The organism is Ruegeria sp. BF6 (genome assembly GCF_056538665.1).
Genome location: NZ_JBQFTN010000022.1, coordinates 1 through 53,349, shown reverse-complemented (window position 1 = coordinate 53,349; position 53,349 = coordinate 1). Strand labels below are relative to the sequence as shown.

Here is a 53,349-nt window from a genome sequence, read left to right as displayed (position 1 = left end):
TCTCATCTCCACTCCTTGGCGGTTACGATGAGCCAGAAACCCTCTCTTATCAAATCGACCTAAACTGTCCCATTGGCGCTGACGTCAGACACACGACGATAGAATCGTGAGACAATACAGCGTATGGGCAGTGATCGAGAACAACCTGCTTACTCTTGATCACCTTGGCGTTCCGTTTGACACGTTAGAAAGTGAGCCGCCGAATGTTCAGTCGAAACTTCTCCAACTGGGAGCTTCATCACTTCAGGATTTTTCCCAGAGACAGTCTTTGATTATTGAAGGAAGCAATTTGCCGTCGGTCGATGCGCGTGAGGGATTGTCAAAAGGTGTCGCCGCCACATTTTACGATGGCCTTCAAGATGTAACACTATCGTGGTTCGATACTGAGGAAAGCCGTCGGGTTCAGTTAGTTCTAGCAGAGCACTTTGCACGCTACTCTGAAGAAACTCCGAGCTACAGGGACAAAGCTTTGGAGTTGGTCGAGACTGGGGGAGAATTCCGCGAACGTGTTCTGCTTGGGGCAGAAGGCTTACCTCTTTATGGGCAGATAGTTTCACGAGAAAGCCAATCATCACTTGGGCTGTTCACTGCCCAAGAAGACGAAGAAATGAAAAAAATGATTGAGGCAGTAAGGATGCAAAACTCAGTAAACGTACTTGTGCTTAACGCGACACCAGATGACCAAGGTCGCATTCGGGCAGACCGTGAGGCAGCCCTTTTGGAGGAGCAGCTTGAAATGGTCAAAAGCCCGAGGCGTGATTTACGTGTCGTCCAAAAATTTGCGGTACGATTGGAGCAAATTCAGAAGGAGCTACTGAACAACGAACCCAAAATCCTGCACTTTAGCGGGCATGGGGACGTGGGCAGCTTGTTGTTCGAAGACAAAGATGGAAAAACCGCTGAAATCGATAGTGAAGTGCTTGCAAGGATTGTCGCTGCATATGGAAACTTGGAATGTATAGTTCTCCATGCTTGCTTCACCGAACAGGTGGCAAAAGCGTGTAAGAAACACGTTGACGTTGTTGTAGGCTCTACCGACTCGATTGATGATCTGACTGCACCTAAATTCACTTACGCATTTTATCAGGGACTTGCCCACGGCCGACCTTATGAAAACGCTTTTGAAATGGGTCTAGCGGAAGTATCCACGGTTAGCTCGGAAGAAGCCGCCAAGTATATGTTGCTTTCATAAGGACGATAGCGCAATTGGTTTCTTGCCTGACCCACAGTCGATTGGTCACTGTTTCTAGCAGCTATGCTATCTACGAAACGTTGCAATGTCCGGTTTTCTACGGATCGCTGCCGTCATCAGCCACAACTGCCGCATTTGCAGCGAATGGCAGCTTGGTCGCCTCCTATTGCTTATTGCAGTTTGACAGAATGGTACAATCGCAAATGGCGGCGGGCCCTCTTTCCCCTTACATTCCCTTCGTTGGCCAGCGGGATTTGGACAAGCCAAACGCCTCTGGCCGTCAGGGTGAGGGCGCGGCCCTCCCCCTCGGGCAACCCCATTAGACAGGACCGTGTCCTCGGCTGTGCCTGCGGGCCGCACCACCCCTGTCGAATAGCGTTGCCTCGCCCCCTCCCGCGTTCGCCACGTGGCAGATCAGCAGGAACAGGCAGCTTCGCTGTCTGATCTGCAAATCAGCCCTGATTTTCCAAAGAGGAAGTCAGAACAAATCAAACTGCCTGCGGGAACATGAAATGGGGGCGGTGTGTTAGTTGATGACCCAAAGGTCAAATTCAACTGATGTCCAACGTTGGGGGCGCCTTCCGATGTCGAACGTTCACCCCGTTTCTAGTCCAACTGTGACGGTTGGGTCAGGTTCGTGTGACGTTCAACATGAAACCAGTGGCGGACCGAGGAGGATTCGAACCCCCGACCCCTTGATTCGTAGTCAAGTACTCTATCCAGCTGAGCTATCGGTCCGCGTTGGTGAGGCGCTATGTAGACCTACCTCCGGGCACGTGCAAGTCGATTCTTGAAAAATGTTCTAAAAAGTCACGTCACCCTGCGGCAGGCGGATTTCAAAGGTTGTTCCCTCAGGTCCGGTCTCGGCCAGAACAAGGTCTCCACCATGTCCGCGCACCAGTTCTTGCGAGATTGCCAGACCAAGGCCCGACCCCCCTTTGCGCACCCCGCCCTGAAACGGCGTGAAAAGATTCTCGCGCGCTTTGGGCGGCAAGCCCGGGCCGTTATCCTTAATCTCGACGCACCAGTCATTCTCGTGAACACATCCTGCGATCGTGATCTTGCCCGGCTTGCCCGACGCCACCAACGCCTGACGGGCATTGCGCACAAGGTTCATCATCACGCGGAACATCTGTTCCGGGTCTGCGCGGGCGATCAGATCCTCCGGCACTTCGTTGACGATCTCGACGCAGGCATTGGCCACGGCCAGTCTTTCGCTGGCGGCTACATCCTCGGCCACGTCTCGCAGGGGCACCACGGTCAGGGTCGGCGCAGGTTCCTCGGCGCGGCCAAAGGCCAGCGTACTCTCGCACAGGGACACGGCCCGGGTGATCGAGTTCACCAACTTCGGGGCCATACGGCGCACCAGCGGGTCGTCACTGGCCTCGATCCGGTCAGTGAAAAGCTGTGCCGAAGTCAGGATGTTGCGCAGATCGTGGCTGACCTTGGCCACAGCTCCGCCCAGCTGTGCGAGACGTTCACGTTGCTTCAAAGCCTGCGTCAATTCGGTCTGCAGCTGTTGCAGGGCTTCTTCCGCCTCGCGCAGTTCGGTCACTTTGGAATTGGGAGAGATAATTCCCCGTGCGTCCTCGGGTGCACCCGCATAGCGCTGCATATAGCCCACAACTCCCTTGATGGGCTTCACCAGAACAACCCGAACGGCCAGAAACAGGAAAAACGCGGTGATGATCGAAATGACAAATGACAGGCCCAGGATGCGCAGCCCATAATCCGTCATCGCCATGCGCAGGGGTTCGGTGTCTGTGGTGACCTCGATCAGCAACCCCGCCCCTTTGACAGGCTCACCGATCACGCGAATGACCTCATTTTCCGGCGTGAACAGACGCGTGACGGCATCTCTAATCAATATCCAAGGCCCCGCATCGCGCAGGTCGTAGGTTCTGGTGATCGGCTCGGGAATCGGGGAAGACAACATCAACTGCCGTACCTCATCCCGCCGCAGCACTACGTTATAGACCCCGGCATTGGCCAGCAGTTCGGCTTCAAGATCATCGGCCAGCATGTCATCGGCCAGCAGAGCCAATGACGCGATCTGGGCGCGCTCAAGCCGGTTCAGCAGGAAATCTTCGCGAAAACGCGCAATCGAGGGCACAAAGATCAGAACCTCGGCCAACATCACGAAGACCGTCGTCAGGATCAGAAATCGGCCCGACAGCGAGTTCACTAAGCTCTCCTTTTCCGGTCAGGGCATCCAGCGCTGGACGAACCGGACCACCCGTTTAACCATTTGATTCTCAAATAGCCTTGGCGAGAAATAGGCACCCGCCACCCTTTTGTTAAGCTCTCCGATCGTCGGATAAGGCGAAACCATTGCAGCGATCTGCCCCATCTTCAGGTTATTGGCCAAGACCAGCGACCACAAGTTGATCAATTCGCCCGCCTGATGCCCAACGATTGTGGTCCCGACTGGGCGGCCTTTTACGACCATGACCTTAATGAAGCCGTTCGTCTTGCGTTCCGAAATGGCGCGGTCGTTATGGTGATAGTCAAAGCGTACGATCTCGAGTTTGTCGCCGTGCTGGTCGCGCGCCTGCGCCTCGGTCAGGCCAATCTGCGCCAGTTCGGGATCGGTATAGGTGGCCCAAGGGATATGTGCTGTTTTCGCCTTTGACGGCAGTCCAAACAGGGCCGATCGGATGATAATCCCGGCGTGATATCCGGCCACATGGGTAAATTGCATCCCACCTGTAACGTCACCGATGGCGTAGACCTTCCGGTTCGTCGTCCGCAGCGTCTCATCCACCTTGATCCCGGTTCGGGTAGGTTCGATCCCCGCGGCCTTCAGGTTCAAACGGTCGGTATTGGCCTTGCGTCCGGCCGCCAGCAGCAGATGCGAGCCGGTATAGATGTCGCCATTCTCGGTCACGACCTCGACCAGGCCCTTATTGTTGCGAATTTGGGCAACCATTGCCTTTTCGTGAATCGCCACACCTTCGGCCCGCAGCGTGTCCAGCACAATCTCGGCCGCTTCGGGGTCGTCTTTGCCCAGCGCCTGCAGGCCCTCGATCACCGTCACCTCGCTGCCCAACCGGATATGGGCCTGCGCCATTTCCATGCCGATGGGGCCACCGCCAATAATCACCAGATGCTCCGGTTTTTCGCGCAGGTCGAAGATGGTTTCGTTGGTATAGTACGGCACCTGATCCAACCCGGGGATCGGTAGAAACAGAGGCGACGAGCCCGTCGCAATCACCACGCGTCGTGCAGTGATCAAGTTCTCACCCGCTTGCACCTGGGTCGGAGAGACAAAGCTGCCAAATTCCCGGATCACCCGGACTCCGAACCCTTCGAACCGCTCCTGACTGTCCATCGGCTCGATCTGGGCGATCACGTCATACACGTGGTCCTTGGCGGCGGCGTAGTCGACTTGAGGGACTACATCCGCCACGCCCAGCGCGGCGGAATGCGCCTGCCCATAAGCCGCTTTTCCACTGGCGATCAGCGCCTTGGAGGGAACGCAGCCGAAGTTCAGGCAATCGCCGCCCATCTTGTGGCCTTCCAGCAGAATGACATCCGCCCCCATCTGGCTGGCCCCGGCCGCCACGGACAGACCGCCCGACCCGGCCCCGATCACCAGGATATCCGTTTTCAGGTCTCGCATGAGTTCAGGCGCCCTTTTTGCCACGCAGGACTTTGATGACTATCGGCAGAGCAGCCAGCACACACAAGCCGATGATTGGGCCGATGACGAAGGGCTCCCACAGCAGCGAGACATCCGGTGTCTCGCCCCGGTCGAACACACCGCCCAACCCGACACCGATCCACGTGTAGACGATGCCGCCCGGAATGATGCCCAGCGCGGTGGTAATCAGAAAGTTGCGGAACTTCACCCCCACCAACGCAGGAACTAGATTGGCCACAAAGAACGGCACTACCGGCACAAGGCGCAGCAGAAACAGGACCGAGATTTCGTTCTCACGCAGGCCTTCTTTCAGCTTTTTGATCGTCCCTTCAGAGGATTCCAACCGTGCGGTCAGGGATTTGCCTAGGCCCCAACGCGCCGCCAGAAAAATGGTCGAAGCGCCGATAGTGGCGGCAAAGACGTTGAAGACGGTGCCCGCAAACAGGCCGAACAGGAACCCTCCGGTCATCGAGGCAACAGCGGCCCCCGGCAGCGAAAAGGCCACAATCACGATATAAACCGTGATGAATACGGCTGCCATCACCCAATAGTGCGAGTCGCGCAACGCCAGCAGTGCCTCGCGATTGTCGCGCAGTGTCTCGAAAGTAAGGTAGTCGCCCAAGGTGAAGAACCCCACCGCGGCAACAGTGAGAATCACCAGCAACGGGATATGGCGCGCAAGCCCGCTGCGCGGTGCCTGAGTTGTATCGCTCATGAGGCTGTCCGGTTTTGTTCGTTTCATTCTGTCCCCAACATGCGCCGCCCAAGGCCCGCGCAACAGGGACTTCACGCGGCCTTGATGTTTACGGCAGGGAATGTGAGTGTTTGGGGTCTAAAACCACGATTTTGAAACCTTTTGCCCGACCCGGTTACAGAATTGTTGCAAAAGGCGTCAAAACTCACACCTAGGGGTTTGACTTACCCCCCGCTTCCCAGTAGAGGACGGGCTTCGAACACTAGGGCCAGGCGAATCCGCGCCGCACCCCACCGCTATAGATTGGAGACGGAGCGATGAAACGCACCTATCAGCCTTCGAACCTGGTTCGCAAACGCCGCCACGGTTTCCGCGCGCGCATGGCCACCAAGGCCGGCCGCAAAATCCTGAACGCGCGCCGCGCACGTGGCCGCAAGTCGCTGAGCGCGTAAACCGCTCACCGATCAGGTTATGAACATGACGCCGCCGGAGGCCCCTGTGGATGGTAAGAACCAGCCCGGGGAAACGCCCCCGGCGGCGTCCGTTTGCGCACCTGAAACTTTGACCGTTCTCAAGAAACGGTCAGATTTCCTGAAAGCCGCCCGCGCGCGTCGGCAGGGCACCTCATCGATGATGGTACAGGCCCGCAGGCGCGCCCCGGACGAAGCGCCGGGGATTCGTGTCGGTTTCACCTGTTCCAAGAAAGTCGGCAATGCTGTGGCTCGTAACCGCGCCAAGCGGCGTCTACGCGAGGCCGCCCGCGCCGTGCTGCCTGCGCAAGGACAGGACGGATGGGACTACGTTTTGATCGGCCGCGCCGAGGTCACTGCAGAACGCCCGTTCGACGCCCTTCTCGATGACCTGCGATATGCCCTGCGCAAAGTGCACGGGCCGCGGGAATGAAATTGCTGGCGCATATCCTTGCCTTGCCTGTCCGGGCCTATCGGCTGGTGTTCAGCCCTTGGGTTGGATTCAACTGCCGCTATCAGCCCACATGCTCGGCCTATGCCCTGGAGGCGCTGGAAAAACACGGGGCCATCAAAGGTGCATGGCTGGCGGCCCGGCGGATCGGGCGCTGCCATCCGTGGGGTGGTGACGGGTACGATCCGGTGCCCGAGTGCAAATGCGAAGATTCCGCGTGACCCCCGGTCAGACTTGACCCATCAAAATCTGCGCTAAACACTTGGACCCACAAAGCCCGAGCTCCAGATGACATCCGACGCGCACCAAAAGCTGCCCACGCATGAGGTCTTGAATCAACCGCCAATGCGCGGGGATTGCGACCTTTGGGCCGCCGACCCGGTGCTGCGCAATGCGGTTGGCTTCGCTGCAGGCCGCATCGCGCCTCTGGAGGCATATGGCGAGCACTTGGGACGCGCTGAGACCCGCGAATTGGGCCGCGTCGCAAACCAGCATCCGCCGGAACCACTGTTGTTCGACTCAGGCGGCAGGCGTTTGGACGAAGTTCGCTTTCACCCCGCCTACCATCAAATGATGCAGATCAGCCAATCCTCCGGATACGCCGCCCTGCCATGGGACGGGCAGCCGGGTGGCCATACTACTCATGCCGCGATGATCTATATGGCCAGTCAGGTCGAACCGGGGCACTGCTGCCCGTTGACCATGACCTATGCGGCCTATCCGGTGCTGGACGTGAACACGGATATAGCCGCAATCTGGCAACCAAAGCTGACGGCACGTACATACGACCCGGCTACAAAACCAATCACGCAGAAAACCAGTGCCACGCTGGGCATGGCGATGACCGAGAAACAGGGCGGCTCGGACCTGCGCGCCAATACCACCACGGCCACGCGGGATGGCGATCACTGGCACTTGCGCGGGCACAAGTGGTTTTGCTCGGCCCCGATGTCGGACGGATTTCTGACGCTGGCGCAGACCCTGGGCGGACTGACCTGTTTCCTTGTCCCCCGTTGGCTGGAGGGTGCGCGCAACGCTATTCAGCTGATGCGACTGAAGGATAAGCTGGGCAACAGGTCCAATGCCTCGGCTGAAATCGAATACCACGACGCACTGGCCTATCAACTGGGCGACGAGGGCGCTGGTGTGCACACGATCATCGAAATGGTGCACCATACGCGGCTGGATACGGCCATGGCCCCCGCGGGTCTGATGCGGGCCGCTTTGGCCGAGGCGCATCACTGGGTTACCCATCGCAGTGCCTTTCAGCGTCGGTTGATCGACCAGCCGCTGATGCGTGCGGTTCTGGCGGATCTGGTGCTGGACTGGGAAGGCGCGCTGACACTGGGGATGCGCGTAGCACAGGCGTTCGACGGCCAGGCCCCCGAGGACAAGGCATTTGCCCGGATCAGTGTCGCTCTGGCCAAGTTCCTGAACAACAAGCTTTGCCCCGTGGTCGTGGCCGAAGCAATGGAAGTGTTGGGTGGTATGGGTTATGTCGAGGATACCCCCCTGCCCCTGCTTTATCGTGAGGCCCCCCTGAACGGCATCTGGGAGGGGTCGGGCAATGTGATCTGCCTCGACATCTTGCGCACTCTTACCCGCGAGCCGCTGGCCGTTGATGTGTTGCAAACGGAACTGGACGCCGCAACGGGTGCGGACCGCGCCTATGACGCAGCCCTGAAGGCACATCGCGACCGATGGCCCAACCTACCCCCCGAGGCCGAGGCGCGCTGGTTTGCCGAACGCACGGCGCTGCTGCTCACGGCCTCACAACTTCTGCGCAATGCCCCCGGCGCGGTTGCCGATGGGTTCATAGGCACGCGTCTTTCGGGCGACAGCGGGCGCATCCCCGGGTCGGTGACCGGGCTGGACACAGGCGCGCTACTGGCCCGCCTCGGCTGACCGGTCCCCTTGCCCGGTTGCGTCAACTGCTGTAGGGGCTGCGCATGTTTGACGAAGCTGACGATATCCATCCGCTCTTTGCCGGCGCGCCCTCGACCACTGAGTTCAAGAAGCTGCGCAAACGCATCGTGCGCCAGACCCGCGAAGCCATTGAGCAATACGGGATGGTGGACCCGTCCGCCCATGACAAAGACGGCAAGCCGCCCCGCTGGCTGGTGTGCCTGTCGGGCGGCAAGGACAGCTATACCCTGCTGGCGGTCCTTTATGAGCTGAAATGGCGCGGGTTGCTACCGGTTGATCTGTTGGCCTGCAATCTGGATCAGGGTCAGCCCGGATTTCCGGCCACTGTCCTGCCCGAGTTTCTGGAACGCATGGGTGTACCCCACCGCATCGAATATCAGGACACCTATTCCGTTGTGATGGACAAGGTTCCGCAGGGCCGCACCTTTTGCGCGTTATGTTCCCGCCTGCGCCGGGGCAACCTATACCGGATCGCGCGCGAGGAAGGCTGCAGCGCCGTAGTTCTGGGCCATCACAGGGACGATATCCTTGAGACGTTCTTCATGAACCTGTTCCACGGCGGACGTCTGGCGACGATGCCACCGAAATTGGTGAACGAAGAAGGCGACCTATTCGTCTTCCGCCCGCTGGCCCACGTGGCCGAGGCCGATTGCGCGAAATTCGCCACCTCGATGAACTACCCCATTATCCCCTGCGACCTGTGCGGAAGTCAGGACGGGCTGCAGCGCCAACAGGTCAAGCAGATTCTGGATCAGTGGGAAAAGAACAGCCCCGGCCGGCGTCAGGTGATGTTTCGGGCCCTGACCAATGCGCGGCCCTCGCATTTGCTGGACCCGAAACTGTTCGATTTCCAGGCGCTCGCGCTAAACCCCGGCGAAAAAGACGAAAATTCGGGTGAAATTCCACTGTTGCGTTAACGTCTGACTCAGATTGGTTTTCTACGGTTGCCCAATACGTGCTATGCCTAAACGTAGGGGCCCAGAAAACCGATGTGGAAACGTTTCTCCGTTGAACGCGTTCTCGATGCTCTAACTTCCATTCTGAGCGGACCCGCCGCTTTGGCTTTTGTCCCAGCGATCAGCCTGGCGGCTTTCTGGATCGGCGGGGAACGGGCATTGGTGGTTGCCGCCCTATGCCTGCCGCTGGTTTTCCTGGGTGCCGCCACATTTGACGCCCGCTCCGACCAGCAGCGCCAGCGGCGCAACGCGCCCGGCGGCATGATGGCCATTGACGCCTTTGCCGCGGAAATGGAAAGTACTTTTAAAACATTCGCGCCCGGGGGGGCAGATTCAGCCTGCATCCTCGTTGCGCTGGACGACTATTCAGATTTTCTGGATTTGCACGGCAACGCCGCGGCCGATCATCTGGCCGACCAATTTAGCCGCCGCATCCTCTCGGTCATACGCACGCAGGATATCGTGACCCGCCTGGACCAGAACAAGACCGCAATTGGCCTGCAACCTTCGCGCCAGCTGGATCTTGAGGCCTGCATTCAGATGGCCGGGCGCATTCAGGCCGTTGTTGAGGAGCCTTTCACACTCAACGGTACAGGAGTGTATGTGTCCTGCTCGATCGGGTTCAGCCAGCTTTCCAGCGCCGCTGATGGCCAGTACGAAGACTGGATCGACGCCGCCTCGGCCGCTTTGGGCGAAGCGCAAAGAAACGGACCGTCAACCATTCGCGCCTTTTCCAGCGAAACGCAGCGTCGTTCGCGCATTCGTGCCAATCTGCGCAAAGAGTTCGAAACGGCGCTGGACAACGGTGAAATCCGCCCCTGGTACCAGCCTCAGATTTCGACCAACACGGGGCGCGTGACCGGGTTCGAGGCGCTGGCCCGCTGGGAACATCCTCAAAAAGGGGTGTTGAGCCCACAGGTGTTCCTACCCTTCGCCGAACAGGCCGAGTTGATGGAGAAACTTGGACAGGCGATGCGGCATCACGCCTTTGCTGCCATGCGCGATTGGGATCGTGCCGGGATAGTGGTGCCCCGGATCGGTGTGAATTTCTCATCCGACGAACTGCGCGACCCGGTCCTGATCGACCGACTGAAATGGGAACTGGACCAGAATGACCTGACGCCCGACCGCCTAGCGGTTGAGATTCTGGAAACCGTGTTCTCGCGGCGACCCGACGATGTGATCACCCGCAACGTGACGAGCATGTCCAAACTTGGATGTTGCATTGATCTGGATGATTTCGGCACCGGGCATGCCTCGATTGCATCGATCAAGCGCTTTAATGTCTCGCGGATCAAAATCGACCGGTCCTTTGTCGCCAAAGCGGATCGTGACGCCAGCCAGCAGCAGTTGGTAAGCGCCATCCTGACCATGTCCGAGCGCCTGAATGTCGAAACGCTGGCCGAAGGGGTTGAAACTCAGGGCGAACATGCCCTGATGGCCCAACTGGGATGCGATCATGTTCAGGGCTTCGGGATTGGCAAACCGATGCCGTTTGAAAAGACGCTGGACTGGGTTGCCGCACATCAGAACAAAGTCAACGGAGTGCCGAAAATCGGGCGCAGAACTGGCCCGTAATCGAAGATTTCCACCACAGAAACGCGATCCGTGACGAATTAACAAGCGATTCCGCTTGACCTTTGGGCCAGCACTCTGTTGAACCCACCGGGTGTGTTTCACTGCTTAAGGTGGCTGTCCCCGATGGACGATCAGAACAAGAATCTCATCCTTGCAACCGCGCTCAGCTTTCTCGTGATCCTTGTTTGGTTCGTGCTGTTCCCGCCGCCGGAACAAGAGCTCGCACCAGATCAGGCCGAGGTGACCGCTGTCGACGGCAGTGAGATTCAAACGCCCAACGCTGCGGGCACCAGCACCGTGGGTGAAGCGACAACTGCCGCCGAAGAAACCCTGCCCGAAGAACAGGCCCCACGGGTCGAGATCGACACCCCTCGCCTGAAGGGCAGTCTGTCGCTGTCGGGCGGTCGCATCGACGAGTTGTTTCTGAAGGACTACAAGGTCTCGATCAAAGAAGGCGCACCAATCGTCGAGCTTCTGTCTCCGGTCGGATCGGATTCGGCTTATTACGCCCTCTATGGCTGGGCTCCGGGTGCCGGAGTGGCCGGCGCCGACGTACCGGGCCCGAACACTCTTTGGACTGTGGAACAGGGTGAGGCGCTGGGGGTCGACACACCGATCACCCTGAATTGGGACAACGGCAAAGGGCTGACCTTCCGCCGCACGATCTCGGTTGACGAGGACTATATGTTCACGGTCAACCAGTCCGTCGAAAACAACAGCCAGGCCGCGGTTGGAATGGCCCCCTATGGTATTCTGGCCCGCCACGGCATTGGTGAGGACGGCGACCTGCCCGACCTGAAGAACTTCTTCATCCTGCATGAAGGCGTGATTGGCATGGCCGATGGAACACTGGCCGAGATCGACTACGGCGATGTCCGCGATTTCGACATCGACCCCAACGAACGGGCGCAGGCCGAGGTTTATCAGGTCAAGGAAGACGGCTGGATCGGCTTTACCGACCACTATTGGATGACCACGCTGATCCCCGAACCCGGGACCGCGTTCAAGGCCGCCGCGAAATACGACGCGCGCCGCAAAATCTATCAGACCGAAACGGTTCTGCCGACGGTAACTGTTGCCCCCGGTGCGACCGAAGAGGTCACCACTCAGTTGTTCGCCGGTGCCAAGGAATGGGAAACCATCCGTGAATATCAAGCGGAAGGTGTCCAGAAGTTCATCGACAGCATCGACTGGGGCTGGTTCTTCTTCCTGACCAAGCCGATCTTCTGGCTGCTGCACAACATCAATGCCCTGATCGGCAACATGGGCTGGTCCATTATCGGCCTGACCCTGATCATCAAGGCCATCCTGTTCCCGCTAGCGTTCAAGTCCTATGTCTCGATGGCGAAGATGAAGGAACTCCAGCCGCAGATGGAGGCTTTGAAAGAGGCCGCTGGTGACGACCGTCAGAAGATGCAGCAGGGCATGATGGAGCTGTACAAGAAGGAAAAGGTGAACCCGGCTGCGGGCTGTCTGCCGATCCTGATGCAGATTCCGATCTTCTTCTCGCTGTACAAGGTGATCTTCGTCACGATCGAACTGCGTCAGGCCCCGTGGTTTGGCCCGTTCCAGGACCTCAGCGCGCCGGATCCGACCTCGATCATGAACCTGTTCGGCCTGCTGCCCTTTGCCGGTCCGCAGCCAGACAGCCTCATGGCACTGATCTTCATCGGCATCCTGCCGCTGCTGCTGGGTATCTCGATGTGGCTGCAACAAAAGCTGAACCCGGCACCAACCGACCCGACACAGGCGATGATCTTTGCCTGGATGCCGTGGGTGTTCATGTTCATGCTGGGCAGCTTTGCCAGCGGGCTGGTGGTTTACTGGATCGCAAACAACACGATCACGTTTACTCAGCAGTACCTGATCATGCGCAGCCAGGGTTACAAACCGGACGTGTTCGGAAACATCAAGTCCGGCTTCAAGCGCACGCCGAAAACGGATGATAAATGACAGCTGAAGTGACCCAGCTTTGCCGGCACCCGATCAAAAGCCATGGTCGGGAAACTGTCGCAACCGTAAATGTGATCCCCGGGCAGACCATGCCCGGGGATCGTGTTTGGGCGGTTGCGCATGAGGCGTCCAAGGCGGACGGCTCGGAATGGGTGCCGTGCGCCAATTTCAGCCGGGGCGCAAAAGCGCCGAAGCTGATGGCAATCTCGGCGCTGTCCAACGGTGAAACCCTGACGTTGTCCCACCCGGACCGCCCGGACCTGACCTTTGCCCCGGACAGCGAGCAGCAGGCGTTTCTGGACTGGGTCAAACCACTGATGCCTTCAGACCGGGCCGCCTCGGCGCGGATCATCCGGGTTCCGGGGCGCGGCATGACCGACAGCGATTTTCCCTCAATCAGCCTGTGCAACATGTCGTCTCACCGCGCAGTTGGACAAAAACTGGGGCAGGACCTTTCAATCCACCGCTGGCGCGGTAACATCTGGTTCGATGGAATGCCGCTGTGGGAGGAATTCGAATGGCTGGACCGCGAAGTTCGCATCGGCGGGGCGGTGTTCCGCGTCCGTGAACGCATCACGCGCTGTCTGGCAACAACGGCAAACCCGGAAACAGGCCTGCGCGATGCAGATACTCTGGACGCGTTGGAAACCTGGGGACACAAGGATTTTGGCGTCTATGCCGAGGTTCTCAAAGGTGGCGAAATCTCCGTTGGCGACAAGGTGGAACCGCTATGAGTACACTCCCCTTTCCCCTGGCGAAAGACCCGGACGAATTCGCGTCGGAGCGTGGTCGTAAACTGTTTGCAGGCGAGTCCGAATTCGTCAAAGGCGTGGTTGCAATGAACGGCCTGCCCGCGCCCGACCGGCTGGAGGTCTGCTTTGCGGGCCGCTCAAACGTGGGGAAATCCAGCCTGATCAATGCGCTGACCGGCACCAAGGGGCTGGCACGCGCCTCGAATACGCCGGGCCGTACCCAAGAAATCAACTTCTTCACCCAAGGCCCCGAACTGTATCTGGTTGACCTGCCCGGTTATGGCTATGCCAACGCGCCGGTGAAGGTGGTGGAGAAGTGGCAACGGCTGTTGAAACAGTACCTGAGTGGTCGTCAGACCCTGCGCCGGGCCTTTGTCCTGATTGACTCGCGCCATGGAGTGAAACCGGTCGATGCCGAGATCATGGAGCTGTTGGATACCAGCGCCGTGACCTTTCAATGCGTGATGACCAAGGCCGACAAGGTCAAGGCCAAGGATCGCGAAAAGGTGTTGGAGCAGGTGCGTGGCGCGCTGTCTAGACACCCTGCGGCCTTTCCGGAAATCGTGCTGACCTCGTCTGAAAAAGGCGATGGCATTCCGACACTACGCTCGATCATCGCGCATCTGGAATGAGCCTGCCGGTTCGCCTCTTCGCCTTGTTGACCACGCTGGCGGTGTTGCTGACCGGCACGATCCCACAGGGTTGGATGCCAACCAAGGGCGATGACGGCAGAATGCTGCTGGTGCTGTGTACCGGCGAAGGGACAGTCGAACAATGGGTCGATCTGGGCCCGGACGATCCCATCCATGACAATGGTGACCAGCGCATCATGTGCCCTTTTGCGGGCCTGACTGCGGATGTAGATCTGCTCCCGGTCGGAGCAATCTTGCCTATTGGCACCTTGATCCAACCCCGCTGGCCACACCGCGACTTCACTCACCGCAGTGCCGGATTCCATTCCCGGTATGATGCAAGGGCCCCACCTGTCTTCTCCTGATTCATTTCAAATCATGAAAGCCTGCGCAGGCGCTGCGCGGGGCAATTTTCGAATCCGGAGAACACTATGGCACTGGATAGCCAAACCCTGGGGGAAACCCCGGCGCAGACCACTGCTGCGCAAAAATTCTATTTCGCCGCCTGGCGGTGGCATTTCTACGCGGGGATTTTCGTCATCCCCTTCCTGCTAATTCTGGCCGTCACCGGCTTGATTATGATGTTCATTACGCAGTTTGACGGGCGAGACGGTGAAAAGATCGCGGTCGAGGTTCAGGGCGCGGCCCTGACCGCCTCACAACAGGCCGAGGTCGCTCTGACAGAGGTTCCGGGCACCGTCGTTGAATGGATCGGTCCGAAGGCCGCTGATCTGGCCACCGTCTTCCGTATCAAGACCGAAGCGGGTCAGCGTCTTGTGGCCGTCGACCCCTATGCCGGAGAGGTTCTGCAGGTCTGGGATCGCCGCGCAGGGTGGTACGATCTGGCGGACAACATCCACTCGACCCTGCTAATCGGCACGACAGGGGACCGCATTCTTGAGATCGCCGCAGGGCTGAGCCTGCTACTGGTCTTCACCGGCCTTTACATGTGGTGGCCGCGCGACAACGCTATTGCGGCCTTAGTGCCCAACCTGCGCGCGCGGGGCCGCGCCCTGTGGAAATCCCTGCACGTCGTGACCGGATTTTGGATGTCGCTGCTTCTGGTGTTTTTCCTGATCTCGGGCCTGTCCTGGGCGGGTGTCTGGGGCGGGATGATCGTCCAGCCTTGGAGCAGCTTTCCGGCTGAGAAATGGGACAACGTGCCCCTCTCGGACGAAACCCATGCCAGTATGAACCACGGCCACCAGAACGATGTCCCCTGGGCGCTGGAGCAGACACCGATGCCTGCCTCGGGTTCTGAAGCCGGGATCGAAGGCGTTCCGCAGGGCACTTCGGTGAATATCGACGCGCTTGTGGCATTGGGAACCACTCTGGATATGACCGGGCGGTTCCGCGTGGCATATCCCGGTGGCGAAACCGGGGTCTGGACCCTGAACCGGGACAGCATGAGCAGTGACTCGACCGATCCGGTCAATGATCGGACCATCCATGTGGACCAGTACACTGGAAAAATCCTGGCTGACGTCCGGTATCAGGATTATTCGCTGATGGGTAAATCCATGGCCCTTGGCATACCATTCCACATGGGCCTGATAGGCATGTGGAACTTTATCCTGAATCTGGTGTTCTGCCTGTCGGTGATCTTTGTCTGCGTCTCGGGGGTGGTCATGTGGATCAAGCGCCGCCCGCAACGCGCAGGGCGTCTGGCCGCGCCACCGATGCCAGCGGAGTTGCCCTTGTGGAAAGGGGCCGTTCTGATTGGGCTGTTCACCGCGATGGCCTTCCCTCTGGTCGGTCTTACATTGTTGGCCGTGCTGCTTTTCGACCTGCTGGTGGTCAGCAATATCCCGGCGATGAAACGCGCCCTGAACTGACGCAACTGGCCGCACCGATCCGTTCGGTGCGGCCATTTCCGCGATCCGGTCTCGGCACAACCTTCCAAAGGTCTAAACGTGATGCGCCCCATTCACCTCGATTTTCGCACTGGAAATACACGAGACTTCCTGAGAGCACCCGAAGTAGATCGCGGCAGCAACTTCTTGTGACTGCCCGATTCGGCCCAACGGCAGTTTCTCCACCGTTTTATCGGTACCAGGGTTCAGGATTGGGTTTTCAACCTCACCGGGCGCGATGGCGTTCACACATACACCCCGTGGACCTCAGTCACGTGCCATTTCCCGCGTCAGTGCGGCCAGTGCCGCTTTGGATGTAGCGTAGGCAACGCCTGTAGATGGATGAACGCGCGAACCTGCAATGGATGTCTCATTTACGAATTATCCATGGGCTGCGGCCAACTCATCTTTCAACCCACGCGCCAGAATACCAACTGAATTGATCGTGTCGGCCGGATCGCTCAGATCCAGTTGCACATGGTTTTCTTTTCCTTCCCACGAACAATCTTCGGGCACAGGAGCACGCGAGCATGTAACAACCCACCAGTCTTCAGCATGGAACCGTCGCACCTTCGCGAAACCTATGCCCCGGCTTGCACCCGTCAAAATAAGAGCTTTTCTCTCCATCCGACGCGTTTCCTGATTCAAAGCGTGCGGACATACTAGGAGCGCCGAGTGCACTCACAACAGCGATCTTGGCTTATGCGGCCAAAACGCCTAACACGTGGGGAAGAGGACCAATATATGAAGACACGAGATATGAACCGGGACTGGATTGCCACCGCCGCCACTTTGAACAGCGCCTTGCCGTACCTACAGCGCTATGACGGCGCGATAGTCGTCATCAAACTGGGCGGTCACGCCATGGGCAGCGATGAGGCAATGGAGAGCTTTGCCCGCGACGTGGTGCTGATGAGGCAGGTCGGCGTGAACCCGGTGATCGTGCATGGTGGCGGTCCTATGATCAACGCGATGCTCGACCAGTTGGATATCCAGTCCGAATTCGTGAACGGCAAGCGTGTGACAGACAAAGCCACCGTTGAAGTGGTTGAGATGGTCCTGTCCGGTCTTGTGAACAAGCGTATCGTGCAGGCGATCAATGGTCAGGGCGGTACAGCCGTAGGGTTGTCCGGTAAGGATGCCAACCTCATGGTTTGCGATCAGGCCGATCCTGCGTTGGGATTTGTCGGCTCTCCGTCCAAAATGAACCCGAAAATCCTGCACGACCTGTTCGCGCATGACGTGATACCCGTGATCGCGCCCCTGGGTACGGGCACGAATGGCGAAACCTTCAACATCAATGGTGACACTGCCGCCGGGGCCATCGCATCTGCGCTCAAGGCTGACCGGCTGCTGCTTCTGACCGACGTGTCAGGCGTCAAAAACGCCGCCGGAGACGTGGTGACCGAACTTAAAGCCGGCCAGATCCGCGAAATGACATTGGACGGCACCATTGCGGGCGGCATGATCCCCAAAACCGAAACCGCGTTGGATGCGCTACACAGCGGCGTTCGCGCGGTGGTCATTCTGGATGGCCGCGCGCCCAACGCTGTGCTGTTGGAGCTTTTCACCGAGCACGGTGCGGGCTCGCTGATCCGGCCAGACTGACAATCGTGGCGGAGGAGACATGACCAGACACCCCCTGACCTCCTCTGCAGACACCTATGACCGTGTCGAGCGGTTCGCTCAGAATGCCGGGCTGATCATCATGGGCGCGTTGCATCCGCGTCTGACCGAAACCAAACAACTGGACGGGGGCACTCTGATCCTGTTGGGCGCAGGACCGGAATTTTGGCCGACCCTGAAAGCCTCTCCTGAATGGACCGGAGACCACCCGGTCGACCGTTGGTCATCGCGCGTGGTCGTAGGAATGGCGCGCGATCTCGGGGCTGACGCATACTTCCCGTTTGGTGGCCCACCCTACACGCCCTTTATCGATTGGGCGCTGAAATCCGGCCGTACCTTCAGCAGCCCGGTGGGCGCGCTGGTGCATGATACGGTTGGAATGATGATCTCATACCGCGGCGCACTGCATTTCGCCGAAGAATTCACCATCCCCGAAGCCCCCGGTATCTCACCCTGCACCTCCTGCCCGGCCCCCTGCACCAAGACTTGCCCGGTGGGAGCGTTGAACAGCCAGAGCTTCTATGACGTCGATGCCTGCCACGGCCACCTCTCCACTGAGGCGGGGGAAACCTGCATGACCGGCGGCTGCCTTGCGCGGTTGTCCTGCCCGCTCAGCGCGGGTGCCGGGCGCGACCCGGAACAATCCGCCCACCACATGAGAGCATTTCACCCGTTATGACCCGCACCCTGATCCTGACCCGCCACGCGAAGTCCAGTTGGGACAGCCCGGCGCTGAATGATCATGAGCGCCCCCTGAACAAGCGCGGACGCAAATCAGCCCCGGCGATTGCTGGGTGGTTACGTGATAACGGTTGGCTGCCGGATGAGGTGCTGAGCTCAACCTCGGCCCGTACGCGCGAGACCTGGGACAGAATGGGGCTGCAGGCCGATAAGGTTTGCTTCCACCGCACGCTCTATCATGCGGACCCAGAGGACATCCTGATTGATCTGTCAGGTGCCACGGAACCCACGGTGCTGATGCTGGGCCACAACCCCGGCATTGCTGCCTTTGCCGCCCGTATCGTCCGGCAAGCCCCGGATCACCCCCAGTTTCACGACTACCCGACCTGCGCCACAACCGTGATCCAGTTTGACATCGACGATTGGGCACGGGTCCGTTGGCGCAGCGGTTCCGTGCAGGGTTTTGTCATTCCGCGCGAGTTGCTGGAATAAAAAAGGCGGGGCAACATCCCGCCTTTTCGTCGAATTTGCTAAGATCAGTGACCCAGAATCTGGCTGAGGAACAGCTTGGTCCGTTCGCTCTGCGGGTTGTTGAAGAACTCTTCCGGTTCGTTCTGTTCCACGATCTGACCGGCATCCATGAAGATCACGCGGTTGGCGACCTGACGGGCAAAACCCATCTCGTGCGTCACACACAGCATGGTCATGCCTTCCTCGGCCAACTCGATCATGGTGTCGAGCACTTCTTTGATCATCTCGGGGTCCAGTGCCGATGTCGGTTCATCGAACAACATGATCCGCGGCATCATGCAAAGCGAGCGGGCAATCGCCACACGCTGCTGCTGACCACCAGATAGCTGACCGGGATATTTGTCGGCCTGCTCAGGGATTTTCACCTTTTCCAGAAAATGCATCGCGCGCTCTTCGGCCTCTTTCTTGGGCGTCTTGCGTACCCAGATCGGGGCCAGCGTGCAGTTTTCCAAAATGGTCAGGTGCGGGAACAGGTTGAAGTGCTGGAACACCATGCCAACCTCGGACCGGATCTTGTCGATGTTTTTCAGGTCATTCGACAGCTCGGTCCCATCCACAATGATCGTACCCTGCTGATGCTCCTCCAGCGCGTTCAGGCAGCGGATCAGGGTGGACTTGCCCGACCCCGATGGGCCCGCGATCACGATCCGCTCGCCCTGGTTGACGGTCAGATTGATGTCGCGCAGCACGTGAAAAGACCCGTACCACTTGTTCATGTTGGTGATTTCGATGGCGACCTCGTCGCTCACCTGCATCTTGGAGCGGTCGATTTCGCGTTCAATTGCAAGTTCAGACATGTGTTGAACTCCTTAACGATGGCCAGTCTGAAGCTTGCGCTCCAGGTACATGGAATAACGGGACATAGAGAAGCAGACGACGAAGAACAGAACGCCGATAAAGGCAAACAGTTCCCAGTAGACGCCGTTCCAGGCGGTATCGGCGCGGATGCCGTTGGTCAGGCCGATCACGTCGAACAGACCGATGATCGAGACCAGTGTGGTATCCTTGAAAATGCCGATAAAGGTCGACACGATGCCCGGGATCGAGATCTTCAGAGCCTGTGGCATGATGATCAACCGTTGCGCCTGCCAGTAGTTCAGGCCCAGACTGTCCGCGCCTTCGTACTGACCGCGCGGCAGGGCAGCCAGACCGCCCCTGATCACCTCGGCCATATAGGCGGCCGAGAAAAGGGTCATCATGATCATCACCCTCAGGATGATATCAAAATTGGTCCCCGGCGGCAGGAACAGGTTCAACAGCAGCGAGGCCACAAACAGCAGGGTGATCAGCGGCACGCCGCGGATGAACTCGATAAAGCCAACGCACAGATACTTAACGATCATCAGATCCGACTGACGGCCGAGTGCCAGAACGATACCGATGGGCAACGAGACACCGATGGCAACAACGCCCAACAGGATCGCCAGCATGAAGCCACCAAAGTCGCGGCTTTCCACCGGAGCGATGCCGATCGGAACGACGGAGTTGATCGCATCAGCAACTGCACCGGACGCAAACAACCACCAAAGAATTGGCAGCGCGGCTGCAAGGATCATTGCTGTCAGTGAACCCGCGACGGGCAGCACAAACTTGTATGCAAGATACCCAAAGGCAAGCCCGGCGGCGACCATCAGCGGTCCCCAGATGCTGCCGCCCCACATCAGCCAAGGCAGCAGGAACGGATAGGCCGCCGTCACTAAAAGAAGTTTGCGCGGTACTTTGGTAAACAGCACGGGCGCAATCGCGACAAGCAACAGGATGAAGGTCAGGTTCGGTCGGAAATAGGCCGGCCACGCGCCTGTTTCGGGCGGGTTTGACCATGTTGCATCCGGGTGCGCCGGATAAGGCGGATAGAACCCGTACAGCAATTGCAGCCACCGGTCCTTGATAACACCCCAGCAGGCATGACCATGAGTATCGCCCCATGTCGCCATCATGATTTCACGACATTCCGATAGGGAATTCGCATTCCAAACGGATTCGAACGTCCAACTCAGGATGTTCGAAAGCACGTAGTAGATGAAATACAGCGAGATGATGGTCAGGATGGTGTTCAGCCAGCTTGAGAACAGGTTGTGCCTGATCCAGCCCAGTACACCAACCTCGGATGCGGGTGGCGCCTTTTCCGGCAACATTTCCGTGCGGACAAATGAAACATCACTCATATTACCGCTCCACCAGTTTGACACGGTTGTTGTACCAGTTCATCACCGCCGAAATGCTCAGTGAGATGGTAAGATAGACCAGCATGAGCAGAAGAACGCATTCCAGCTCGCGTCCGGTCTGGTTCATGGTGATGCCGCCAAGGGTGCCAGTGATATCCATATATCCAACCGCAATCGCCAGTGACGAGTTCTTGGTCAGGTTCAGATAGTTCGAGATCATCGGCGGGATGATCACCCGCAGCGCCTGCGGCAGGATCACAAGGCGCATGGTTCGACCCGGGCGCAGACCCAGTGCAGATGCGGCCTCGGTCTGACCTTTAGAGATGGCCAGAATACCAGCGCGAACGATCTCGGCGATGAAAGCTGCAGTGTACAGTGACAGGGCCAGCCAGAGGGCAATCAGCGAGTTCCGCAGATGGGTGCCACCGGTGAAGTTGAAGCCTTTCAACTCGGGGTAGCCCAAGTGGAAGCCCAGCGCGCCCAACAGGATGGCCGACGGAACGATCAGCAGACCAAGTTGGATGTGCCAGATGGTCGGACGGTCACCAGTCTTTTCCTGCGTGGCATTGGCCCAGGCCGAGACCTTGCGCATGGCAAAGATACTGCCGCCGAATACGATCAGGAATGCAATCAGGTCCAGCGAAACATCAAACCGCAGGCTCGACGTGCCGAACAGGTGGATGTCGCCCAAACCGCGCGAGAACAGGAATTCGGGGATATAGACCCCGCGATTGGTCACGGCAACCGAGCCGAACAGATCCATCGTGGCTTCTGGATTTTCACCCCGGAAGGCGCGTGGCGATGGCAGGCTTTCGATCAGGATCGCCATGGCGAACACGATCCACAGCAGGACCGGAACGTTGCGGAACATTTCGACATAAACCGTCATGATCCGAGCGATCAGCCAGTTGTTCGACAGGCGCAGAACACCGACCATGACGCCAATGATCGTTGCAGTGATACAACCCAGAACTGCGACAACCAGCGTGTTCAGCAGGCCTATAAACGCCGCACGCAGATGGGTATCGCGCGAGTCGTATTCCAGCAGGCGTTGGTTGATGTCATAGCTCGACGGCTCGGCGAAAAAATCGAACCCGACTGTTCTGCCCAGCGTATCGAGGTTCTGAATGGTATTGTTGATAATCCAGGCTGCCAAAAGCATGAAACCGATCAATGCAATGACCTGAATGGTCGCAGATCGATACCGCGTATCGTAAAGGAGCATGGACAGCCGGAAGTGCTCCTTCGGCGGGTCAGTGAGTGTCGTCATGACCTATGTATTTCCCCGTGCATCCCGGTTTTTCAGTGGCAGAGTTGATCTCTGCTCAGAACGATCCGGGCGTGTTTCTTATGGATGGAAAAAGGGCGCGGGATGTCCCGCGCCCTTTTCCGTGGATTTAGCGGAAAGGCGGTGCGTACATCAGGCCGCCGTCGGTCCACTGTGCGTTCAAGCCGCGCGCCAGACCGATCGGAGTTTCCTCACCGATGTTCTTGGCAAAGACTTCGCCATAGTTACCACCGACTTTGATCGCGCGCTGTGCCCAGGTTGCGTCCAGACCCAGCATCTCACCCAGAGTGCCTTCGCTGCCCAGCAGACGGTTCACTTCGGGGTTGTCGGTGCCAGCGGCCATCTCGTCGATGTTGGCCGAGGTCACGCCCAGCTCTTCGGCTGCGATCAGCGCGTTCAGGGTCCAGCGGACCACATCGCCCCACTCGTGATCACCGTGACGGACCAGCGGGCCCAGCGGCTCTTTCGAGATGATTTCGGGCAGGATCACGTGATCGCCCGCGTTTTCAAAGGTGGCGCGGGTTGCAGCCAAGCCAGATGCGTCAGTGGTGTAGACGTCACAGGCACCAGCCAAGTACTGCTGCTGCGCTTCGGCGTTGGTTTCGATCGGAACCGGCTCGTAGCTCATGTTGTTGATGCGGAAGAAATCCGCCAGGTTCAACTCGGTGGTAGTACCGGTCTGGATGCAGACGGTGGCGCCGTCCAGTTCCTTGGCCGAGCTGACGCCCAGAGCCTTGGGAACCATGAAGCCTTGGCCGTCGTAGTAGTTGATGCCGACGAATTCGAACTTCAGGTCAACGTCGCGGCTGAAGGTCCAGGTGGTGTTACGGGCCAACATGTCGATCTCGCCCGACGCCAGCGCGGTAAAGCGGGTTTTACCGGTGGTCGGAATGAACTCAACAGCGGACGGATCGTCCAGAACGGCGGCTGCAACTGCACGACAAACCGCTACGTCAAAGCCCTGCCACTCACCGTTGGCATCCGGGCTGGCAAAGCCGGGTACACCGGTCGCCACGCCGCAGTTCAGCTTGCCGCGCGCTTTGACATCATCGATAGTCCCCGCTGCCGCCACACCAGCAGCCAGGCCGGCGATGGTTGCCACGCCCAAGAATACGGATTTTTTCATTTTTACCTCTTCCTGATTTTCCGTCCCGTTCAAAGGACGGTTCTGTCCGGCACCTCTGGCACCAGAAAGGTTTCCCAAAGGTGTCTCCCCTTTAGTGGCCACGAGTTTGGGCGCATTCATAAACAAACGTCAAGGGTTGGATCAGGGAAAACGATGGGTCAATTCAGAGAACACTTGCCCAACGTTCAAAAAAATGTGCCTGAGGGATCAAATCGAGAGGTCAAAGAACCGTTTGGCGTGCAAAAAGGCCATTTTCTTGGTCTCGGCAACCGTATGGGCTTCGTCATCATGGCCCCATTGCTCGATCTGCCACAACTCATCCAGCCTTGAAATCTGCCAGATTTCTTCCGCATCAGCCCGGTTTTGCGCTGCTGCAAATCCGAGGATGAGAGAGCCCGACAGGCTGACCAGATCGTGGAAGGCCGCCAGTTGAAAGTCATTTAGCGCATGCACACGCTGCCTGAGCGTTGTCAGAGCCTCCGCCGACTGGGGGTGGTGTAGCACACCGGCCACAGGCAACAGCCGCGCCGACAGCGTTTCGGCCGCCCACTCCAGCACCGGGTCCCATTGTTCGGCCTGACGCTGCTGCAACTCCTGCGGGTGAACCGCGCGGTAGCACAGCAGATCCGAATCGCCATAATCGGCCAACATATCTGCGACCTCGGCGTGTTGATGGTGGACCTTGTCGATGGCGGCATTTGCCGAGCGGGTGAAAGGCATCACTGACGGGTCGATCACTTTTTCCTGAGCGTCCCATTCCGCGGCGACCTCGTCGGCCATGGCACGAGTCGGCAGGACCAAAGCGGCCTTGGCCGGGGTTTTGACACGGCGACCGTCCAGCTCGATGGTATAGCCACGCTCGGTTTCGACCACCGCGCTCTCGGTCCAAAATCGCTTGGGTTTCCAGTCGCTCATGTTGTCAGGTCCAGATATCGTCCAGCGCGCGGGGCAATTGGTCAAAGGTTTCAATTATGCGGGTCGCACCTTCCAGAGCGGATCGGTCATGATAACCCCAAGTCACGCCAATGCCCGCCACTCCGGCGGCACGGGCCATGTCCATGTCGAACCGAGTGTCCCCGATCATGACCGTATTGGCCGCATCCACCCCAGTTTCGCTGCGTGCCGTGTCGATCATCGACGGGTGCGGCTTGGAGGGGTGATGATCCGCCACCTGGCGTGTAACAAAAAAGCGCTCTAGTCCGTGAGCCTCGATCAATGCGTCCAAGCCGCGCTGAGATTTCCCGGTGGCTACGCCCAACAGAACCTCGGGCACCGCATGCAGGGCTTCGACGGTTTCGCGTGCCCCCGGATACAGCGGAGAGCTTGCCGCCCCCTGTTCCAGTCGCTGCGCGTGATAGGCTTCCTTATAGCCCTCGACCAGCCGTTGCTGCACGGTTTCGGGATGTTCGGACGCCAATTGCGCCATCGCGTTGGGCAGAGACAGACCCACGATGGACAGGATCAACTCGCGCTCGGGCACCGGCAGAGACTGGCCACCGAAACAGGCGGTCATCGCGGCAACGATACTGCCCTGACTGTCGACCAGGGTGCCATCCACGTCGAACAGTACCAGACGCAGTGGTGCGCTCATTGCAGTTCCTCGAACGGGTCGTCCGCGGCAAGATCCTCGGTCCAGCCGAACGTGTCCCAGCTGTGTTTCATGTGATCTGGCAGCGGCGCGGTGACGGTGATGGTCTTGCGCGTCACAGGATGCTGAAAGGTCGCTTGCCGGGCATGCAGATGCAGTTTCTTGCTGATGATCCCACCCAGTTGCGCGCCCCAGCCATCGCCCAGGTTCTCCTGCCCCGAACCACCGTATTTGCCGTCGCCGATGATCGGATGCCCGATCGCGGCCATGTGGGCGCGCAGCTGGTGGGTGCGGCCGGTGATCGGCTCCATCGCAACCCACGCGGCGCGACCAGCTACCCGGTAAAGCGTGGCATAAAGCGTATGCGCCCGTTTCGCGCCCGGCGTGTCATTGATTTGGTTTAGATGCAGAGGGATCATCTTTTCGCCCTCACCATGCTTGCCATGGCCTGCGGCCTTGACCAGCCCGGTCTTAATCTCACCCAGATACGGCGTTGGCACCCCGGCCACCAGCGCCCAATAGATCTTGCGCGTGTCGCGGTGGCGGAACGCGGCAGTCAACCCCTTGGCCGCCTCGCGTGTGCGCGCCATCAGCAACACGCCAGACGTGTCCTTGTCCAGCCGATGCACAAGGCGGGGGTTCTCGTCATAACCAAACCGCAGCGCCTCGGACAGGCTGTCCACGTGGCGCGTCTGGCCGCTGCCACCCTGAACCGGCAGACCTTGAGGTTTGTTCAACGCCAGAACGTGATCATCGCGATAGATGACGCAGGACTGGATCATCTTGGCGTCCGCGTCCGAAATACGGTGTTTGATCTCAGCCGGCTTGTGATCGACGTCAGGTAAAGGCGGGACACGAACAACCTGACCGACCTCAAGCCGGGTCGAAGCTTTCACCCGGCTGCCTTCAACCCGCAACTCACCCTTGCGGCACATCTTTTCGATGCGGCCCTGACTGACATGCGGAAACAGACGGCGCAGCCACCGGTCGATCCGCTGATCGCCGTCACCTTCTGCCACGGTGATCATCTGTACGCCGCTCATGCCGATATCCCCTGCGTCGCGCGACGTGCCCGCGCGCTAAGCCTGTCTGTAAGTGCCTTAGAAAACATGCGCGTCTGTGGCCTGCTGCACCGCAAGAGTCAAGCCGACCTTACCCGTTCCGCTGGGCCCGCAGCTTGGCAAAGTAATCCAACCGCTTTTTCAACTCGCGCTCAAACCCGCGTTCGACCGGCTGATACAGTTCGGGCCGATCCATGCCATCGGGAAAGTAGTTCTGACCCGAAAACCCGTCCTCGGCATCATGGTCATAGGCATAGCCCGCGCCATAGCCTTGATCCTTCATCAGCGAGGTCGGCGCATTCAGGATGTGCTTGGGTGGCGGCTCACTTCCCGATTGCTTGGCTAACCGCATCGCCGCCTTATAACCCACATAGGCCCCGTTCGATTTCGGAGCCAGCGCCAGATAGACCAGCGCTTGCGCCAAAGCCAACTCGCCCTCGGGCGAACCCAGCCGTTCATAGGTCTGCCAGGATTGCAGACAGATCGCCTGCGCCTGCGGATCGGCCAGCCCGATATCTTCAACCGCCATCCGGGTGATCCGCCGCGCCAAATACCGAGGGTCCTCGCCCCCGGTTAGCATCCGCGCGAACCAATAGAGCGCCGCATCCGGGTCAGACCCACGTACCGATTTGTGCAGCGCCGAAATCAGGTTGTAATGCTCGTCGCCCGATTTGTCGTATTTCGCCGCGCGGCGCATCAACCGGGTCGACAGCGCATCCGGGTCCAGCGGCGCATCGACCTTCCACGCGGCGATCTGTTCGATCAGGTTCAACAGCGCACGTCCGTCGCCATCCGCCATTTCCTGCAAAGCCTCGCGCGCGGGGCCGGTTAGCGGCAGTGCGCAGTCCAGCTCTTTCTCGGCCCGTTGGGTCAGTCGCTCCAGATCGATCAGGCTGAGCCGTTCCAGCACCAGTACCTGCGCCCGACTGAGCACAGCGGCGTTCAGTTCAAAAGACGGATTCTCGGTCGTGGCCCCGACCAGCAGGATCGTCCCGTCCTCCATATGCGGTAGGAACCCGTCTTGCTGAGCCTTGTTGAAACGGTGGATCTCGTCCACGAACAGCAAAGTGCCCTGCCCGTTCTGGCGGCGAATTTTTGCGGCTTCGAAAACTTTCTTGAGGTCTGGTACACCAGTGAAAATCGCGCTGATCTGAACGAAATGCAGCTCGGTTTCCTGCGCCAGCAACCGCGCGATGGTCGTCTTGCCCACGCCCGGAGGTCCCCAGAACACCAGACTGGACAGGCTGCCCGAGGCCAGCATGACCCCCAAAGGCGCATCCTGGCCCAATACCTGCTTTTGCCCGATCACCTCAGCCAGCGTCTGCGGGCGCAACCGATCCGCCAGCGGGCGATGCGCGGGCGATGCGGGTTCAGTCGCCCCGGTGTCGAACAGGTCACTCACAGGTTACAGCCGGAACCGCAGGGAAACCGAACGGCCCCCGCGGGAAACATCGAAAATCAGCCTGCGCCCCGGATCGGTCAGCGCATCGACTACGTCCTGCGGGTGTTTTATCTGCGCACCGTTGATGCCGTTAACCACATCACCCACACGCAGCCCGGACCGCCCTCCATAGGGGCCGGCGTCTACCACAACGACGCCGGTTTGCGACAGCACAAGCCCCAGCCGCGAGATGATCGCCGGGTTGATGCGCGAGATCGTCAGCCCAGGCATGACCGTCTGGTCATCCAGTGTGGTTTCGTCAGCCGACGGGGTTTCGGGCGCCCTTACGAGCGCTATCTCAAAATCCGCGCTTTCCTTTCCGCGCAGCCGGGTTACAACTGACGTGCCACCGACACCCGCCACCGACATGCGGAACTTCATCTCGGCCGGAGAGTTTACCTCATCCCCGTCTACATGGGTCACGACGTCACCGACGCGCAGCCCCGCGTCTACCAGCGGGCTAAGGGGGTGAAGGTCAGAAATCACGACGCCCATCGGAATCACCAGACCCAGAGACTCGGCGATATCGGCGCTCATGTGCTGGCCTGCCATTCCAGCCCAGGGGCTGATGAAGCTGTCGTTGCCCTCCTGCGCCTGCCGCAGGAACTCAGCCACCAGATTGGCCGGAATCGCAAAACCAATGCCATTTGAGCCGCCCGAGCGGGTCAGGATGGCCGTGTTAATCCCGATCAGGTCCCCATTCACATCAATCAGCGCGCCGCCCGAATTGCCCGGGTTAATCGCCGCATCCGTCTGAATGAAGTAACCGCGTGCATTGCCCGTGGCCGCCCCGGTCCGTGCCAGCCCCGATATAATGCCTGACGACACAGTCTGCCCCACCCCAAACGGGTTGCCGATGGCCAGCGCCAGCTCCCCCACCGCAACCTGATCCGAGTCACGCAACTGCAAGAACGGCAAATCGTCAGCCTCTTGCAGCCGCAGAATGGCAATATCACTTTCCTTGTCGCCCAACACCACCTGCGCCGAGTATTCTCGCCGATCCGTTGTCACCACGCGGATTTCCGTGGCTGTACCGACCACGTGATAATTCGAGACAACGTAGCCATCCTGCGACAGGATCACCCCCGATCCCAACGAATTCTGAACCCGCGGGCGGGGCTCTCCGAACCCACGACCAAAGAAATCCTGAAAGAACGGGTCCGAGAAGAACGGGTTGGAACGACCCTGTCGAACAATCTTGGCATAGATGTTGACGACTGCAGGCGCAGCCTCATTGACCACCGGTGCAAACCCAAGGCTGATTTCGGCCTGGGAGGTGGGCACCTTTGTTTCGGCCTGGGCTGGAACCACGAATGAGGCCAACAGCAGCGAACACAGAATTTTCCGCATGATCTTCCCGTCGATGACTTGCCCATCGGATATGCGAGGCATGTGACAAGATTGCAAGCGTGATGCAGCCTCTTGCGCATTGACTTGGGCTGGGGGTAGTGAAAACGTTCGCCCGAATTAACCAACCGAAACGGACCAATTGTGCTTAGTAGAATACTTGTGGCGGGGCAAAAGCATCTGCGACCATCTTTTTTGTTCCTGACCGCGGCCCTTGCGCTGTCCGCACATACTGCGCAGGCTGCGGATACCAAACTGACCATGGGGACAGGGGGGAAAGGCGGATATTATTTTTCCGTCGGCAACCTGCTGTGCAAATCGTTTGCCCAAAATACAGCTGGCTACAAGTGCAACGCCAAAGCCACAGATGGCCCACGGGAGAATTTGCCAAAGCTGCGCCGTGGTAAATTCGACCTCGTGGTTGCGCGGTCAGATTGGGCCAAATACGCACTAGATGGGTCAGGGGTATTTGAGTCCAAAGGCCCAGATTCATCCCTGCGATCGGTTTTCTCGATCCACAGCACACCCCTTAACGTAATTGTTCGCAAAGGATCGGGTATTGGCAGATTGGATGACCTGAACGGTAAACGTGTTCGTCTTGACAGATCTGCAACCCGGCTTGTCCGGCAATTCCCTCAAGCGGGAACATGGGACGTTTCTGCCTATCAGACAATCAAGCCCGGTGAGTGGAACAAACAGCGCGCTGCACTTTGCTCGGGCGAAATTGACGCTCTTGCGAGGATGGTCGGTTATCCATCGGATTGGATAGAGAAAACCGCCAAAACCTGCCCAATACAGTTGTTGGATGTCTCAGGTCGGTCGTTTAACAAGCTGATCGCAAACTTTGACACGATCAACAAAGCAAAGATTCCTGCAAATACCTACGCTGGTGTGACCACGCCGACGGAAACATTGGGCTACAAAGCGACTTTACTCAGCAGCTCCGCCGTGTCGGACGATGACATCTATGCGTTTGTAAAATTCACTTTTGAAAGCTTGCCTCAACTGGCGCGCAAACATCCTGCACTGAATGGGTTGCAACCGACGGATATGATCCGAGGCAGCCTGCCAGCGCCCTTGCACCCCGGGGCCGCTCGGTATTACCGCGAAAAAGGTTGGATCAAATAGATCACCAAAAGAAAAACCCCCGCGTCCGGGACGCGGGGGTCGAAATCAGAAAGCCGAACTCTCTTATTCTTCGTCGGCAGCCTCTTCAGCGGCAACGCGGGCTTTGTCGGCCGCGCCTTTGGCGTCGACGTCACGATCAACGAATTCGATGATCGCCATCGGTGCCATATCACCATAGCGGAAGCCAGCTTTCAGGATGCGGACGTAACCGCCCTGACGCTCGGCGTAGCGGGGGCCCAGAACTTCGAACAGCTTGGCGACGTCTTTGTCTTCTTTCAGCTGCGATGCGGCCTGACGGCGCGCGTGCAGGTCGCCGCGCTTGCCCAGAGTGACCAGTTTTTCGATGATCGGGCGCAGTTCTTTTGCCTTGGGCAGAGTCGTTTTGATTTGCTCATGCTCGATGAGCGAGCCAGCCATGTTCGCAAACAGCGCCTTGCGGTGCTCATGAGTACGGTTCAGGCGGCGGTAACCACGTGCGTGACGCATTTTTCAATTCCTTCTTTCGCGTTTTGCTTTGTCTGGCCGGCGATGCGTGTCACCGGCTCTCCTTGGGGCGGAAGTGCCCATGCGGTCCCCGGCAGCCCGGGCATTTGTGAAGACGCGCTTAGAACGCGTCTTCGAATTTCTTCGCCAGATCTTCGATGTTGTCGGGCGGCCAATCCTCGACATCCATGCCGAGGTGCAGACCCATGCCGGACAGCACTTCCTTGATCTCGTTCAGCGACTTGCGGCCGAAGTTCGGCGTGCGCAGCATCTCGGCTTCGGTCTTCTGGATCAGGTCGCCGATATAGACGATGTTGTCGTTCTTCAGGCAGTTTGCCGAACGGACCGACAGTTCCAGCTCGTCTACTTTCTTCAGCAGCAGCGGGTTGAACTCCAGACCATCGTCTTCGTCTTGGCGGCCAGCCGATTCCGGTTCGTCGAAGTTGACGAAGATCGACAGCTGATCCTGCAGAATACGTGCGGCAAAAGCCAGCGCGTCTTCCGGCGTGATCGAACCGTCGGTGTCGATCTTCAGGGTCAACTTGTCATAGTCCAGAACCTGACCTTCACGGGTCGGCTGAACGTCATAGGCAACCTTTTTGACCGGCGAATAGATCGCATCGATCGGGATCAGGCCGATAGGTGCGTCTTCCGGCTTGTTCTTCTCAGCCGAGACATAACCCTTACCGGTGTTGACGGTCAGTTCCATGAACAGGTCGGCGCCATCGTCCAGGTGGCAGATGACGTGATCGCGGTTCAGAACCTCGATACCAGCGCTCTCGCTGATGTCACCAGCGGTGACAACTGCAGGGCCTTTGGCATTGATCGACAGGCGCTTGGGGCCTTCGACTTCCATGCGCAAAGCAACCTGCTTAAGGTTCAGGATGATGTCGGTGACGTCTTCACGTACGCCCGCAACCGAGGAGAACTCGTGCAGGACGTTGTCGATCTGAACGCTGGTGATGGCCGCGCCTTGCAGCGAGCTCATCAGAACGCGGCGCAGCGCGTTGCCCAGAGTCAGACCAAAGCCACGCTCCAGCGGCTCGGCAACCAGAGTCGCCTGACGTGCGGGATCGTTGCCCGGCTTGCCTTCCAGCTGGGTCGGCTTGATCAATTCAGCCCAATTCTTATGGATCATGTAATCCCTCCATTCCTGTCCGCGCCCCATGACCAACAAGGTGCAGACGCCCGAGGTTCAAAATGACGTGCTGGGGCCGTGCAAAAACACAGCCCCAGCTCAATTCAAAATCGCTTAGACGCGACGACGCTTCGGCGGACGGCAGCCGTTGTGAGCGATCGGGGTCACGTCGCGGATCGACGTGATGTTGAAGCCCACTGCAGCCAGCGCGCGCAGAGCCGATTCACGACCTGAACCGGGGCCCTGAACTTCGACTTCCAGCGTCTTGACGCCATGTTCCTGCGCCTTTTTGCCTGCATCTTCTGCAGCCATCTGAGCGGCGTAGGGTGTCGATTTCCGCGACCCTTTGAAGCCCATTGTACCGGCAGACGACCACGAGATGGCGTTGCCCTGTACGTCCGAGATCAGGATCTTGGTGTTGTTGAAGGTCGAGTTCACATGGGCGACGCCCGATGCGATGTTCTTACGCTCTTTGCGCTTAACGCGAGTCTTATCACGTGCCATCAGTCAGACCCTCCCTTATTTCTTCTTACCAGCGATGGCCTTTGCGGGGCCTTTGCGGGTACGAGCATTGGTGTGGGTACGCTGACCGCGAACCGGCAGGTTGCGGCGGTGACGCAGACCGCGGTAGCAGCCCAGATCCATCAGGCGCTTGACGTTCATCTGAACTTCACGACGCAGGTCACCTTCGACGGTGTAGTTGGCATCGATGTGTTCGCGGATGGCCAGAACTTCGGCGTCGGACAGTTCGTTGACGCGACGGTGCGCTTCAATGCCTACGGCTTCGCAGATCGCTTTGGCCGAGGTGTTTCCGATACCGGTGATATATGTGAGGGCGATAGGTACCCGCTTTGCAGTCGGGATGTTTACGCCGGCAATACGTGCCACGTTTCACTTTCCTTTTCGTTGCGGTTCCGTAACTCCAGAACCTTTTTTCACAACGCCTAACCGTGGCAGTGCCGCCAGAGGGTTCAGCATTATTCGAGGTGGTCGGGGCAGTTGGGACGAATCCCGCCTGCGGTCTTGATTCCCCAAGGGGATGGGGGTCGATATGGGGTTTTGGTGGGGCCGTCAAGCCCCAACCTCAAGTCAGCCCAGAATCGCCTCGATCGAGGCGGTGACTTCCTTGATCTCGGCCAGGCCATTGACCGGGCGCAGATCGCCTTTGGCATAGTAATACCCAATCAGCGGTGAGGTCTTTTTGTAGTATTCCATCAGTCGTGTGCGCAGACTGTCTTCGTTGTCATCCGCACGACGCTGGAAGTCATTTTCCTTGCCGCAATTGGTGCATTTGCCATCGGCCGGGATCGGCTTGGTGATGTCGTTATAGACCTCACCGCAGCCGCCGCAGGTCGAACGTGCTGTGATCCGCTGAACCAGCGCCTCGTCATCAACACGCATTTCGATCACGGTGTGCAGCGACTGACCCAGCTTGGCCAGCAACGCGGCCAGCGCATCAGCTTGCGCCAGCGTCCGTGGAAAGCCGTCAAAGATGAAGCCAGCGCCAGTTTCCGTGGTCAGCTTCTCTTCGATCAGTCCGATCACGATCTCATCAGTGACAAGTTTGCCCGCGTCCATGATCGCGGCAACTTTCTTACCCATCTCGGTTCCCGAGGTTTTCGCTTCGCGCAGCATGTCACCGGTGCTCAGCTGCACCATACCGCGTGTCTCGACCAGGTGACGCGCCTGCGTCCCTTTACCGGCCCCCGGGGGCCCAAGAAGAATGATGTTCATCGACGAGCGGGCCCCTTCCTGCCGCGTTTCTTACCCTTGCCGCGTAGCTGGGACTTTTCGATCAGCCCTTCGTATTGATGCGCCAGCAGGTGGCTCTGAACCTGTTGGATCGTGTCCATGGTCACAGAGACGATAATTAGAACCGAGGTGCCGCCGAAATAGAACGGGATGGCGAACTGGTTCCGAAGGATTTCAGGCAGCAGACAGACAGCCGCCAGATAGGCCGAACCCAGAACCAGCACGCGGTTGACCACGTATTCCAGATACTCGGCGGTTTTCTTACCGGGGCGGATACCCGGCACAAAACCGTTCTGCTTTTTCAGGTTGTCCGCCACATCGTCCGGCTTAAACGACACGTTGAACGTGTAGAAATAGGCGAAGAACACGATCATAGCCGCGAAGAACAGCAGGTACAGCGGCTGTCCGGGGCCAAAATTGGCCAGCAGCCAGGACATGATCGGCCCGCTGGTCGCGCCCGACGAGAAGGTCGAGATCGTCACCGGCAGCAGCAGCAGCGAGCTGGCAAAGATCGCCGGAATAACGCCCGCCGGGTTCACTTTGACCGGCAGGTGGCTGGAGCCGCCCTCATAGATCTTCATACCGGCCTGACGGCGCGGGTACTGGATGTGGATCTTGCGCAGCGCCCGTTCCATGAACACCACAAAGGTAATCACGGCGATCACCATCACGATCACACCAACGATCACGGCGGGGCTGATCGCACCCGAACGGCCCGAGGCAAAGAACTGCGCCAGAGCAGCCGGAACCTCGGCGATGATGCCGACGAAGATGATCAGAGAAATACCGTTGCCGATGCCGCGTGCAGTGATCTGCTCACCCAGCCACATCAGGAACATGGTGCCACCAACCAGAGTGATCATGGTCGACAGGCGGAAGAACATACCCGGATCGGTCGCCAGATCGCCCGATTCCAGCGAAACGGCCAGACCATAGGCCTGAACGGTGGCCAGTGCCACGGTGCCGAAACGGGTGTATTGGTTGATCTTCTTGCGGCCCTGCTCGCCTTCTTTCTTGAGCTGTTCGAGCGCGGGAACCATGGATGTCAGCAGCTGTACGATGATCGAGGCCGAGATATAAGGCATGATGCCGAGGGCAAAGATACCCATCCGCCCAAGCGCCCCACCGGTAAACATCGAAACCATGCCGCCGATGCCCTGCCCCGCCTGTTCCATGAACTCGCGCAGTGCCTGACCGTCGATCCCCGGCACCGGAATAAATGTGCCCAAGCGATAGACGATCAACAAACCCAGCGTGAACAGGATGCGGTTGCGCAGATCGGTGGCTTTGCCAAGGGCAGCCCAGCTTGTGTTGGCCGCCATTTGTTCTGCTGCTGATACCATAAATCGGTCTCTCTTATGAAAACGCCGCCCGGAACCGTTTTCCGGCTCGGACGGCGTCTTGGAAAACTCTGAGGTCTATGTAAGCGGGTCTGCGCCCGCTCACAAGCGCTTACTCTGCCGCAGCGGCTTTTGTGACCGTCAGTGAACCGCCCGCTTTTTCGACTGCCTCAACAGCAGCTTTCGAAGCACCGGTTACTTCCAGGTTCACTTTGGCGCTGATTTCGCCTTTGGCCAGAACGCGGATACCGTCCAGCTTGCGACGCACCAGACCCGACGCAACCAGAGCGTCCTCGGTGATCGCGGCTTTGGCGTCCAGCTTGCCGGCCTCGACGAATTTCTGAATCAGGCCCAGGTTGATAACGGCGAATTCCTTGCGGTTCGGCTTGTTGAAGCCACGCTTGGGCAGACGCTGGTACAGCGGCATCTGGCCGCCTTCGTAGCCATTGATGGCCACACCCGAACGGGATTTCTGGCCTTTGATACCACGGCCACCCATTTTACCTTTGCCGGAACCGGGGCCACGGCCAACGCGGGTGCGTTTCGGGTTGGCGCCGGGATTGTCGCGCAGTTCGTTCAGTTTCATTTCGCTTCTCCTAAGCCGGATGTGACCCCCGAAGCGTGATGGGCCAAACACGGCATTTCTTGGTTTTGATTCTCATGGGCGGAAACCCACCGGAGGCGTATAGGCCCCTAACCCCCGCTTGGCAAGCCCGTGGTTCGCTGCAAGATCAGTCGGCCTGCGGTGCCCCGGCTTCATCCTCATCCTGTTTGATAATTGGCGCTGCAAGCGGATCGATGCCATGTTTCTCTACAAGCCTTCCGACCAAACTGTCAGGATCGGGTTTGCCGTCATACTTGTCCCGCATGATCGCCCGCATCCGCCGACCATACAGGTGGATGGAAACCGTATCGTCCTTGAAGAAATGGTCTATTTGGGCCCCCGGTCGGGCCAGGGCCCGGCGACGCGTGTAGTTGAGCGGGTAGAACACATGCTCGGGCAGTGCGTATCTGATCTCACCCGTTAGCTTCAACGCCCATGTGAATGCACTCGGCCCCCAGACACCCCAAAGCGTTTCAGGCACGTTCACGGGCTCGCCATTCTGCTGCGCCTCTTCCAGCGGTATGCGATGACGAGGCGGCAGCCAGGGCGGAATAAGGTACGGGTCGTTGGTGAATTCGATCAGCTTGGCCAGCGTTTCGCTGTCCTGCGGCAGGGCAAGCACGCCGATGGCCACATCGCCTTCGAGATAGCCGTAGTAGTGGCCGTTTTCCGTTGTGAATGGCCTAAGGCAATAGGCGTCCGTATCCGCCCAGATCAGGTCACTCTCTTGCGCCAGCATGCGATACCGGAACTTGTCCGAATGCGGCGCAGGGCTTCCGGTTCTGCCATGTGTCACGAACTCGGAATCGGGCAAAACTTCACGTGCATCCCGCTGTTCCACGCCTTCTGGAACACCTGCCACGGTCCCATAGGTATACAGACGCACATGTTGCCCGGCATCTAGATAGGATTTGATGCACAACTGCTCAAGAAAGCTCAACGGTCCATCGACCCACAGCATTCCGATCTGGTATTCGCGCGCCATAAATATGTCTTTCCAAAACTCCACCGGCTTCAAACGGCCGCCCAATCCGCATGTGGCCCAATAGGGGCGTCGTCGCAATGCTTGCCATCCAAAAATATCCTGTCTGTGGCGGGATGGACCCTGAAACCAAAAGAGGCGCCAAACGGCGCCCCTCGGTAAGTGCTGTGCTTTTGAAATTTATGCGCAGTAGACGTGATCATGCGCGATATCCTTTATATCGCAACGACGCACGCCAATGTCGTTCAGTTCGCCGTCGGTCAAACCCTGCAATTCCGAATAGGTCCGGTTGTACTCGGCGCGCAGAGTGTATGCTGCTTTTACCTTTGCGGCGAACTCTGCGACGCGTGCGAAGAGGTTGATGCCGCCATGAGAGGTTGTTGCTGTGTAAGCCATATCTGAGTTCCTTTACTGATCGGGGCGTATTCCCCGATGATTTCTGTTCTGTTCCTGTTTGGGACAGCGTTCAGATAGGCGCACCGGATACCGCTAACAACCGAAGTTTCGGTCTAGCCGCATTGCAAACAATGCATGGGTAGGATCTGCAGGACCGAACAAGCTGACACTGCCCGGCTTTGGAAAACCTACTTCCGGATTTCACCCACGTAACGTTGCTTTTGCTGGTTCACCAGAACCAGTTTGCCGTTGTTCACGACATACAGATCAAACCGGGGCTTGTCATAGCCGATGCACCGTACCCCGTTGTCGTAGAACCTGTAGGAATTCGCCTTCCATGCTTTCCCGTTGGCCGTGTAGGAGTAGGATCCGTTGGCAGAGTAGGTCTCAAATTCTTTCCCGGGATATACAACCTTGCGCCCTGAAAGGTTCTTTTGCAGCCAGGTCGCATTCACTTTCTGGTCGCCATTGGAATAGTAGCTTTTCGAAAAATTCGGCGATTTGGCCGGGCATTCGGCGTAAGCGGTCGCACCAATTGCAGTGACGCAAAGCGCAGCAAGAAACAGTTTCATACTCATCATCCATTCAAAAAAACACGATTGAAGTTACCCCTGCCTGTTCAAATGGCAACAAAAAACGCCCCCGAACGGATCGGAGGCGTTTCTTTGTTCGATGGAAATGCGCTTAGCCGCGCTCTTCGACGATCTCTACCAGATGCGGGATCTTGTTGATCATGCCGCGGACCGAAGGAGTGTCCTCCAGCTCACGGGTTTTGTGCATCTTGTTCAGGCCCAGACCGATCAGGGTTGCGCGCTGTTCGGCGGGGCGGCGGATCGGGGAACCGACCTGCTTGACAACGATGGTTTTTGCCATTGCTCGCTCTCCTTATGCTTCTGCTTCAGCAGCAGCTGGCGCTTCGTCCCGCTTGGGCAGGATGTCAGCAACCTTTTTGCCACGACGCTGTGCAACCGAACGCGGGCTCTGCTCTTTCTGCAGGCCGTTGATGGTGGCGCGGATCATGTTGTACGGGTTCTGCGAGCCCAGCGACTTGGACACAACGTCCTTGACGCCCAGCATTTCGAACACGGCACGCATCGGACCACCGGCGATGATACCGGTACCTTCAGGCGCGGTGCGCATAACCACTTTACCGGCGCCGTGACGGCCTTCGATGTCGTGGTGCAGGGTCCGACCTTCGCGCAGTTGCACGCGGATCATCTGACGCTTGGCTTGCTCAGTCGCCTTACGGATGGCTTCAGGTACTTCTTTCGCTTTACCTTTGCCAAAGCCCACGCGGCCTTTCTGATCGCCGACAACCACCAGAGCGGCGAAGCCAAAGCGCTTACCACCTTTTACGGTTTTCGACACGCGGTTGATTGCGACCAGACGATCTGCAAATTCCGGTGCTTCTTCACGGTCGCGGCCACGGCCCCGACGGTTTTCACGTTCTGCCATCTTGGCATCCCTTTTCTCTAGAGGCGCTTGCGGCGCCGATTTGTTCAATCCAAGTGAGCCCCGACTGGCGTCGAGGCCCCCGGATCATCGGGGCGGATCGTAACCCGCCCGCAGGTCTTAGATCTTCAGACCACCTTCACGCGCAGCGTCGGCCAGAGCCTTCACCTTGCCGTGGAACAGGAAGCCACCACGATCGAAATAGGCCTCTTCGACGCCTGCCTTCTTGGCACGCTCGGCGATGGCCGCGCCCACTTTGGTGGCCGCTTCGACGTTGTTCTTGCCAACAACACCCAGATCTTTTTCCAGGGTCGAGGCCGAGGCCAGGGTCACGCCACGAACGTCGTCGATCAGCTGAACGCTGATGTTCTTGTTCGAACGGTGAACCGACAGGCGTACACGGCCGGCGTTGACTTTGCGAAGTTTGTTCCGAACGCGCAGGCGGCGCTTCAGAAACAGGGTTCTTTTGCTGTTTGCCATGGTTTGCGTCCTTACTTCTTCTTGCCTTCCTTGCGGAAGATGAACTCGCCCTTGTAGCGGATGCCCTTGCCTTTGTACGGCTCGGGACGGCGCCATTCGCGGATTTTGGCCGCGACTTCGCCCACCTGCTGCTGGTCGATACCTTCCACAACGATCTCGGTCTGCTTCGGTGCGGTGATGGTGACACCTTCCGGAGCAGTGAAATCAACATCGTGGCTGTAGCCCAGGTTCAGCTTCAGGGTGTTGCCCTGCATCTGAGCGCGGTAACCCACACCCTGGATCTCCAGCTCTTTCTTGAAGCCTTCGGTCACACCGGTCACCAGGTTGGCAACCATGGTGCGGCTCATGCCCCACTGCTGACGTGCACGCTTGGACGTACCACGCGGATCAATTTTGACCACGTTGTCTTCGACCGACAGAGTTACGTCATCGGTTGCGGTGAAGCTGCGGGTGCCTTTCGGACCTTTGACTTCGATGGTCTGACCCGACACAGAGGCGGAAACGCCGCTGGGCAGCTCGACCGGTTTTTTACCAATACGAGACATTGACAGACCTCCTTAGAAGACGGTGCAGAGCACTTCGCCGCCAACATTGTTGGAGCGAGCGTTTGCGTCCGACATCACACCTTTCGGAGTGCTGACAATCGACACACCCAGACCCTGACGGACCTGCGGGATGTCATTGACGCCCATGTACACGCGACGACCGGGTTTCGAGACCCGCTTCAGTTCGCGAATAACAGGAGTGCCTTCGTAATATTTCAGGCTGATTTCGATGGCCGGATGACCGTTTTCACCAGTCGTCGCTTCGTAGCCACGGATGTAACCTTCGTCCGCCAGCACGTCCAGAACCCAACCGCGCAGCTTGGAAGCCGGAGTGGAAACAGTGGACTTGCCGCGCATTTGCGCGTTGCGGATACGGGTGAGCATATCGCCGATAGGATCATTCATATCTATGTCTCCCTTACCAGCTCGATTTCACCATGCCGGGGATCTGACCAGCAGAACCCAGCTCGCGCAGCGCGATACGGCTGACCTTCAGCTTACGGTAGTAAGCGTGAGGACGACCGGTCAGCTGACAGCGGTTGTGCAGACGGGTAGCCGAGCTGTTGCGCGGCAGTTTCGCCAGTTTCAGACGCGCCTTGAAGCGCTCTTCCATCGGCTTGCTCTCGTCATTCGCGATTTCTTTCAGCTCGGCACGCTTTGCGGCATATTTGGCCACCAGGCGTTCGCGCTTCTTCTCGCGTTCGATCATTGCTTTTTTAGCCATGTCTCAATCCTCCCGGCGCTTACGCGTTGAACGGCATGTTGAAAGCTTTCAACAGTGCCTTTGCTTCAGCGTCGGTTTTCGCTGTGGTGGCAATTACGATGTCCATGCCCCAGACCTCGTCGACCTTGTCGAAGTCGATTTCCGGAAACACGATGTGCTCTTTCATGCCCATGGCAAAGTTGCCCTGACCATCGAAAGACGGCTTAACACCGCGGAAGTCACGAACACGCGGCATCGCGATGGTGATCAGACGATCCAGGAATTCGTACATCCGGTCACCGCGCAGGGTCACTTTCGCGCCCAGCGGCATGTCTTCACGGACGCGGAATCCCGCGATCGACTTCTTCGCCTTGGTTGCAACGGCCTGTTGACCGGCAATAGCAGTCAGATCTTCGACGGCCGCTTTGGCTTTCTTGGAATCTTTGACGGCCTCAGCACCACAACCGATGTTCAGAACGATTTTTTCCAGCTTGGGCAGCTGCATGTCGTTCTTGTAGCCGAACTCTTCTTTCAGAGCGGCACGGATGGTTTCAGCGTACTGAGCTTTCAGACGCGGGGTATAGATTGCGTTATCAAGCATCGATCACGTCCCCTGTGGTCTTGGCGAAACGCACCTTCTTGTCACCTTCCATGCGGAAGCCAACGCGGGTTGCTTTGCCGTTCTTGTCCAGCAGAGCCAGGTTCGACAGCTCGATCGGGTTTGCCTGGGGCAAACGGCCGCCTTGGCTGTTCTGGGTCTGGCGGGTGTGGCGGATGGCGATGTTGATGCCGTCGACAACGGCTTTACCGGCTTTCGGGTCAACCGAGGTAATCGTTCCCTCTTTGCCCTTGTCCTTGCCGGCCAGCACGACGACCTTGTCGCCTTTGCGGAGTTTAGCAGCCATGATTACAGCACCTCCGGAGCCAGCGAGATGATTTTCATGAAGTTCTTGCCGCGCAGTTCGCGAACAACGGGGCCAAAGATACGGGTACCTACGGGCTCGTTGTTGTTGTTCAGGATGACGGCGGCATTGCGATCGAAACGAATCGCAGTGCCGTCTTCGCGACGGACTTCTTTCGCGGTGCGTACGACGACGGCCTTACGGACGTCACCTTTCTTTACGCGGCCGCGTGGGATGGCTTCCTTCACCGAGACGACAATGATGTCGCCGACGGAGGCGTATTTACGCTTGGAACCACCCAGGACCTTGATGCACTGAACTCGGCGTGCGCCGGAGTTGTCAGCGACATCCAGATTGGTCTGCATCTGGATCATGTGGTTTCTCCCGACCTGTGGGGGCTGGTCTCGTTAGATCCCCCAGGGTTTCGACAAATGGAAAAATCCTGGAAGCTTACGCTTCCAGAACTTCCCAACGTTTCGTCTTCGATTTCGGCGCGCATTCGATGATGCGTACGGTGTCACCGACTTTGAAGGCGTTCTTTTCGTCATGAGCCCGGTATTTCTTGGACTTACGAACGGTTTTGTGCAACAGCGGGTGCTTGAAACGGCGTTCAACCGAAACAGTCACGGTCTGCTCGTTGGCGTCGCTGGTTACGATTCCGGACAGGATACGCTTGGGCATCTGATTACTCCTCGGATGCCGCAGCAGCGGCCTTTTCGTTCAGAATGGTTTTGACGCGGGCAGCATTGCGGCGGGCCGCTTTGATGCCGGCAGTGTTTTCCAACTGACCGGTTGCCTGTTGAAAGCGCAGGTTAAAGCTTTCTTTCTTCAGGTTGGCCAGTTCCTCGCGGAGCTGGTCCGGGGTCTTGTCACGCAGTTCTTGGGCGTTCATCGCCTTTTTCCTTTGCTCAAAACACCAGAAGGCCCCGTACACGGGTCACCTTTGACCTGGTGGATGAATGATAGACATGCGAATCCCCCGACTCAGCCGGGGGACTTGCAGGATGCCGCCGTATAAGGGTTTAGGGAGTGGGGGGCAAGGGAAAGTTTGACGTCTTCTTGATGGCAAGGGAATTAGATGCTCCCGGTCGCTGAACGGGTGGCCAATCACAAAGCTTCCGCGAAGTATTCCTCATCCAAACTCAGGCCAAGGTCTGTATTGCCAACGGGCCGCGTTCGGCGCCCAATAGAGCAGGCCCAAAAGCCTGAAGCTCACAGAGGAGGTAAGAAAATGACCAGCCCTTATTCAGGAGGATGTGAACACGTCAAGATCGTCGCGACGGCAGAACCGATAGACAACCATGAATGCCACTGTGATGTCTGTAAGTCCGTGACCGGACAGCACACAACCCATGTTGCGTTCTTTAACTACTCAGACCTGTCAGCAGACCCCGAAGATAAGATGAGCCGTCAACCATTCAACGCCAACAATCCCGATGGCCCTTTAGAGCTTTGCACATGTTCAGAGTGTGGGGCCGCGCTGATGCTGGATGACAAGCAAAAACGCATACGCGTGGCTGTACCCAACGTGATGGGGTATGATGACAGCCAGTTTCCGGCAGCGACCTACCACGCGTTTTACGATGAAAGCAAAGGGTACCCCAAGCCTGATGACGGACGACCGGTATATGAAGCGTTCCGTCCAGAATTTACTTGGCCTTCACCTGCCACCTGACAGGGCTTTCGTTCATTCTGGGCGGTGTGCCAACGGTGTTCGCCGGCATTCAAGATGCCGGTAATCGGTGGGAGCATTCAGTCCCACCGATAGTTGAAACTGACCGATATCCGCTCTTCCTCGGCCATGTTCATCGGCACCTCGTGGCGTAGCCAGCTTTCCCACAGCAGCACGTCGCCGACCTGAGGTTTCATATAGATAAAGGGCTGCAAATCGCGCCGCCCGCCCTTGATACGCGTTGGGGCTGCCATCATACGGCCCGAGCGGGGGTCTTCCAGTTTCAGCGCACTCGCCCCTTCAGGCATCGACACATACGTCGTACCCGATATCACGCTGTGCGGGTGCAGGTGGCTGGAGTGCATGCCGCCCTCGGGCAGGATGTTGATCCATAGGTCCTCCAGTTTCAATTCACCCTCACCCAGATCGAACTCCAGATCTTTGGCAAAGGCCGCCACGTGCTGGTCGAGCACCTTGACCAGATCGGCGAAGATCGGAAAGCGCCAGGGCAGATCGGTCAGCGAGGCATAGCTGGTGTAGCCGGGATAGCCGTTTTCCTCGCACCATTCCTGCCCGGCTTCGTCATCCTCGGCGATGACAAGACAGGAGCTTTCCAACTCTTCCGCGTCGATCTTGGGATCGAACTCGGACAAAGCTGCGCGATAAAGTCGGGTTACGAAGAGTGATTCAATCTGTGCCATGGGCCGGGCATAACCCAGCCCTTTCGACATGACCAGCCAATGTTGGCGGCTTACGTCTTGATAGGCCCTTTGCCACAGCGCGGTATCGGTCGACCACCGTCAGCATAGGCGAGGCACAGCACGATCTCATCTGGTTTCGGTGCATCGGGAATGCTCAGCGTCATTGTGTCGAAATGGTCGAAAGACCACGGGTCGTCCTTGTGCCCAAGCGGCAAGTCAATCGCACAGCCCGGCGCCCCCAATTTGGCATTCGATGGGATCACAGCCTCGCCCCCGCCAGCCGCTTCTCGCATAGGAGCACCAAGCTTTGGATGGATAAGCGCCCCACCTTGCTCAAGGTCGCCGTTCACGCCGATGATCGCGGCTTTGCCATAAGAAACCGGCGCACCGTCCAGCTGTGCCACCCCCTCAGCGGCAAGTTCCGCGCCCAGAGAACCACCGATCTCGAACAACTCGGACAAATCCTCTGAAAACGCTCCTGCAAGAGGATTCCGAACGACTGCCATGATCGCAACACGACTGATCGGGTCACAGGGTTGGCCCAATTGATCCGTGGTTATGACTTCCTTGATGACCATCTTTTTGCGCAACTGAACCATGGTACCCTCCGTTACTTGGAGGTCAGTCTATGGTGGCTTTGCACAATGGTCGACGTTTTCCCAACCCGCCCAACAAAGTCAAAAATGGGTCGAGCCAAATGAAGGCCCCCGCCGGTGTCCCGACGGGGGCAATCTTGTCACGAACGGGGCCGAGGCCCCAATCGCTTACCAGTCTTCGCGAACCACGACGCGGGTCTTGATCGGCAGCTTCATCGCGGCCAGGCGCAGGGCCTCGCGGGCGATGTCGTCATTGACGCCGTCGATCTCGAACATCACGCGGCCAGGCTTGACCTTGCATGCCCAGCGGTCGACCGAACCTTTACCTTTACCCATACGAACTTCGATCGGCTTTGCAGTGACCGGAGTGTCGGGGAAGATGCGGATCCAGACACGACCCTGACGCTTCATGTGACGCGTCATGGCACGACGTGCAGCTTCGATCTGGCGTGCAGTTACACGCTCAGGCTCAAGAGCTTTCAGGCCGTAGGTGCCAAAGTTCAGATCAGAGCCGCCCTTGGCTTCGCCCTTGATCCGGCCTTTGTGCATCTTGCGGAATTTAGTACGCTTTGGTTGAAGCATATCTTTCCCTCCTTAGCGACGACCGCCACCAGCACCACGAGGTGCAGGGCCGTCCTGGAGTTCCTGTGCTTTACGGTCACGTGCCTGCGGATCGTGCTCCATGATCTCACCTTTGAAGATCCAGACCTTGATCCCGATGATCCCGTAGGGGGTCATCGCTTCGGCATGTGCGTAATCGATGTCGGCACGCAGGGTGTGCAGAGGCACGCGGCCTTCGCGGTACCACTCGGTCCGTGCGATTTCGGCGCCGCCCAGACGACCAGCGACGTTCACCCGGATACCCAGGGCGCCCATGCGCATGGCGTTCTGAACCGACCGCTTCATCGCGCGGCGGAACGAGACGCGGCGCTCCAGCTGCTGAGCGATGGACTCGGCAACCAGCTGCGCGTCAAGCTCGGGCTTGCGCACTTCGACGATGTTCAGGTGCAGTTCGCTGTCGGTCATCCGCGCAAGCTTTTTGCGCAGAACTTCGATGTCCGCACCTTTCTTGCCGATGATGACACCGGGACGTGCTGTGTGGATCGTAACGCGGCACTTCTTGTGCGGACGTTCGATGATCACACGGGCAACACCGGCCTGCTTGCACTCTTTGTTGATGAACTCACGGATCTTGAGGTCTTCCAGCAGAAGATCACCGTAGTCCTTGGTGTCGGCGTACCAGCGGCTGTCCCAGGTGCGGTTGACCTGCAGGCGCATGCCGATCGGATTTACTTTATGACCCATTAGGCTTGCTCCTCAACTTGACGCACCTTGATGGTGATCTCCGAGAACGGCTTCATGATCTTGCCGAAACGGCCACGGGCACGCGGGCGACCGCGCTTCATGACCAGGTTCTTGCCAACCCATGCTTCGGCGACGATCAGCTCGTCAACGTCCAGGTTGTGGTTGTTTTCGGCATTCGCGATTGCGGACTGCAGGCACTTCTTGACGTCCTGCGCGACACGCTTGTTGCTGAAAGTCAGGTCAGTCAGAGCCTTCTCAACTTTCTTGCCGCGGATCATTTGCGCAACCAGGTTCAGTTTCTGCGGGCTGGTGCGAAGCATGCGGGTTTTCGCCATTGCTTCGTTTTCAGCCACGCGGCGGGGGTTCTTTTCCTTGCCCATGACTTACTTCCGCTTCGCTTTTTTGTCTGCGGCGTGGCCATAATAGGTACGGGTCGGCGAGTATTCACCGAACTTCTGACCGATCATGTCTTCCGAGACGTTGACGGGAATGTGCTTCTGACCGTTGTACACACCAAAGGTCAGACCCACGAACTGGGGCAGAATGGTGGAACGACGCGACCAGATTTTGATGACTTCGTTGCGGCCCGACTCGCGCGCTGCTTCGGCTTTTTTCAGCACGTAAGCATCGACGAAAGGACCCTTCCAAACAGAGCGAGACATAGATTAACGTCCCTTCTTCTTGGCGTGCCGCGAGCGGATGATCAGCTTCTGGGACGCTTTGTTCTTGTTGCGGGTACGCTTACCCTTGGTGTCCTTACCCCACGGAGTAACCGGCGTACGGCCACCCGAGGTACGACCTTCACCACCACCGTGCGGGTGATCGATCGGGTTCATTGCAACACCACGAACCGACGGACGAACGCCTTTGTGGCGCATACGACCGGCTTTACCGAGGTTTTGGTTCGAGTTGTCGGGGTTGGACACGGCACCAACGGTGGCCATGCATTCCTGACGGACCATGCGCAGCTCGCCCGAGCTCAGACGGATCTGAGCGTAGCCGCCATCGCGGCCAACGAACTGAGCGTAAGTACCGGCCGCACGTGCAATCTGACCGCCTTTACCAGGCTTCATCTCGATGTTGTGGACGATAGTACCAATGGGCATGCCCGAGAACGGCATTGCGTTGCCCGGCTTGATGTCAGCTTTTGCCGACGCGATGACTTTGTCACCAACAGCCAGACGCTGCGGAGCCAGGATATATGCCTGCTCGCCGTCTTCGTATTTTACCAGTGCGATGAATGCGGTCCGGTTCGGGTCATATTCGATCCGCTCGACGGTTGCCGCGACATCAAATTTGTTCCGTTTGAAGTCAACGATCCGGTAGAGACGCTTTGCGCCACCGCCGCGGCGGCGTGAAGTGATCCGTCCGGTGTTGTTCCGGCCGCCCGATTTGGTCAAACCCTCTGTGAGAGACTTGACCGGACGTCCTTTCCAAAGCTCCGAACGGTCGATCAGCACCAGCCCGCGCTGGCCCGGCGTCGTCGGCTTGTACGACTTGAGTGCCATGCTTTCTGTCTTCCGTTTAGCAAGTGCAGGGGGTTTCCCTGCTATGTGATAGGCCCCCGTAGGTGCCCGAGGTGAAGGGCCCCGAAGGTCCCCGGTTACAAATATCAGAGGCCCCGGAACGAATCCGAGGCCGCAAGATTGGGAGCGTGTAACAGGGTTGGGGGTGGGTGTCTATAGGGTACGACACATTCTCTTGGCGGGCACAGTCACTTGATACTGAAATCATGTTGGACCAAGGGCGCGAACGTGCGGCGTGCGTCCGACCAGTCAAAGTGAAAAAGCGGGTCCGGTGTGCGCCAGTTTTCCCCATAACTCTGGGCCAGCAGGGCCGATGGGTCCTGAGGCAGCATAATCTGCCCGTCATTCAATGCCCTGAGCGGAAAGATCGAACTCTTGGGTACGCCGTTGAAAGAGTAAGGATAGACGCTGAAGCGTCCGTTTTCAGTCCAGGCCGGAAACAGGTCTATATCGATCCCCAGGCCATTTCTTACCTTGAATATCGGAGAGCTTCGGGTTGATGGCGTGGCATCCAGACAGCCGCTTTCCAACAGGGCTTTTTGGTACATGGCCCATTTCTCGGGTATTTCTTCAAGCGTGGACTCACCCATGTGCACCGCAAAATCCACGTCATCGTCATGGTCGATCAACCGACCATCGCGCACGTAGCCCAACAACGCACCGGCATACAGGAATATCGGTTTGCCGAGTTGGATGACGGGTGCCAACTCAGCATCGAGTTTCTGGAAAATATCGCCGGCATTCATTTCCCCGAAGGTTCTGTTATAGCCATGCGGCGTGATGAAATCGGGGTGAAGAGCCTGTTTGACACATTCGAAAAACGCCGCAAACCGCGCTTCCTGCCCCTTGCGCGCATAGCGCCTTTCCATCCGCTTGAGCCTGCCATGCGTTCGCGCGGCCCTTGATCGCCGGTGGCAACAAAGCAGAAGATCGATTTCTTCCCAATCGTCAAACAATGCCGGGTTGTTCAAGTCCCGAACAGGATCTTGCAATGCCTGCACAGCCAGACGGGTTTTGCGTGGGCGCGGCAGGGCGGTCTGGGCCGCTGCATGTTCAAACACAACAGCACGAAGCGACGCCAGCTTTTTGATGATTTCTGTTTCGGTCATAGGTCTTTTTGATAGATCGCCCGGGCGACGATCGCATCCTCTGTCTTGTATTTTGCGAACCCGACCCCTTCGACACCGTATCGTTTGGCGAACTGAAACTGCTTCATTTTTTCGTCCAGTTCTGCCGCGCACAGATAGCGCCGGAAATGCGGCGGTGCTACTTTTGTTGTGTCGCGGTCCGCCAATGTCCGGTATTCGAACGCAACAATGTCACCCGGCTGGCACCCCTCGTGCAGGGCATCTATCAAGGCAGCTTCTTCGTCATCAGTGATCGCGTGCAAAAAGAAGCGCGCATAGACACAGACCGCCTTCGCGCGCCGATTGGACAGCACCTGTTGAACCATCCCGTCTTTGAGGTTTGTTCTGGCAAATTCAAGACCGTCCCCGCCCTGCGTCTTTGTGTGTTTTCTGGCTGACGCAACGGCGGCTTCTGATGCATCCAATCCGGTCACAAGGAACCCGTGTCGCGAAAAGAAAAAACTGTCACGGGCGTTACCGCACCCGATGTCAACAACATGTGCCTTCCGATCAATTTCATTGGCCACAAACGCGGCGAACTGTGATGGCAGCGACAACTCCCACGACTCGGCAGAATTCTCGTAGAACTGGTTCCAAAAATCGCGGCGGCCGTCCGAGCGAGCCTGCTGAGATGGTTTGGGGATCATTAGTGTATTTTTCTTTCGCAAGGCTGTTTAACGGCACTGGGTCGAAATCTGTCAGACCTCAAACTCAACTGCAATCGCTTCTTTGCGCATCAGTTTCGGGCACCTTAACGTGCGGCTGGTTTACTTTGACCTTTGAATAACAAAAACCCCCGCTTTCGCGGGGGCCTTTATCTTGCTCCAAAGACGGACCGGATCAGAGACCGGTGCTCACGTCGATGGTGTTGCCCTCTTCCAGGGTCACATATGCTTTTTTGACGTCTTTCCGACGGCCCAGCTGGCCGCGGAACCGCTTGACCTTGCCTTTGGTCACGGTGGTGTTCACCGCTTTTACCTTCACACCAAACAGCGCCTCAACGGCCTCTTTGATCTGCGGCTTGTTGCTGTCGATCGCCACTTCAAAGACAACCGCGCCGTTTTCGGACGCCATGGTCGACTTTTCGGTGATGACCGGCTTGCGGATCACGTCGTAGTGTTCTGCCTTCGCGCTCATTTCAGACGAGCCTCCAGTGCTTCGACAGCCGCTTTGGTGAGCACCAGAGTGTCACGCTTGAGGATGTCATAGACGTTTGCGCCCATCGACGGCAGGATATCCAGACCTTCGATGTTCTTGGACGCTTTCAGGAACCCTTCGTTCACGGTCGCGCCGTCGATGACCAGAGCGCGTTTCCAGCCCAGGTTTGCAACCTGTTTGGCCAGAGCGGCGGTCTTGCCTTCGGCTTCGGCGTTCTCGATCACGACCAGTTCGCCTGCCTTGGCTTTAGCCGACAGAGCGTGGCGCAGGCCAAGCTTGCGGAACTTCTTCGGCAGGTCATGACCATGCGAACGCACCACGGGGCCTTTGTAGATACCACCACCACGGAAGATCGGCGCGTTACGGTCACCGTGGCGTGCGCCACCGGTGCCCTTCTGGCGGTAGATCTTCTTGGTCGAGTAGCTGGTCTCGCGACGGGTCTTGACCTTGTGGGTGCCGGCCTGCGCGTTGTTGCGCTGCCAACGGACCACACGGTGCAGGATGTCCGCGCGCGGCTCGAGACCGAACAGATCGGCGTTCAGCTCGATGTCGCCGGCTTTGCCGCCGTCCAGTTTGATTACATCAAGTTTCATGCTTCACCACCTTCCGCGGGTGCTTCTTCCGCAGGTGCTTCGGTTGCAGCCGATTTCACAGCAGCCGGGAAAGGCAGGCCTTCCGGTGCTTTCTTCTTGACGGCGTCCTTGACAGTGACCCAACCCGATTTCGGTCCGGGAACGGCGCCTTTGATGAAGACCAGACCACGGTCGGCGTCGGTTTTGACGACTTCCAGGTTCTGGGTGGTTACACGGGCAGCACCCATGTGACCGGCCATCTTCTTGCCTTTGAACACCTTGCCCGGGTCCTGACACTGACCGGTCGAACCGTGCGAACGGTGGCTGATCGAAACACCATGCGAGGCGCGCAGACCACCGAAGTTGTGACGCTTCATCGCACCGGCAAAGCCTTTACCGATCGAGGTACCCGAAACGTCAACTTTCTGACCTTCCAGGAAGTGTTCTGCCGAAATCTCGGCGCCCACATCGATCAGGCCATCTTCAGAGACGCGGAACTCGGCCAGCTTACGCTTGGGCTCGACCTTGGCAGCGGCGTAGTGACCGCGCATGGCCTTCGAGGTGCGTTTTGCCTTGGCAGCACCGGCGCCCAGCTGAACGGCGGTGTAGCCGTCTTTGTCAGCGGTACGCTGTGCAACAACCTGCAGGTTGTCCAGGTGAAGAACGGTCACAGGGATCTGCTTGCCGTCTTCCATGAACAGGCGGGTCATGCCAACTTTTTTTGCGATAATACCAGAGCGCATGAATAATACCCTCCGATCTTACGACTGCAGCTTGATCTCGACGTCCACACCAGCAGCGAGGTCGAGCTTCATCAGCGCGTCAACGGTCTGGGGGGTCGGATCAACGATGTCCAAGAGACGCTTGTGGGTGCGGATCTCGAACTGGTCGCGGGATTTCTTGTCAACGTGAGGGCCACGGAGAACCGTGAACTTCTCAATCTTGTTCGGCAGCGGGATCGGGCCGCGCACGTTCGCGCCGGTCCGCTTGGCAGTGTTGACAATCTCTTGCGTGCTGGCATCCAGAACGCGATAGTCAAATGCCTTCAGCCGAATACGGATATTTTGGCTTTGCATATTAACAGCCTTTTATCAGGCGTTGAGGTTGAGAGGAGGACAAGCGCGCATCGCCAACCCTCATCGAACCCAAAAGGCGGGAATCACCCCGCCTTGATGTTCTTATTGAGAACTCGCGCGATCTACAGGGGTTGGTGGGGTTTGGCAAGGGGGAAGTTGGCTAGAGGGCTTTATGTTGCGCACTCGTGAGTTCAACACCGCAATCCAGCGCCTGAAACCCGGCTTAAGCTTAAGACGTTAACCCGCCCGCACAGCGAATTTCAGCCTCCTCGGTCAAGTATTCACGCACTGATTGTTGTGCGTTTTTTTCATTCCTATCTGTAATATCCAAACATAGCGCAATACCGACTGTAAGCTCAGCGACTTCTTTGAAGAACGCGTCCAATTGGTCCATCGACGGGGGATTGTAAATACGGGTCAGCACAATGACCCGAGGATCAAGCGGATAGCGTGCTGACAGCCCGCAATACTCATAAGTTTCCGAACCTCGCTCCGCAGTGCATCCCAATGAATACTGTATTGGCGAAGAGTTTGGCGTGAGATGCAAAAGCCTGAATCCGCTGCCCTCGCCCGTATTCACTGTATATCCCGGTAGCCTCAAGTGCTCTGGCACGGGCTCTGGATTAGTATACCATCCACCGGGACCAGTCGGCGACATAAGAAAATCCGAATCCTGATTAAGCTGTTTAATATGGATTACCGTATGGTCCAAAATTGGCATTCCCATCAGCATTTCGTTCAACCAATCGAGCCTGTTGATCGGAAGAAAGTTCGTGTCGGTGTCCCACCCCCAATAGTCTTCACCTGCGTAGAATGTGCGAGTATTCAACTGAACGACAAAATCTTCTTCAGCTTGCAGCGCAGAAGCACTTGGTAAGACCAAAGCAAAAACAAAGAGAATTCTTAAAACCATGAACGGCAATCTTCTTTAAGTTGTTTCGAGGCACAGTCGGCATTCGAAACACGAAATGCAAGTAACATGACACTTCACAGAAAAGGCCGCCCCGATGTGGGACGACCTTCTTTAGTTCAACGGTGTGGGCTCTCATTGCTCTTTCAGAGCAGCTGCCGCCCACCAGTCGGCAGAGCCGCCTTACTCGATGATTTTCGACACAACGCCGGCGCCGACGGTGCGGCCGCCTTCGCGGATGGCGAAGCGCAGGCCGTCTTCCATCGCAATGGGGGCGATCAGCTCAACGCCGAACGACACGTTGTCGCCGGGCATGACCATCTCGTTGCCATTAGTTCTCTGATGGCTGGGCTGGCGCATACCGCGGTGCAATAACCTTGTCGTAAAACACAAAAAACAGCGGCGTCAGCACCATCGACAAGGCAACGACAATAATCAAAGTGTTCGCCAGATCAGAGCTCATCACATGCGTTGCGACCGAGAAGGATAACAGCACAAACCCGAACTCTCCGGCCTGCGCCATCCCCAGAGCAAACAGCCAGTTATTCGCACCGGTGACACCAAACAGCCGCCCAATTGCTAACAAAACCGCAGCTTTGATAATCATCACGCCAAGGGTCAGCGAGAGAACCAAACCCACATGTTTCAACATCAAGCCAAAGTTTACCGAGGCACCGACACTTACGAAGAACAATCCCAGAAATAGCCCTTTGAATGGGGTGATTTCCTTTTCCAGGGCATGCCTATACTCGCTGTTGGCCAACACGACACCGGCGATGAACGCCCCCAGCGCAGGGGTCAGACCAACGACCATCATCAGAACGGCGACACCGACGACAATGGTTAGGGCCATTGCCGTCAAAAGCTCGGGCAGATTGGCGGATTCGACATACCGGAACACAGGCCCGGTCAGATAAGACCCGCCAACAATGACCAGTATGATCGAACCAAGCGTGACAGTCGCCCGCAGCCACTCGGGCAAGTCCTGAACAAGATTCAGTGAAAGCCCGGTGCTTGTCGTGGGGCCGTGGCTGACCGAACTAGCCCCCATCGCGGCAAGGTCCGGCACCGCCAACAACGGCAGCAAGGCCAGAATTGGGATCACGGCAATATCCTGCATCAGTAGAACCAAGAAACTTGACTGCCCTCCGCTGCCCATCAGCAGACCCTTTTCATGCAGTGATTGCAGCACGATGGCCGTAGAGGACAATGAAAAAATCAACCCAATGGTCAGGGCCGCCTGCCACGGTTGACCAAGCGCCATAGCCAAGCCCATGATTGCAAGCGACGTGCAACCCAGTTGCAAGCCACCTAGCCCCAAAAGCCTTTTGCGCAAATCCCAAAGCTTTTTTGGCGCCAGCTCCAGACCAATCAAGAACAGCATCATGACGACGCCAAACTCGGCAAACTGCTCAAGGCTCCCGACATCGACACTTAGAATTGACAAGGCGGGGCCAAGGAGCATTCCCGCAATCAGGAAACCCAGCACGGAACCTAGGCCAAGCCAGACGGCGACGGGGACAATGGCAATGCCCGAGCCCAGAAGAATAAAAGACAGAAAAAGATAATTTTCCATAGAAGTTCAAATATTGCTTGTAGGGCCATCTTACACAAGCAGCACCGTTTTGGCGCACCTTGGAACCGGTGCTCTCAACCAAAAAAGCCGCCCCCTTGGGGCGGCCTTCTTTTTCGTCACCGCGTTGCGCTTGGCAGATTTTCCGTTGGAAAATCGCCTGCCGCTACCAGGCGCGGCTTGCGCGTCTTACTCGATGATTTTCGACACGACGCCGGCGCCGACGGTGCGGCCGCCTTCGCGGATGGCGAAACGCAGGCCGTCTTCCATCGCG

General features: G+C 58.0%; 66 protein-coding genes, 1 tRNA gene and 2 pseudogenes. 17 read left to right on the top strand and 52 right to left on the bottom strand.

Features of this window, described 5'->3' with window-relative positions; all coding sequences use genetic code 11:
- The first annotated feature begins 106 nt into the window (after positions 1 to 106).
- The gene (locus ACR0IM_RS23010; protein WP_480683320.1) at positions 107 to 1,192 is read left to right on the top strand and encodes a CHAT domain-containing protein; all 1,086 of its coding nucleotides are present in this window, start codon (positions 107 to 109) and stop codon (positions 1,190 to 1,192) included.
- 661 nt (positions 1,193 to 1,853) lie between these two features.
- On the opposite strand, the gene ACR0IM_RS23005 is transcribed toward ACR0IM_RS23010, so the two are convergent.
- The 4 genes from ACR0IM_RS23005 to ACR0IM_RS22990 form a co-directional block, all read right to left on the bottom strand.
- A tRNA-Arg gene (locus ACR0IM_RS23005) sits at positions 1,854 to 1,930 on the bottom strand.
- Positions 1,931 to 1,994: 64 nt separating this feature from the next.
- Complete coding sequence (locus ACR0IM_RS23000) at positions 1,995 to 3,377, bottom strand: ATP-binding protein (RefSeq protein WP_480683318.1); 1,383 nt, start codon at positions 3,375 to 3,377, stop codon at positions 1,995 to 1,997.
- Between the two features lie 18 nt (positions 3,378 to 3,395).
- Positions 3,396 to 4,814 carry a dihydrolipoyl dehydrogenase family protein gene (locus ACR0IM_RS22995; protein ID WP_480683317.1) on the bottom strand — a complete coding sequence of 473 codons (1,419 nt, stop codon included), beginning with the start codon at positions 4,812 to 4,814 and terminating at the stop codon, positions 3,396 to 3,398.
- A 4-nt stretch (positions 4,815 to 4,818) separates the two neighbouring features.
- Positions 4,819 to 5,550, bottom strand: coding sequence for a TVP38/TMEM64 family protein (locus ACR0IM_RS22990; protein ID WP_480595971.1), 732 nt, complete (start codon positions 5,548 to 5,550; stop codon positions 4,819 to 4,821).
- Positions 5,551 to 5,846: 296 nt separating this feature from the next.
- Between ACR0IM_RS22990 and rpmH the strand changes: the two genes are divergently transcribed.
- The 11 genes from rpmH to ACR0IM_RS22935 all read left to right on the top strand — a co-directional run bounded on the left by rpmH (position 5,847) and on the right by ACR0IM_RS22935 (position 16,082).
- Entirely contained in the window at positions 5,847 to 5,981 is a 135-nt protein-coding gene (rpmH, locus tag ACR0IM_RS22985; RefSeq protein WP_005980833.1) for a 50S ribosomal protein L34, read from the top strand.
- Positions 5,982 to 6,006: 25 nt separating this feature from the next.
- Positions 6,007 to 6,432, top strand: a complete 426-nt coding sequence (rnpA, locus tag ACR0IM_RS22980; RefSeq protein WP_480642766.1) for a ribonuclease P protein component — start codon at positions 6,007 to 6,009, stop codon at positions 6,430 to 6,432.
- Positions 6,429 to 6,671 (top strand): membrane protein insertion efficiency factor YidD, encoded by a 243-nt coding sequence (gene yidD, locus ACR0IM_RS22975; RefSeq protein WP_480642768.1) that lies wholly within the window; start codon positions 6,429 to 6,431, stop codon positions 6,669 to 6,671. Before rnpA ends, yidD begins: the two co-directional genes overlap by 4 nt.
- 67 nt (positions 6,672 to 6,738) lie before the next feature.
- Positions 6,739 to 8,355 (top strand): acyl-CoA dehydrogenase family protein, encoded by a 1,617-nt coding sequence (locus tag ACR0IM_RS22970; RefSeq protein WP_480683316.1) that lies wholly within the window; start codon positions 6,739 to 6,741, stop codon positions 8,353 to 8,355.
- Positions 8,356 to 8,399: 44 nt separating this feature from the next.
- Entirely contained in the window at positions 8,400 to 9,293 is an 894-nt protein-coding gene (ttcA, locus tag ACR0IM_RS22965; protein ID WP_480595963.1) for a tRNA 2-thiocytidine(32) synthetase TtcA, read from the top strand.
- A gap of 72 nt (positions 9,294 to 9,365) precedes the next feature.
- Positions 9,366 to 10,910, top strand: coding sequence for a putative bifunctional diguanylate cyclase/phosphodiesterase (locus tag ACR0IM_RS22960; protein WP_480683315.1), 1,545 nt, complete (start codon positions 9,366 to 9,368; stop codon positions 10,908 to 10,910).
- A gap of 123 nt (positions 10,911 to 11,033) precedes the next feature.
- Positions 11,034 to 12,863, top strand: a complete 1,830-nt coding sequence (yidC, locus tag ACR0IM_RS22955; protein ID WP_480683314.1) for a membrane protein insertase YidC — start codon at positions 11,034 to 11,036, stop codon at positions 12,861 to 12,863.
- Positions 12,860 to 13,597 (top strand): MOSC domain-containing protein, encoded by a 738-nt coding sequence (locus tag ACR0IM_RS22950; RefSeq protein WP_480683313.1) that lies wholly within the window; start codon positions 12,860 to 12,862, stop codon positions 13,595 to 13,597. The genes yidC and ACR0IM_RS22950 overlap by 4 nt, the downstream gene beginning before the upstream one ends.
- On the top strand, positions 13,594 to 14,247 hold the full coding sequence (yihA, locus tag ACR0IM_RS22945) for a ribosome biogenesis GTP-binding protein YihA/YsxC (protein WP_480683312.1): 654 nt from the start codon (positions 13,594 to 13,596) through the stop codon (positions 14,245 to 14,247). Before ACR0IM_RS22950 ends, yihA begins: the two co-directional genes overlap by 4 nt.
- The gene (locus ACR0IM_RS22940) at positions 14,244 to 14,612 is read left to right on the top strand and encodes a DUF2946 domain-containing protein (RefSeq protein ID WP_480595953.1); all 369 of its coding nucleotides are present in this window, start codon (positions 14,244 to 14,246) and stop codon (positions 14,610 to 14,612) included. Before yihA ends, ACR0IM_RS22940 begins: the two co-directional genes overlap by 4 nt.
- Before the next feature lie 66 nt (positions 14,613 to 14,678).
- Positions 14,679 to 16,082, top strand: coding sequence for a PepSY-associated TM helix domain-containing protein (locus tag ACR0IM_RS22935; RefSeq protein ID WP_480683311.1), 1,404 nt, complete (start codon positions 14,679 to 14,681; stop codon positions 16,080 to 16,082).
- A 72-nt stretch (positions 16,083 to 16,154) separates the two neighbouring features.
- Here ACR0IM_RS22935 and ACR0IM_RS22930 read toward each other — a convergent pair.
- Positions 16,155 to 16,727 (bottom strand): annotated as a pseudogene (locus ACR0IM_RS22930) (SDR family NAD(P)-dependent oxidoreductase).
- A 117-nt stretch (positions 16,728 to 16,844) separates the two neighbouring features.
- On the opposite strand from ACR0IM_RS22930, the gene argB reads away from it, so the two are divergent.
- Genes argB through ACR0IM_RS22915 form a run of 3 tightly spaced genes read left to right on the top strand, consistent with a single transcriptional unit; the run spans position 16,845 to position 18,899 of the window.
- Positions 16,845 to 17,708 carry an acetylglutamate kinase gene (gene argB, locus ACR0IM_RS22925; RefSeq protein ID WP_480683310.1) on the top strand — a complete coding sequence of 288 codons (864 nt, stop codon included), beginning with the start codon at positions 16,845 to 16,847 and terminating at the stop codon, positions 17,706 to 17,708.
- 19 nt (positions 17,709 to 17,727) lie between these two features.
- Positions 17,728 to 18,405, top strand: a complete 678-nt coding sequence (locus ACR0IM_RS22920) for a ferredoxin (protein ID WP_480683309.1) — start codon at positions 17,728 to 17,730, stop codon at positions 18,403 to 18,405.
- The gene (locus ACR0IM_RS22915; protein WP_480683308.1) at positions 18,402 to 18,899 is read left to right on the top strand and encodes a SixA phosphatase family protein; all 498 of its coding nucleotides are present in this window, start codon (positions 18,402 to 18,404) and stop codon (positions 18,897 to 18,899) included. The genes ACR0IM_RS22920 and ACR0IM_RS22915 overlap by 4 nt, the downstream gene beginning before the upstream one ends.
- A gap of 44 nt (positions 18,900 to 18,943) precedes the next feature.
- Here ACR0IM_RS22915 and ACR0IM_RS22910 read toward each other — a convergent pair whose 3' ends face one another.
- From ACR0IM_RS22910 to ACR0IM_RS22870, 9 genes are all read right to left on the bottom strand, one after another.
- A complete protein-coding gene (locus ACR0IM_RS22910) occupies positions 18,944 to 19,735 on the bottom strand; it encodes an amino acid ABC transporter ATP-binding protein (RefSeq protein WP_302477163.1) in 792 nt (263 codons plus the stop codon).
- Positions 19,736 to 19,747: 12 nt separating this feature from the next.
- A complete protein-coding gene (locus ACR0IM_RS22905; RefSeq protein WP_480642780.1) occupies positions 19,748 to 21,103 on the bottom strand; it encodes an amino acid ABC transporter permease in 1,356 nt (451 codons plus the stop codon).
- Between the two features lies 1 nt (position 21,104).
- A complete protein-coding gene (locus ACR0IM_RS22900) occupies positions 21,105 to 22,373 on the bottom strand; it encodes an amino acid ABC transporter permease (protein WP_480595941.1) in 1,269 nt (422 codons plus the stop codon).
- Positions 22,374 to 22,500: 127 nt separating this feature from the next.
- Positions 22,501 to 23,517, bottom strand: a complete 1,017-nt coding sequence (locus ACR0IM_RS22895; protein ID WP_480595939.1) for an amino acid ABC transporter substrate-binding protein — start codon at positions 23,515 to 23,517, stop codon at positions 22,501 to 22,503.
- 207 nt (positions 23,518 to 23,724) lie between these two features.
- On the bottom strand, positions 23,725 to 24,432 hold the full coding sequence (locus ACR0IM_RS22890) for an ATP12 family chaperone protein (RefSeq protein ID WP_480642781.1): 708 nt from the start codon (positions 24,430 to 24,432) through the stop codon (positions 23,725 to 23,727).
- 4 nt (positions 24,433 to 24,436) lie between these two features.
- A complete protein-coding gene (locus tag ACR0IM_RS22885) occupies positions 24,437 to 25,108 on the bottom strand; it encodes an HAD-IA family hydrolase (protein ID WP_480683307.1) in 672 nt (223 codons plus the stop codon).
- The gene (locus ACR0IM_RS22880; RefSeq protein WP_480683306.1) at positions 25,105 to 26,148 is read right to left on the bottom strand and encodes an RluA family pseudouridine synthase; all 1,044 of its coding nucleotides are present in this window, start codon (positions 26,146 to 26,148) and stop codon (positions 25,105 to 25,107) included. Before ACR0IM_RS22880 ends, ACR0IM_RS22885 begins: the two co-directional genes overlap by 4 nt.
- Before the next feature lie 109 nt (positions 26,149 to 26,257).
- Complete coding sequence (locus tag ACR0IM_RS22875; RefSeq protein WP_480683305.1) at positions 26,258 to 27,568, bottom strand: replication-associated recombination protein A; 1,311 nt, start codon at positions 27,566 to 27,568, stop codon at positions 26,258 to 26,260.
- 3 nt (positions 27,569 to 27,571) lie between these two features.
- Entirely contained in the window at positions 27,572 to 28,960 is a 1,389-nt protein-coding gene (locus ACR0IM_RS22870) for a trypsin-like peptidase domain-containing protein (protein ID WP_480595987.1), read from the bottom strand.
- A gap of 138 nt (positions 28,961 to 29,098) precedes the next feature.
- On the opposite strand from ACR0IM_RS22870, the gene ACR0IM_RS22865 reads away from it, so the two are divergent.
- Positions 29,099 to 30,082: a TAXI family TRAP transporter solute-binding subunit gene (locus tag ACR0IM_RS22865; protein ID WP_480683304.1), complete on the top strand. Its 984-nt coding sequence runs from the start codon at positions 29,099 to 29,101 to the stop codon at positions 30,080 to 30,082.
- Positions 30,083 to 30,145: 63 nt separating this feature from the next.
- Here the strand turns inward: ACR0IM_RS22865 and rplQ are convergent, their stop codons facing one another.
- From rplQ to rpmC, 21 genes are all read right to left on the bottom strand, one after another.
- Positions 30,146 to 30,568, bottom strand: coding sequence for a 50S ribosomal protein L17 (gene rplQ / locus ACR0IM_RS22860; RefSeq protein WP_170613748.1), 423 nt, complete (start codon positions 30,566 to 30,568; stop codon positions 30,146 to 30,148).
- A 118-nt stretch (positions 30,569 to 30,686) separates the two neighbouring features.
- A complete protein-coding gene (locus ACR0IM_RS22855; RefSeq protein WP_068340717.1) occupies positions 30,687 to 31,703 on the bottom strand; it encodes a DNA-directed RNA polymerase subunit alpha in 1,017 nt (338 codons plus the stop codon).
- Positions 31,704 to 31,817: 114 nt separating this feature from the next.
- The gene (rpsK, locus tag ACR0IM_RS22850; protein WP_008757289.1) at positions 31,818 to 32,207 is read right to left on the bottom strand and encodes a 30S ribosomal protein S11; all 390 of its coding nucleotides are present in this window, start codon (positions 32,205 to 32,207) and stop codon (positions 31,818 to 31,820) included.
- Between the two features lie 15 nt (positions 32,208 to 32,222).
- Positions 32,223 to 32,591, bottom strand: coding sequence for a 30S ribosomal protein S13 (rpsM, locus tag ACR0IM_RS22845; protein ID WP_170576075.1), 369 nt, complete (start codon positions 32,589 to 32,591; stop codon positions 32,223 to 32,225).
- Between the two features lie 201 nt (positions 32,592 to 32,792).
- A complete protein-coding gene (locus ACR0IM_RS22840) occupies positions 32,793 to 33,437 on the bottom strand; it encodes an adenylate kinase (protein ID WP_480595926.1) in 645 nt (214 codons plus the stop codon).
- Positions 33,434 to 34,798 (bottom strand): preprotein translocase subunit SecY, encoded by a 1,365-nt coding sequence (gene secY / locus ACR0IM_RS22835; protein WP_170403681.1) that lies wholly within the window; start codon positions 34,796 to 34,798, stop codon positions 33,434 to 33,436. Before secY ends, ACR0IM_RS22840 begins: the two co-directional genes overlap by 4 nt.
- 109 nt (positions 34,799 to 34,907) lie before the next feature.
- Positions 34,908 to 35,381: a 50S ribosomal protein L15 gene (gene rplO / locus ACR0IM_RS22830; protein ID WP_170403684.1), complete on the bottom strand. Its 474-nt coding sequence runs from the start codon at positions 35,379 to 35,381 to the stop codon at positions 34,908 to 34,910.
- Between the two features lie 145 nt (positions 35,382 to 35,526).
- Positions 35,527 to 36,384 (bottom strand): hypothetical protein, encoded by an 858-nt coding sequence (locus ACR0IM_RS22825; protein WP_480683303.1) that lies wholly within the window; start codon positions 36,382 to 36,384, stop codon positions 35,527 to 35,529.
- 177 nt (positions 36,385 to 36,561) lie between these two features.
- Complete coding sequence (locus tag ACR0IM_RS22820) at positions 36,562 to 36,777, bottom strand: DUF1127 domain-containing protein (protein ID WP_480683302.1); 216 nt, start codon at positions 36,775 to 36,777, stop codon at positions 36,562 to 36,564.
- Between the two features lie 188 nt (positions 36,778 to 36,965).
- The gene (locus tag ACR0IM_RS22815) at positions 36,966 to 37,349 is read right to left on the bottom strand and encodes a hypothetical protein (RefSeq protein ID WP_480683301.1); all 384 of its coding nucleotides are present in this window, start codon (positions 37,347 to 37,349) and stop codon (positions 36,966 to 36,968) included.
- Positions 37,350 to 37,461: 112 nt separating this feature from the next.
- Positions 37,462 to 37,650, bottom strand: a complete 189-nt coding sequence (rpmD, locus tag ACR0IM_RS22810; protein WP_058283504.1) for a 50S ribosomal protein L30 — start codon at positions 37,648 to 37,650, stop codon at positions 37,462 to 37,464.
- A 12-nt stretch (positions 37,651 to 37,662) separates the two neighbouring features.
- Positions 37,663 to 38,232, bottom strand: coding sequence for a 30S ribosomal protein S5 (gene rpsE / locus ACR0IM_RS22805; RefSeq protein WP_170419378.1), 570 nt, complete (start codon positions 38,230 to 38,232; stop codon positions 37,663 to 37,665).
- Between the two features lie 117 nt (positions 38,233 to 38,349).
- Complete coding sequence (gene rplR / locus ACR0IM_RS22800; RefSeq protein WP_170663171.1) at positions 38,350 to 38,709, bottom strand: 50S ribosomal protein L18; 360 nt, start codon at positions 38,707 to 38,709, stop codon at positions 38,350 to 38,352.
- Between the two features lie 11 nt (positions 38,710 to 38,720).
- On the bottom strand, positions 38,721 to 39,254 hold the full coding sequence (gene rplF, locus ACR0IM_RS22795; protein ID WP_170328770.1) for a 50S ribosomal protein L6: 534 nt from the start codon (positions 39,252 to 39,254) through the stop codon (positions 38,721 to 38,723).
- 12 nt (positions 39,255 to 39,266) lie between these two features.
- Positions 39,267 to 39,659 carry a 30S ribosomal protein S8 gene (gene rpsH, locus ACR0IM_RS22790; RefSeq protein ID WP_010437099.1) on the bottom strand — a complete coding sequence of 131 codons (393 nt, stop codon included), beginning with the start codon at positions 39,657 to 39,659 and terminating at the stop codon, positions 39,267 to 39,269.
- A 13-nt stretch (positions 39,660 to 39,672) separates the two neighbouring features.
- Positions 39,673 to 39,978 (bottom strand): 30S ribosomal protein S14, encoded by a 306-nt coding sequence (gene rpsN / locus ACR0IM_RS22785; protein ID WP_010437098.1) that lies wholly within the window; start codon positions 39,976 to 39,978, stop codon positions 39,673 to 39,675.
- 19 nt (positions 39,979 to 39,997) lie between these two features.
- Positions 39,998 to 40,558, bottom strand: a complete 561-nt coding sequence (rplE, locus tag ACR0IM_RS22780; RefSeq protein WP_480683300.1) for a 50S ribosomal protein L5 — start codon at positions 40,556 to 40,558, stop codon at positions 39,998 to 40,000.
- The gene (gene rplX / locus ACR0IM_RS22775; protein WP_170440482.1) at positions 40,551 to 40,862 is read right to left on the bottom strand and encodes a 50S ribosomal protein L24; all 312 of its coding nucleotides are present in this window, start codon (positions 40,860 to 40,862) and stop codon (positions 40,551 to 40,553) included. The genes rplE and rplX overlap by 8 nt, the downstream gene beginning before the upstream one ends.
- 2 nt (positions 40,863 to 40,864) lie before the next feature.
- Complete coding sequence (rplN, locus tag ACR0IM_RS22770; RefSeq protein ID WP_008757934.1) at positions 40,865 to 41,233, bottom strand: 50S ribosomal protein L14; 369 nt, start codon at positions 41,231 to 41,233, stop codon at positions 40,865 to 40,867.
- 76 nt (positions 41,234 to 41,309) lie between these two features.
- The gene (rpsQ, locus tag ACR0IM_RS22765) at positions 41,310 to 41,540 is read right to left on the bottom strand and encodes a 30S ribosomal protein S17 (RefSeq protein ID WP_039538279.1); all 231 of its coding nucleotides are present in this window, start codon (positions 41,538 to 41,540) and stop codon (positions 41,310 to 41,312) included.
- 4 nt (positions 41,541 to 41,544) lie between these two features.
- Positions 41,545 to 41,751, bottom strand: a complete 207-nt coding sequence (rpmC, locus tag ACR0IM_RS22760; RefSeq protein ID WP_010437082.1) for a 50S ribosomal protein L29 — start codon at positions 41,749 to 41,751, stop codon at positions 41,545 to 41,547.
- 339 nt (positions 41,752 to 42,090) lie between these two features.
- On the opposite strand from rpmC, the gene ACR0IM_RS22755 reads away from it, so the two are divergent.
- Entirely contained in the window at positions 42,091 to 42,534 is a 444-nt protein-coding gene (locus ACR0IM_RS22755; RefSeq protein ID WP_480683299.1) for a GFA family protein, read from the top strand.
- Positions 42,535 to 42,611: 77 nt separating this feature from the next.
- Here the strand turns inward: ACR0IM_RS22755 and ACR0IM_RS22750 are convergent, their stop codons facing one another.
- The 17 genes and pseudogenes from ACR0IM_RS22750 to ACR0IM_RS22670 form a co-directional block, all read right to left on the bottom strand.
- Positions 42,612 to 43,232: a 2OG-Fe(II) oxygenase family protein gene (locus tag ACR0IM_RS22750; RefSeq protein WP_480683298.1), complete on the bottom strand. Its 621-nt coding sequence runs from the start codon at positions 43,230 to 43,232 to the stop codon at positions 42,612 to 42,614.
- Between the two features lie 50 nt (positions 43,233 to 43,282).
- Entirely contained in the window at positions 43,283 to 43,831 is a 549-nt protein-coding gene (locus ACR0IM_RS22745) for an amino acid synthesis family protein (RefSeq protein WP_480683297.1), read from the bottom strand.
- Positions 43,832 to 43,996: 165 nt separating this feature from the next.
- Positions 43,997 to 44,410, bottom strand: a complete 414-nt coding sequence (rplP, locus tag ACR0IM_RS22740; protein WP_085823145.1) for a 50S ribosomal protein L16 — start codon at positions 44,408 to 44,410, stop codon at positions 43,997 to 43,999.
- Between the two features lie 12 nt (positions 44,411 to 44,422).
- Positions 44,423 to 45,133 (bottom strand): 30S ribosomal protein S3, encoded by a 711-nt coding sequence (gene rpsC, locus ACR0IM_RS22735; RefSeq protein WP_008758042.1) that lies wholly within the window; start codon positions 45,131 to 45,133, stop codon positions 44,423 to 44,425.
- Complete coding sequence (rplV, locus tag ACR0IM_RS22730) at positions 45,133 to 45,513, bottom strand: 50S ribosomal protein L22 (RefSeq protein WP_039538267.1); 381 nt, start codon at positions 45,511 to 45,513, stop codon at positions 45,133 to 45,135. Before rplV ends, rpsC begins: the two co-directional genes overlap by 1 nt.
- Before the next feature lie 3 nt (positions 45,514 to 45,516).
- Complete coding sequence (gene rpsS / locus ACR0IM_RS22725) at positions 45,517 to 45,795, bottom strand: 30S ribosomal protein S19 (protein WP_005980699.1); 279 nt, start codon at positions 45,793 to 45,795, stop codon at positions 45,517 to 45,519.
- Between the two features lie 3 nt (positions 45,796 to 45,798).
- The gene (gene rplB, locus ACR0IM_RS22720; RefSeq protein WP_170356688.1) at positions 45,799 to 46,641 is read right to left on the bottom strand and encodes a 50S ribosomal protein L2; all 843 of its coding nucleotides are present in this window, start codon (positions 46,639 to 46,641) and stop codon (positions 45,799 to 45,801) included.
- A 206-nt stretch (positions 46,642 to 46,847) separates the two neighbouring features.
- Entirely contained in the window at positions 46,848 to 47,768 is a 921-nt protein-coding gene (locus ACR0IM_RS22715) for a hypothetical protein (RefSeq protein WP_480683296.1), read from the bottom strand.
- Positions 47,765 to 48,433 (bottom strand): class I SAM-dependent methyltransferase, encoded by a 669-nt coding sequence (locus ACR0IM_RS22710; RefSeq protein WP_480683295.1) that lies wholly within the window; start codon positions 48,431 to 48,433, stop codon positions 47,765 to 47,767. Before ACR0IM_RS22710 ends, ACR0IM_RS22715 begins: the two co-directional genes overlap by 4 nt.
- Positions 48,434 to 48,626: 193 nt before the next feature.
- Positions 48,627 to 48,923: a 50S ribosomal protein L23 gene (locus ACR0IM_RS22705; protein ID WP_010437040.1), complete on the bottom strand. Its 297-nt coding sequence runs from the start codon at positions 48,921 to 48,923 to the stop codon at positions 48,627 to 48,629.
- Positions 48,920 to 49,537: a 50S ribosomal protein L4 gene (gene rplD, locus ACR0IM_RS22700; protein ID WP_298853836.1), complete on the bottom strand. Its 618-nt coding sequence runs from the start codon at positions 49,535 to 49,537 to the stop codon at positions 48,920 to 48,922. Before rplD ends, ACR0IM_RS22705 begins: the two co-directional genes overlap by 4 nt.
- Positions 49,534 to 50,259: a 50S ribosomal protein L3 gene (gene rplC / locus ACR0IM_RS22695; RefSeq protein WP_170334115.1), complete on the bottom strand. Its 726-nt coding sequence runs from the start codon at positions 50,257 to 50,259 to the stop codon at positions 49,534 to 49,536. The genes rplD and rplC overlap by 4 nt, the downstream gene beginning before the upstream one ends.
- 18 nt (positions 50,260 to 50,277) lie before the next feature.
- A complete protein-coding gene (gene rpsJ, locus ACR0IM_RS22690) occupies positions 50,278 to 50,592 on the bottom strand; it encodes a 30S ribosomal protein S10 (protein ID WP_008756422.1) in 315 nt (104 codons plus the stop codon).
- 229 nt (positions 50,593 to 50,821) lie between these two features.
- The gene (locus ACR0IM_RS22685; RefSeq protein ID WP_480683294.1) at positions 50,822 to 51,505 is read right to left on the bottom strand and encodes a hypothetical protein; all 684 of its coding nucleotides are present in this window, start codon (positions 51,503 to 51,505) and stop codon (positions 50,822 to 50,824) included.
- Positions 51,506 to 51,685: 180 nt separating this feature from the next.
- A pseudogene (locus tag ACR0IM_RS22680) lies at positions 51,686 to 51,832 on the bottom strand (EF-Tu C-terminal domain-related protein); the annotation flags it as partial.
- A 1-nt stretch (position 51,833) separates the two neighbouring features.
- On the bottom strand, positions 51,834 to 53,078 hold the full coding sequence (locus ACR0IM_RS22675; protein ID WP_480683293.1) for a cation:proton antiporter domain-containing protein: 1,245 nt from the start codon (positions 53,076 to 53,078) through the stop codon (positions 51,834 to 51,836).
- A gap of 186 nt (positions 53,079 to 53,264) precedes the next feature.
- Positions 53,265 to 53,349, bottom strand: an 85-nt coding sequence (locus ACR0IM_RS22670) for an EF-Tu C-terminal domain-related protein (protein WP_199709399.1), incomplete at its 5' end; no start/stop codon positions are given.

Excerpts from the sequence above, each read along its gene's own strand:
- ACR0IM_RS22995 (WP_480683317.1), bottom strand. The coding sequence starts at position 4,814 with ATGCGAGACCTGAAAACGGATATCCTGGTGATCGGGGCCGGGTCGGGC.
- ACR0IM_RS22990 (WP_480595971.1), bottom strand. The coding sequence starts at position 5,550 with ATGAGCGATACAACTCAGGCACCGCGCAGCGGGCTTGCGCGCCATATC.
- rpmH (WP_005980833.1), top strand. The coding sequence starts at position 5,847 with ATGAAACGCACCTATCAGCCTTCGAACCTGGTTCGCAAACGCCGCCAC.
- rnpA (WP_480642766.1), top strand. The coding sequence starts at position 6,007 with ATGACGCCGCCGGAGGCCCCTGTGGATGGTAAGAACCAGCCCGGGGAA.
- yidD (WP_480642768.1), top strand. The coding sequence starts at position 6,429 with ATGAAATTGCTGGCGCATATCCTTGCCTTGCCTGTCCGGGCCTATCGG.
- ACR0IM_RS22970 (WP_480683316.1), top strand. The coding sequence starts at position 6,739 with ATGACATCCGACGCGCACCAAAAGCTGCCCACGCATGAGGTCTTGAAT.
- ttcA (WP_480595963.1), top strand. The coding sequence starts at position 8,400 with ATGTTTGACGAAGCTGACGATATCCATCCGCTCTTTGCCGGCGCGCCC.
- ACR0IM_RS22960 (WP_480683315.1), top strand. The coding sequence starts at position 9,366 with ATGTGGAAACGTTTCTCCGTTGAACGCGTTCTCGATGCTCTAACTTCC.
- yidC (WP_480683314.1), top strand. The coding sequence starts at position 11,034 with ATGGACGATCAGAACAAGAATCTCATCCTTGCAACCGCGCTCAGCTTT.
- ACR0IM_RS22950 (WP_480683313.1), top strand. The coding sequence starts at position 12,860 with ATGACAGCTGAAGTGACCCAGCTTTGCCGGCACCCGATCAAAAGCCAT.
- yihA (WP_480683312.1), top strand. The coding sequence starts at position 13,594 with ATGAGTACACTCCCCTTTCCCCTGGCGAAAGACCCGGACGAATTCGCG.
- ACR0IM_RS22940 (WP_480595953.1), top strand. The coding sequence starts at position 14,244 with ATGAGCCTGCCGGTTCGCCTCTTCGCCTTGTTGACCACGCTGGCGGTG.
- ACR0IM_RS22935 (WP_480683311.1), top strand. The coding sequence starts at position 14,679 with ATGGCACTGGATAGCCAAACCCTGGGGGAAACCCCGGCGCAGACCACT.
- argB (WP_480683310.1), top strand. The coding sequence starts at position 16,845 with ATGAAGACACGAGATATGAACCGGGACTGGATTGCCACCGCCGCCACT.
- ACR0IM_RS22920 (WP_480683309.1), top strand. The coding sequence starts at position 17,728 with ATGACCAGACACCCCCTGACCTCCTCTGCAGACACCTATGACCGTGTC.
- ACR0IM_RS22915 (WP_480683308.1), top strand. The coding sequence starts at position 18,402 with ATGACCCGCACCCTGATCCTGACCCGCCACGCGAAGTCCAGTTGGGAC.
- ACR0IM_RS22910 (WP_302477163.1), bottom strand. The coding sequence starts at position 19,735 with ATGTCTGAACTTGCAATTGAACGCGAAATCGACCGCTCCAAGATGCAG.
- ACR0IM_RS22905 (WP_480642780.1), bottom strand. The coding sequence starts at position 21,103 with ATGAGTGATGTTTCATTTGTCCGCACGGAAATGTTGCCGGAAAAGGCG.
- ACR0IM_RS22900 (WP_480595941.1), bottom strand. The coding sequence starts at position 22,373 with ATGACGACACTCACTGACCCGCCGAAGGAGCACTTCCGGCTGTCCATG.
- ACR0IM_RS22895 (WP_480595939.1), bottom strand. The coding sequence starts at position 23,517 with ATGAAAAAATCCGTATTCTTGGGCGTGGCAACCATCGCCGGCCTGGCT.
- ACR0IM_RS22890 (WP_480642781.1), bottom strand. The coding sequence starts at position 24,432 with ATGAGCGACTGGAAACCCAAGCGATTTTGGACCGAGAGCGCGGTGGTC.
- ACR0IM_RS22885 (WP_480683307.1), bottom strand. The coding sequence starts at position 25,108 with ATGAGCGCACCACTGCGTCTGGTACTGTTCGACGTGGATGGCACCCTG.
- ACR0IM_RS22880 (WP_480683306.1), bottom strand. The coding sequence starts at position 26,148 with ATGAGCGGCGTACAGATGATCACCGTGGCAGAAGGTGACGGCGATCAG.
- rplQ (WP_170613748.1), bottom strand. The coding sequence starts at position 30,568 with ATGCGTCACGCACGTGGTTACCGCCGCCTGAACCGTACTCATGAGCAC.
- ACR0IM_RS22855 (WP_068340717.1), bottom strand. The coding sequence starts at position 31,703 with ATGATCCATAAGAATTGGGCTGAATTGATCAAGCCGACCCAGCTGGAA.
- rpsK (WP_008757289.1), bottom strand. The coding sequence starts at position 32,207 with ATGGCACGTGATAAGACTCGCGTTAAGCGCAAAGAGCGTAAGAACATC.
- ACR0IM_RS22840 (WP_480595926.1), bottom strand. The coding sequence starts at position 33,437 with ATGAACATCATTCTTCTTGGGCCCCCGGGGGCCGGTAAAGGGACGCAG.
- secY (WP_170403681.1), bottom strand. The coding sequence starts at position 34,798 with ATGGTATCAGCAGCAGAACAAATGGCGGCCAACACAAGCTGGGCTGCC.
- rplO (WP_170403684.1), bottom strand. The coding sequence starts at position 35,381 with ATGAAACTGAACGAACTGCGCGACAATCCCGGCGCCAACCCGAAACGC.
- ACR0IM_RS22825 (WP_480683303.1), bottom strand. The coding sequence starts at position 36,384 with ATGGCGCGCGAATACCAGATCGGAATGCTGTGGGTCGATGGACCGTTG.
- ACR0IM_RS22820 (WP_480683302.1), bottom strand. The coding sequence starts at position 36,777 with ATGGCTTACACAGCAACAACCTCTCATGGCGGCATCAACCTCTTCGCA.
- ACR0IM_RS22815 (WP_480683301.1), bottom strand. The coding sequence starts at position 37,349 with ATGAAACTGTTTCTTGCTGCGCTTTGCGTCACTGCAATTGGTGCGACC.
- rpmD (WP_058283504.1), bottom strand. The coding sequence starts at position 37,650 with ATGGCAAAAACCATCGTTGTCAAGCAGGTCGGTTCCCCGATCCGCCGC.
- rpsE (WP_170419378.1), bottom strand. The coding sequence starts at position 38,232 with ATGGCAGAACGTGAAAACCGTCGGGGCCGTGGCCGCGACCGTGAAGAA.
- rplR (WP_170663171.1), bottom strand. The coding sequence starts at position 38,709 with ATGGCAAACAGCAAAAGAACCCTGTTTCTGAAGCGCCGCCTGCGCGTT.
- rplF (WP_170328770.1), bottom strand. The coding sequence starts at position 39,254 with ATGTCTCGTATTGGTAAAAAACCGGTCGAGCTGCCCAGCGGCGTTTCC.
- rpsH (WP_010437099.1), bottom strand. The coding sequence starts at position 39,659 with ATGAATGATCCTATCGGCGATATGCTCACCCGTATCCGCAACGCGCAA.
- rpsN (WP_010437098.1), bottom strand. The coding sequence starts at position 39,978 with ATGGCTAAAAAAGCAATGATCGAACGCGAGAAGAAGCGCGAACGCCTG.
- rplE (WP_480683300.1), bottom strand. The coding sequence starts at position 40,558 with ATGCTTGATAACGCAATCTATACCCCGCGTCTGAAAGCTCAGTACGCT.
- rplX (WP_170440482.1), bottom strand. The coding sequence starts at position 40,862 with ATGGCTGCTAAACTCCGCAAAGGCGACAAGGTCGTCGTGCTGGCCGGC.
- rplN (WP_008757934.1), bottom strand. The coding sequence starts at position 41,233 with ATGATCCAGATGCAGACCAATCTGGATGTCGCTGACAACTCCGGCGCA.
- rpsQ (WP_039538279.1), bottom strand. The coding sequence starts at position 41,540 with ATGCCCAAGCGTATCCTGTCCGGAATCGTAACCAGCGACGCCAACGAG.
- rpmC (WP_010437082.1), bottom strand. The coding sequence starts at position 41,751 with ATGAACGCCCAAGAACTGCGTGACAAGACCCCGGACCAGCTCCGCGAG.
- ACR0IM_RS22755 (WP_480683299.1), top strand. The coding sequence starts at position 42,091 with ATGACCAGCCCTTATTCAGGAGGATGTGAACACGTCAAGATCGTCGCG.
- ACR0IM_RS22750 (WP_480683298.1), bottom strand. The coding sequence starts at position 43,232 with ATGGCACAGATTGAATCACTCTTCGTAACCCGACTTTATCGCGCAGCT.
- ACR0IM_RS22745 (WP_480683297.1), bottom strand. The coding sequence starts at position 43,831 with ATGGTTCAGTTGCGCAAAAAGATGGTCATCAAGGAAGTCATAACCACG.
- rplP (WP_085823145.1), bottom strand. The coding sequence starts at position 44,410 with ATGCTTCAACCAAAGCGTACTAAATTCCGCAAGATGCACAAAGGCCGG.
- rpsC (WP_008758042.1), bottom strand. The coding sequence starts at position 45,133 with ATGGGTCATAAAGTAAATCCGATCGGCATGCGCCTGCAGGTCAACCGC.
- rplV (WP_039538267.1), bottom strand. The coding sequence starts at position 45,513 with ATGGGCAAGGAAAAGAACCCCCGCCGCGTGGCTGAAAACGAAGCAATG.
- rpsS (WP_005980699.1), bottom strand. The coding sequence starts at position 45,795 with ATGTCTCGCTCTGTTTGGAAGGGTCCTTTCGTCGATGCTTACGTGCTG.
- rplB (WP_170356688.1), bottom strand. The coding sequence starts at position 46,641 with ATGGCACTCAAGTCGTACAAGCCGACGACGCCGGGCCAGCGCGGGCTG.
- ACR0IM_RS22715 (WP_480683296.1), bottom strand. The coding sequence starts at position 47,768 with ATGACCGAAACAGAAATCATCAAAAAGCTGGCGTCGCTTCGTGCTGTT.
- ACR0IM_RS22710 (WP_480683295.1), bottom strand. The coding sequence starts at position 48,433 with ATGATCCCCAAACCATCTCAGCAGGCTCGCTCGGACGGCCGCCGCGAT.
- ACR0IM_RS22705 (WP_010437040.1), bottom strand. The coding sequence starts at position 48,923 with ATGAGCGCGAAGGCAGAACACTACGACGTGATCCGCAAGCCGGTCATC.
- rplD (WP_298853836.1), bottom strand. The coding sequence starts at position 49,537 with ATGAAACTTGATGTAATCAAACTGGACGGCGGCAAAGCCGGCGACATC.
- rplC (WP_170334115.1), bottom strand. The coding sequence starts at position 50,259 with ATGCGCTCTGGTATTATCGCAAAAAAAGTTGGCATGACCCGCCTGTTC.
- rpsJ (WP_008756422.1), bottom strand. The coding sequence starts at position 50,592 with ATGCAAAGCCAAAATATCCGTATTCGGCTGAAGGCATTTGACTATCGC.
- ACR0IM_RS22685 (WP_480683294.1), bottom strand. The coding sequence starts at position 51,505 with ATGGTTTTAAGAATTCTCTTTGTTTTTGCTTTGGTCTTACCAAGTGCT.
- ACR0IM_RS22675 (WP_480683293.1), bottom strand. The coding sequence starts at position 53,078 with ATGGAAAATTATCTTTTTCTGTCTTTTATTCTTCTGGGCTCGGGCATT.